Raw genomic sequence first — 42,093 nt, 5'->3', positions numbered from 1 at the left:
AATGGTTTGATCCTTTTGCAGAAATGTAAAGATGCCTTATGGGACAAGTTTGTCACGGAAGCGCCACGACCGCGCACGCCGTAAGAGCAGCAATACAGCGATCGCAAGCTTCGCTCGCGATGCTGTGCCGGGAGCTGGGGATCAACCCAAAGACAGTAGCGAAGTGGCGTAGACGGCAGACGGTTGATGATCTCAAGACGGGCCTAAAGACGCCACGTTCCACGGTCCTTCCGAAGGCTGAGTAGGCGGCTATCGTCGCGTTTCGACGCCACACGCTGCTGCCGCTTGACGACTGCCCCTATGCGCCTCAGCCGTCCATCCCGCCCCTGACACGCTCGGCGCCACCGCCCGCAAACAACGCTGCATGTGCAGCGAACGTCAGAAAGCTCCGCAACGCAGCCAATGCTTCTGAGAAATTTCCTATAATGCGGATGAGCGACAGGATCCACGGCTGCAATGCGGCATAAATGTTTGCTGCGCCGAAGCAAACATTTCGCTGCGTGCGCGTGCAACATAAAGGTGGCGCTTCTGCTACGGGCTCTATTCCGTCAAGCGGCGATGCAGGACAAGCCTTGATCTTGGTCCGCTCAGAATGTCGGCTTCCACCTTTGCTGGGCGATCGGCTTGTCGCCGCAGCGAAGGTCCGGAAGCCGCCCTCCCTGTTAGTGTCTGGCGCTAAATCGTTACTGCTTACCCTTAGGTCAAATGGGCTCTTGTTGAGAAAATGGGATGGGCTCAATTTTTCGCAAATTAATCAACGATATAAAAGAATTTTCGATAGATTTTCCTGTTGCAACATCCGCAAAATCCAGCCTACCAAACACTTATGATGTAGGCCGGATACTGAGGCAGTACCGGATAGTCACCCATTTTACAGAGGACGCATTTATGAAACTTGAAGACTTCGCAAGACAACTTCCCCAAAATTTCACCGAACAGGAATTCGTTGCCCTGATGAACCAGGTTATCGATCTCAAAAAAATTGTCGATCTGCCTGCCGCGGAACGAAGTGCCCTTTTCAATGGCGTCCAGTATCTCGTTGACCTTATTATGCTGGCACAAGAAGTGAACGGGGAGCTTCATACTCATCAGGGCCATCCTGTTGTGGATTATCGAGGCCCCTTCATCCCGCATGTGCTGGTGCGGCCGGAGGGCGTCGAGATGGATCGTTCGGCACTGGAGACCCTTGGCGTCGGTGAAGCCGAAAAGTATTTCGGGGATGAATAGACCTCTGGCGTAACGGGCCACGGTTCTGGTCCGCCCTCGCAGGCCATTACACAGGGCCCCTGCGCGGCCCGGATCATGTATGATGATCGCTGGGATGAAGGAAGCAGGGGCTCCGACTTGGAATAAAGGGATTGCCCTTCGGGTGATCAGAAAGGTTGCTGGTTGCCTTTGAAGTTTAGAAGCGCTGTCAGGCCCTTGGAGGCGCACCAACACATGTCGCGCCTCTGGCTCCATTGCCGAGCCACCCGCTTGCCGTTATCCTCATGCGCAAAGCGCGTATAATCGCGCGAATACCTTTTGGGGCCTTCCATTGAACCAGACTTCCCACAATAGCCTTGTTTCCTTTATCTGGCGCATCGCCGATGACTGCCTGCGTGATGTTTATGTCCGCGGCAAGTACCGCGATGTCATCCTGCCCATGGTCGTGCTGCGCCGCCTCGACACGCTGTTGGAACCGACCAAGGACACCGTTCTCGAAGAGGTCAGGTACCAGAAGGAGGACCTGGCCGCGACGGAGCTGGATGATGAGCCCCTGAAGGACGCCTCGGGCTACGTCTTCTTCAACACCAGCCAGTGGACGCTGAAGAAGCTGCACGGCTCCGCCACCAACAACCAGCAGATCCTTCTCGCCAACATCGAGGACTATCTCGACGGTTTCTCCGACAACGTCAAAGAAATCATCGGCCGCTTCAAGCTTTTCGAGCAGATGCGCCACATGGCCGAGAAGCAGGTCCTGCTCGACGTCATTGAGAAATTCGTCTCCCCGTGGATCAACCTGACCCCGCACGACATCGAGGATCCGGAAGGCAACACGCTGCCCGGCCTGTCGAACCTCGGCATGGGCTACGTCTTCGAAGAGCTGATCCGCAAGTTCAACGAAGAGAACAACGAGGAAGCCGGGGAACACTTCACCCCGCGCGAGGTGATCCACCTCATGACGCACCTCGTTTTTGACCCGATTAAGGACCGCCTGCCACCGGTCATGACGATCTACGACCCGGCTTGCGGGTCAGGCGGCATGCTGACCGAGGCCCAGAACTACATCAAGGAGCCCGACGGGCCGATCCAAGCGGGCGGCGACGTCTATCTCTACGGCAAGGAGATCAACGACGAGACCTACGCGATCTGCAAGTCGGACATGATGATCAAGGGCAACAACCCCGAGAACATCCGCGTCGGCTCCACCCTCTCGACCGACGAATTCTCGGCCAACCGCTTCGACTTCATGCTCTCCAACCCGCCCTACGGCAAAAGCTGGAACAGCGAGGTCAAGTACATCAAGGACGGCAAGGACGTCATCGACACCCGCTTCCAGGTCGATCTGGCCGACTACTGGGGCAAGGTCGAGACCATGGACGCCACGCCGCGCTCCTCGGACGGGCAGCTGCTCTTCCTCATGGAGATGGTCAGCAAGATGAAGCCCATGGGCACCAGCCCGCTCGGCTCGCGCATCGCGTCGGTCCACAACGGCTCCAGCCTCTTCACCGGCGATGCGGGCAGCGGGGAATCCAACATCCGCCGCTTCATCATCGAGAATGACATGCTGGACACCATCATCCAGCTGCCCAACAACCTGTTCTACAACACCGGCATCACCACCTACATCTGGCTCCTGTCCAACGCCAAACCCGAGGGACGGCGCGGGCGGGTCCAGCTGATCGACGCCAACCTGCTGTTCCGCAAGCTGCGCAAGAACCTCGGCGACAAGAACTGCGAGTTCTCGGACGCGCACATCCAGGCCATCACCGACGCCTGCCTCGCCTTCGCCCCCATCGAACGTCGGATGGACGCCAACAACGATCCTACCGGCATCGCCGTGCAGGTCTTCGACAACGCGGATTTCGGCTACCACAAGGTCACCATCGAACGCCCCGACCGCCGCCGCGCGGCCTTCAGCGCCGAACGCCTCGCGCCCCTCCGCTTTGACAAGTCCCTGCGCGAACCCATGGAATGGCTCTATGGCGAACACGGCGATCAGGTCTATCAGCCGGGCTTACTCAAGGAACAGACCAAGGCGATCACCGCGTGGTGCGAGGAAGCAGGCATCACCCTGAACGCCAAGGCAAAGACCAAGCTGCTCGACACCAAGTACTGGGTCAAGCTGCGTGACCTGCTGGCCACCGCGACCCAGATCATGGGCGATGTGGGCACGGAGGAGACCGACGATTTCAACGCCTTCCGCAAGGCGGTGAGTGCCGTGATCAAGGCGCGCAAGTTCAAGCTGGGCGTGACCGAGAAGAACGCCATCCTGAACGCCGTCAGCTGGTACGACGAGACCGCGCATAAGGTGATCGACAAGAAGCACAAGCTGACCGGCGCGGAGGTCGAGGAACTCACCACCCATCTGGGCTGTGCGGCGGGCGATCTGGCCGATTTCGGCTGGTACCGGCAGACGGACGGCAGCTATCTGACCTTTGATAGCACCTCTGACCTGCGTGATGCGGAAAGCGTGCCGCTGAAGGACGACATCCACCGCTACTTCCGCGCAGAAGTGAAGCCGCATGTGGAAGAAGCATGGATCAACCTCGACTCCGTGAAGATCGGCTACGAGATCAGCTTCAACAAGTACTTCTACCGCCACAAGCCGCTGCGCAGCCTCGAAGAGGTGACGCAGGACATCCTGGCCCTGGAAGAAAAGGCCGACGGTCTGATCGCCGACATCCTTGGTGTCGAGGTCGCGACCAAGCTGGAGCCGGCGGAATGAACATCGCGGCACAACCCACGTATGACGAACTCGCTGACAGCCAAGTGGATTGGCTGGGCGAAATCCCGACGACTTGGCAGACACGCAAGCTCAAGTATGTCGTAAAGATCATGAAGCGGATCGCCGGATGCGAAGGCCCAAGCGTACTTTCCATCACGCAACAAGGAATCAAGGTCAAAGACGTTGATAGCGGTGAAGGACAACTTGCACAGGACTACTCAGGCTATCAGATTGTGGATCGTGGCGACTTTGCCATGAACCACATGGACCTGTTAACAGGGTATGTCGACATCTCGAAATTCGACGGTGTCGTCAGCCCTGATTATCGAGTCTTCCGCAACTTCAGTTCTGATATCCTTGACGAATATCTGTTGTTGATCTTTCAGATCGGCTACTCTCAAAAGATCTTCTTTAGGTATGGGCAAGGCGTTTCCCTGCTGGGCCGCTGGAGACTACCTGCGGACAACTTCAATGAATTCTCGATACCGATCCCACCCCTGGATCAACAGAGGAAGATCGTCGACTTCTTGCGCGCAAAGGTAGCCACGATTGACGAGGCGGTGCGGATCAAGGAGGAGCAGATCAGGCTGCTGGCCGAGCGCAGGCAGATCCTGATCCAAGAGGCCGTCACCCGCGGCCTGAACCCCGACGCCCCCATGAAGGACAGCCGTATAGACTGGATCGGCCAGATCCCCGCGCATTGGGAGGTTCACCGGAGCAAGTTCTTGTTCACGCAAAGCAAGGAGCTTGCCCGGAAGGATGATATCCAGCTCTCCGCCACTCAATCCTATGGGGTCATCCCGCAGGAAAAATTCGAAGAGTTGGTTGGCCGTCGCGTGGTCAAGATCTCGACCAACTTGGACAAGCGGAAGCACGTCGAACTGAATGATTTCGTCATCAGCATGAGAAGTTTCCAAGGTGGACTTGAGAGAGCGTACAGCACAGGTTGCATCCGCTCGTCCTACGTCATCCTGCGCCCATCATCTCAGGTGAACCCAGATTTCTTCGGCTATCTCCTGAAAACGCTGCGTTACATTCATGCTTTGCAAATCACCGGCAACTTCATCCGTGACGGGCAGGACCTGACATTCGAGAACTTCGCAGGCGTGGACCTCTTTGTTCCACCCTACGAGGAGCAGGCCGAAATAGCTGTGCATATCAAGAGCGGATGCGATGCAATTGATCGGGCCATTTCTCTGAAGGAATCCCAGAGTTCCGCATTACGGGAATACAAGACGAGCTTGATCAACGCGGCGGTGACTGGAAAGATCAAGGTAGTGTAAGCGCCCGGCCCCTGATCGGGGCGGGGCGGAGACTCATTTGAAAGCAAAGCCATGAATGTCGCGGTCAGCAACACCAAGGAAATCGCCCTCGAACAGGCCATCGAACGACGGCTTTGCGGCGCGAGCTCCGAAGAGCTGGCCGCTGGGACTGTGGCCTCCGGCCCGTTCCGCATCGGGCGGCCTTCGGATTTCGACGCGCCCCTCGCGCTCGACCGCGCGAAGTTCTGGGAATTCCTCGAGACCACGCAGTCCAAGGACCTCGACAAGCTCAAGAGCCACAACCCCGCCGACTGGCAGGCCAAGATCACCGGCCAGCTCGACAAGCTGATCAAGTCCAAGGGCTTGCTGCATGTGTTGAAAAAGGGCCTGCCCGTCGACAATGCGCATTTCACCCTGATGTATCCCGCGCCCCTGGCAAGCTCGGCGCAAAAGGTCCACGACAATTTCGCCGCCAATATCTGGAGCGTGACCCGGCAGGTCCATCACAGCACCGCCAACCCGAATGAATCGGTGGATATGGTGCTGTTCCTCAACGGGCTGCCGCTGGTGACGCTGGAGCTGAAGAACGCCTGGACCCACCAGACCGCCCGCTATCACGGCCAGAAGCAGTATCGCGAGCGCGATACGAACCAGACCCTTATGCGCTTTGGCCGCGTGCTGGTCCACATGACCGCCGACACCGACGAGGTGTGGATGGCGACGAAGCTGGCGGGCGCCTCGACCTTCTTCCTGTCGTTCAACAAAGGCCACAACGAGGGCGCGGGCAATCCGCCCAATCCGAATGGCCACAAGACCGCCTATCTGTGGGAAGAGGTGCTGCAACCGGAGAGCCTTGCCGGGATCATCCAGCATTTCGTGTTGCTGGAGGGGAAGGCCACCGACCCGCTGGCAAAGAAGACGCTGATCTTCCCGCGCTATCACCAGTTGAACGTGGTCCGGAAGCTTTTGTCCCATGCGGCAGAGATTGGTGTGGGGCACAGCTACCTGATCCAACACTCCGCCGGTTCGGGCAAGTCCAACAGCATCACCTGGGCCGCCTACCAGCTGATCGAGACCTATCCGGCGAAGCTGGGCCTGCCGGGAGCGAAGGCGCTGGACGCCCCGCTTTTCGACAGCGTGATCGTCGTGACTGACCGCCGCCTGCTGGACAAGCAGCTGCGCGACAACATCAAGGACTTCTCCGAGGTCAAGAACATCGTGGCCCCGGCGCTGAAGTCCTCGGACCTGAAGGCCGCGTTGGAGAACGGCAAGAAGATCATCATCACGACGATCCAGAAGTTCCCCTTCATCATCGACGGCATCGCCGACCTGAGCGACAAACGGTTCGCGGTGATCATCGACGAGGCGCATAGCGGCCAGAGCGGCATCGCCAGCGACAAGATGAACCAGGCGATGGGTGCTGATCCGGACGAGGAGGATCCGCAGGACAAGATCCTCGCCGCCATGGAAGCGCGCAAGATGCGGGGCAACGCCTCCTACTTCGCCTTCACTGCGACGCCGAAGCCGATCACCCTGGAGAAGTTCGGCGAGAAGCAGCCTGACGGACGCTTCCGGCCCTTCCATTTGTACAGCATGAAGCAGGCGATCGAGGAGGGTTTCATCCTCGACGTGCTGGCGAATTACACGACCTACAAGGGCTATTACGAGATCCAGAAGTCCATCGAAGACAATCCCCTGTTCGACACTGCCAAGGCGCAGAAGAAGCTGCGCGCCTATGTCGAGCGGAGCCAGCAGACGATCAACACCAAGGCCGAGATCATGGTCGATGACTTCATCGACAACGTGGTCAACCCGAAGAAGCTGCGGGGCAAGGGCAAGGGTATGATCGTCACGCAGAACATCGAGATGGCGATCCGGTACTACAAGGCGGTCCAAGCGGAGCTTGCCAAGCGCGGCAACCCGTTCAAGGCGCTGATCGCCTTTTCTGGCGAGAAGGAGGTCGACGGGGTCAAGTTCACCGAGGCCGAGATGAACGGCGTCGCAGAGGACAAGACCCGCAGCGAGTTCGACAAGGACGAGTACCGGCTGTTGGTTGTCGCGAACAAGTACCTGACCGGCTTCGACCAGCCGAAGCTCTGCGCGATGTATGTCGATAAGAAGCTGCAGTCGGTGTTGGCGGTTCAGGCCCTGTCGCGGCTGAACCGGTCTTCGCCGAAGCTGGGCAAGCGGACCGAAGACCTATTCGTGCTCGATTTCTTCAACTCGACCGAGGACATCAAAGCTGCTTTTGATCCCTTCTTTACGGTGACGACCCTGTCGGAGGCGACGGATGTCAACGTGCTGCATGAGCTGAAGGCAACTCTGGACGATGTGGGTGTCTATGAATGGTCCGAGGTCGAGGAGTTCTGCAAGCGGTTCTTCGATGGCGAGGATGGCGCGAAGCTGAGCCCGCTGATTGATGTCGCCGCTGAGCGTTTCGACGCCGGCTTGGAGTTGGAAGACCCCGAGAAGATCGACTTCAAGATCAAGGCCAAGCAGTTCGTGAAGATCTATGGCCAGATGGCTGCGATTATGCCCTTCGAGGTTCTGGCATGGGAGAAGCTGTTCTGGTTCCTTAAGTTCCTGGTACCGAAGCTGAACATCCAGGACCCGAACCAAGATGCCTTGGATGATCTGCTAGAGGCCGTTGATCTTTCCTCATATGGGCTCGAGCGTACCAAGCTGAACCATGCCATCGGCCTTGATGCTTCGGAAGCAGAGCTGGACCCGCAGAACCCCAATCCTCGTGGCTACCGCGAAGGAGAGGTTCAGGAAGATCCGTTGGAGGAGATCATCCGCAGCTTCAATGAGCGTTGGTTTCAAGGCTGGGGCGCTACACCGGAAGAGCAGCGGATCAAGTTCCTGAACATCGTCGAAAGTGTGCAGGCCCATCCGGATTTCGAGGAAAAGTTCGATGGAAACACTGACCCCTACAGCCGCGATTTGGCATTTGAAAAAATCATGAAGGAAATCATGTTGAAGCGTCGGAAAGAGGAACTGGAGTTGTACAAACTTCATAGCCAAGACGAGGCGTTCAGATCTTCACTCTACCGAAGCGTCAAGGAAGCGCTCGCGAAGAGCGCCGGCTAGCTGGCGGTAACTTGTGCGCTCGGGGCACTTGTTCAGCACGAGTGTCGATGGGCTTGACCGGCCATTGATCTGGATGAAGCCTGTGAGAGCGTTCGACTGCCATCGAATGGCAAGGGCACCTGCAAGAAAGGGAAGCGTATGATCGGTCCGTTGATCTGCATAGCTGGTATAGTTATCAGCATCGCAGGGTCCGTCCATTTCAGGCTGATTTACCAAGAATCTGTGCAGCGAGCCCATGTCGATCCTGAAAGGTTCAAGCGCTTTGTAGAGAGCGCGCCGCTGCACCGGCTGTAGGAGCTGAAGGCGAAGCGACCGGTGTGTGAGTGCTGTGGTGCGCCGCTCCGGCTGTAAGGCGTAAAATTCTTGGCGGAATAGTTCATAGGCAAATTATTCGGAAAAACTTTTTCCAATAACTTGACGCATAATGCGTTGACTGGCATAACGCTCCCAACGACACTTCACGAGGACAGCTTTTATGGCGACGAAAGGGGAAATGGTGCGGGCGCTTGCCCAGCGGTTCGACCTGAACCCCAACAAGGTCGACGCGATGACGCGTGCCATGGCGCGGGCCGGACTGCGAACGCCTGGCGGCCGTGGCCGGGCGGCGGCGGACATGACGGGGGAGGATATCTTTCATCTCACCCTGGCCCTTGTCATGGGGCTGGAGACCAAGGATGCGCCTGAGGCCGTGCGGGAACTCTCGCAGCTTCGGCTTGTGCGCGGGAACCTGTTTCTTGACGGCCATATCCAATGGGAAGCCAACTGCGATGCGGGAGGGGAGAGCAAGTTGCTTGATGCCCTGAACCGGTTGCCTGTCGCTGGCCTGCAGCTGCATCGCACCTTTGGCGCATTCTGCGGCCACTGGCTCGAGGAGGGGTTCGAGGATGCCGACGAAGGGTTCAACTCTACCCCGGTCTCTGTTGAGGTCAGTTCAAACGGGCCGCATGCCGTGTTCTCGCACCGGTCCGACAAGGGCAGTCTGAAGCTCTGGTTTGGGGATGCTGCCAGGGAGCTGAGAACACCGGAGTGGGAGCGGCGGACGATCCTGTCTGACAAGCTCTTCCGGCGGCTGTCGCAGCTCGCCCGAAGCGGTGCGTCCTGACCGAATCCCGGCGCCTTCCTGGCCCGGAAAGCCGAATGATTTGCCGAATTCGATTCGCGAAATCGGAGTGATTTCATGATGTGCGCCGCCGAATTGGCGTGCGTTCTCAACTATCCACAGAGTTATCCCGATGAAAATGGCCATTCAAAAATTTTCTGAAGCTCACAGCGCCCGCGTTTCGGGCAGTGCTGAAGAACTTCCGGTCATCTTTTCGCAAAATCTGCTGGATGACCTGAAAATCGGAGGCGAGCGCCTTTCCGATCTTGAGGCCGGAATTTGCGAAAATTCGGCCGCCGAAACCCCGCTCTCCCGACGGGCTGGACAGGTGGGTCCTGTGTCTCTTATGGGCAATTCCCGAATATGCGGCTGATCTCCTGACCCGGTTCTGATCTTTCAGTTCCACTCAGGTTACAGGCGCTCATCGGAAGAAACTGTCCAAAGAGGCTCAAACACCCAAAACCAGATATAGGCGCTTGGCGCCCGAATGAACCGTGCGAAAGCCCGATCCCTGTGTTGCACCTGCCGATTAGCATGATGCTGTCGCCAGGACAAGGACGGCTCTCCGCGCATTTCCAAGATCGTCATAGCCCGAGACTGTCAATTTCTCGGGGCGGGAGAAATCATGTCTTATCCCTTTCTGCCGGGCGGCATTCGCTTGCCCGTGGTGAGCGCTGGTAACCGCAGCACTCAAGTCGCATCGAAGTCCCATTTCACGGGACATATCACTTTTGGCGAAGGCCACGGGCGCGGCGTCGGTCTGGAAAGCAACCTTGAGAAGAAGGTCGCGCTCATCCTCCGCTATGCGCCGACCACGGTCGATCTCGTCGAGCAGCAGGCCTTTGACTGGTATGACGCCGATGGCGAGTACTACACCCACTATGTCGACCTGGTCTGCCGGCTGCGGGACGGCCGTCGTATCGGCTACGCGGTGCGTCCGATCCATCGTGTCAGCGCCGTATATGAGGACGAGCTGGCCAGGATCAAGCACCAGTCGCTCTCTCAGGGTGTGTTCGATGACTTTCGCCTCTTCACCGAGCGTGATGTGTGCCCCGTCGCCCTTCACAACGCCACGCATCTTCACTCGGTACGCATCGCGGAGCCTGACGCAGATCAGGCAGCTGCCGAGGTGATCGATATGATGCGCGGCGTCGAGACGATCGGGGCCCTGCGCGACAGGATCGGGATGGAGGGAACCGGCTTGCGGGCCGTGGTTCGCCACATCGGATCGGGGCACCTCCAACTCCTGCGCCAGGAGAAGATCAGCGAAACCTCCCAGGTCATCAGGGTGATGGCGCTGCACTAACCGCAGCTCTGTCTCAGTCCCTCTACCAATCATCCCCCTTCAACCGCTGCGGCGGCCCGACTGCACATCGGCAGTGGGTTCTCTCCGCGCGCTCAAATTCCAGAACGACCGGACGACATCAAAGGAAAGAAAATGGAACTCAACTTCAATATCGACAACGTACGCTACGCCTTCGGGAAGCTCGACCGGGTGCATATCAGCGGGATGGCCTGCAGGGTCATTTACCACTCCGAGGAGGGGTACGTCTTCGGTGCCGATGACAGTGAGGCGCTCGCGCATAGCTATTCGCACGAGCAGCTGAGCCGTTTGGGTGCGCAAGGCCGCATCCGGGTCGAGCTGGGCTACTACGATCCCGCTTCGGCCCGTAAGCGCCTGGTCCAATCCGCTAGCTTCATCGACGACCTGCCGTTCAAGACCCGGGTGCGCCTTTCCAAGAAGGACGCTTACTGCGAGGCGATCCTCGAGCTGCGCCGCGATGGCCTTATCAAGATGACGGATGAGAGCCTCGACGCCAACATGGCGCTGATCAAGGGTAAGGCATTGGCATACGCGGGAAAGCATACCCGTGTTGGCGATAGAAAGCTCGATATTTCGGGCAATTTCGACGAAGCGCCCTCGCCTCGTACCTTGCGCCGTTGGCTGGAGGCAAAAGAAGAGCTGGGGCTGGTCGGGTTGGCCGATGCCATGCATCGTCGCGGCAATCGTACCCGGGTGATGGGCCCTGAAGAAATCCGCCTGCTCATGACCGAGGTGCGCAAGTATCTGTCGCCCGAGAAGCCGACGATCAAGATGATCCATGAGGGTGTTCAGCTGGCCTTTGCCAAGCGGAATGCCGAACGCACGAACAACTGTCAGGGCATTCTGACGACACCTAGCCGTGAGACGGTCCGCCGCGCCGTGCGCGAACTCGATCCCTTCCAAGTGACCTTGGCCCGGGAAGGCGAGGCCGCAGCGCGGAAGAAGTACCGCCCGGTGCTCAGCGGCCTGGATCTTACGCGCCCGCTTCAGCGGGTGGAAATCGACGAATGGCAAGTCGACCTGATCGCACTCATGAATGACTCCGGCATGTTCGGTCTCCTGACCGACGCTGAGAGGGCCGCCATGGGCCTCAACAAGGATAAGGCGCGCTGGTGGATCACCGCAGCGATCTGCTGCACCACGCGCTGCATTCTCTCGATGGTGCTGAGCCGGCAACCCGGGGGTGAGGCCGCGAACCAGGCGGTGCAGATGATCATGACGAACAAGGGCAAGTGGGCGGACGCCGTCGGCGCGCTCACCGCCTGGGACATGCATGGTCGGCCCGAATTGATCGTCACCGACGGTGGTCTCGCGTTCAAGTCCGAACGCTTTCGGTTCGCATGTGCTGATCTGGCGATCGCTACGGAAATCGCCATCAACGGCGTTCCGGAAGTGCGCGGGACCATCGAACGTGTGTTCAAGACCTTCGTCCTGGACCTGATGCCGCGCCTGTCTGGCCGTACCTTCTCCAACATTCTGGAAAAAGGCGACTCTGACCCCACCAAACGCGCGGCGCTGACCGTAGATGATCTGACCTTTGCGCTGGTTCGCTGGGTCGTCGACATCTACCACAACACGCCTCACCGTGGGCTGGACGGAGAGACGCCCATCGTCTGCTGGCGTCGTCTGAGCACGCAATGGGGTGTGATGCCGCCGCCGGACATGCACACTGCGCGCACCGTCTTCGGTCAGCACAAGACTGCTACGCTGGACAAGACCGGGATCACCATCCTCAAGGTCCGCTATCACTCCGAGAAACTGGCGACGTGGCTCCGTCGTGAGGACAGCTGCACCGTCAATGTCCGCTGGCATCCCAAGGATATCGGAGCCGTTTCGGTTCAGCTGGGAGATCGGTGGCATGAGGTGCCGTCTGTTGACGCCAGCCTCGAAGGGGTCTCCGCACAAACCTGGCTGACGGCAACCCGCACGGTTCGTGCCGGCAACCCGAAGTCGAACCGGCTGGATCTGCCGGCGGTCCGTCAGGCCATCAAGGCGATCGAAGAGCGCAACGAGGCAGCCATGGCTGCGGCGAGCCTGAACCTGGAGGACTGGTCTGGCGACGCCATCGAACGTGCGGAAAGGAAAGTGCTCGCGGGTGTGGAATTCCACGAGCGCGCCTCCAGCCCGCAGAACGACAACGAGCTGGGCCGTGCCATTCGCGATCACGTCGAACCCGCCGATGCCGCGCCTCCGGCGCAGCGCAACGCGGCGAAAGGTGCCGGCAGCGCGCCCAAGACCCAGACGACCCTGAACATCGAAGAGGACTGATCATGTCGCATCACGCTCAAACCGCACGTGCGCTCGAACATCTTCGGAGCCTCCACGTTGGCTCCGATATGGATACCGAGCTGACGGGCCAACTCGCGCGCCTCCTGAAGCGGGACGACGAGGGGGAACTCTCCCCCGAGCCGATCCGCTTCACCCGGACCAATGAAACGCGCGGTATCATGGTCGTGGGCGGCGCCGGCAGCGGCAAGTCCCACCTCGTTCATCGCGCCCTGATGAAGTTTCCTGTCCTGGCAGAGGGGGAGTACGGCCGCCCGAGGTTCCTGGAATGCTCCGTACCGAGCCCGGCAACCCTCAAGAGCATGGTGCTGGAGATGCTCGAGAAGAGTGGCTACGGAACTGTGTCGCCGACCCGGCAGGTCTGGTCGCTTGTCCAGATCCTTCGCGAGCGCATGCGCGTGACGGGTACTGTTGTCCTGTGGATCGACGAGGCCCACGACCTGTTTTGCGCGGACAGAAACCTCATTCTGCGCGCGTTGAAATCCCTGATGCAGGGGGATGATGCCGTGATCGTTGTCCTCTCCGGCACCGAGGAGCTTGCGCAGGTTATCCGGACGGACCCACAGGTTCAGCGGCGCTTCTCGACGGTCGCTTTTGCGGCGTTGGTTCCCGAATTGCACGGTGACCTGTTCCAGCAGATCGTGGGCGACTACTGCCAACGAGCAGGCCTCGGTGCGCCGGTCGAGGCCGACCTTGTCGGGCGGGTCTTCCATGGGGCGCGCTATCGGTTCGGCAGGGCGATCGAACTGATCGTGCGCGCGATCGAGGTGGCCCTCTACGCGGAGGCCAGCGATCTGACGATCGATCACTTCGCCCGTGCCTGGGCCATGCATGAAGGGTGTCCTGCCGATCAGAACGTGTTCTATGCCGAGCAGTATCGGCTTCTGCGCCTCGATCAGGCCTTCGAGGTGGCACCGCGTGTCTCGACGCGGCGGAGGGGCTGACTCATGGCGATGCTTTTCCCCCGCTTGCCGTTCCATCCGGATGAAACTCCGCTCTCCTGGGCCGCGCGTAGCGCGGCCTTTCACTCGGGTGGGCGCCTTGTGCCGTTTTTGAACGACCTTGGCATCGACCTCTGGTCCTTGAAGCGTGGCGAAGAGTGTGCGCTTGCGCGGCTGTGTTCGATCTCCGGGCAGGAGCGCGCACCAGTCGCGCATAACGCTGTGACAGCGCTCGGTGATCGGCAATATGCCCTCCGCGGTGAGTGCTTCGCTGCGGAGTTCCTGACTGGGCCCGTCACCCGCCTCTGCCCCTCCTGCCTGGCCGAGGATGCCGCGGATGCTGCGCGTCCCGCCACCAAGTGGCGGCACCGTTTGATCTGGTCACTGTCCGTGGTCAGGGTGTGTCCCGTGCATCAGATCCCGTTGCTCAGCCACCGCGGCGGGAAATGGGACGACGGTGCGCATGAACTTCAGGCGTTGCCTTGGGAGAAAGATGCGCTGGCGGTCGGACCTAACGCCTCGCTGCAGCCTTCGCCGCTGCAGGACTATGTCGTCGCGAGGCTGGCGGGCGCTTCCGGCCCCGCATGGCTTGATGGCCAGGGGATCGAGCAGGGCGTCCGTGCCACCGAAATGCTGGGCGCGGTCATCGCGTTCGGAGCTGGGCAGAAGGCCTCCAACATGACCGAGAGCATGTGGGATGAAGCCGGCCGCGCGGGGTGGCCGGTGATGAGCGAGGGGGAGGCGGCGATCCGTACCACCTTTATGGATCTGTTGAAGCGTTCCCAGACCAATCCCGGTTCCATGCATCCCAAGACAGCTTATGGCATGCTCTACGCTTGGATGTCCGCATCGCGGCTGACCAAGGATCCCGGGCCCATCCGCCCCCTTCTGCGCCAGCACATCCTCGACACGGTGCCCCTGACAAAAGGGCAGATCCTCTTGGGAAGCCCTGTTGAGGCCCCCCGTGTCAGCAGTGTGGCGAAGATCGCGGCCGCAGAACTCGTACATCCGATGACGCTCCGGAACCTCCTTGCCGACCAGGGGATCATTTCCGCCTCTGACCGAGAGGCCCCGTGCGGTCATATCTTTCTGCGCTACGACGAAGCGCGCGCGTCCATTCGAATAATGAAGCATGCTGTGCCAGTCAGTCGCCTGCCGGAGTTGCTGGGGGCGTCCCGGCCCATGGTCGCTGCCCTTCTTGAAATCGGTGCGCTGACGCGACTGACGGAGGTTGAAGCGGCTTCCAGTAAAGTGAGCAAGGCAGTCGATGGGCTGGAGATGGCGGCCTTCCTGGAGCAGATGCATGTGCGCCTTCCCGAAGTCGCGGAGAAGCCGACGACCATGGTGACGCTCGCCAAGGCTGCAGAGAAGGGGAGGGTGAAGATGTCCGTCATTCTATCGATGTTGCTGCAGGGGCGCTTGCTACGTGCATGCCGTTTGGCCGGTGCCGCTGGCCTGGCGGCCGTTCTCGTGGATCCTCAGGAGATCAAGTCGAAGCTTGCGCTTCCCCGTCCCGGGATGAGCGGGGAGTTGGCGCTCATCATTCTCGGGTTCGATCCCTCCCGAGGCCGTCGCGTGTTCTGCCATCCCGAAGCGGCACCGCTGATCGCATCCGAGCCTTACGGCGAGGACGTCTGGGTTTCGCCCGCGGCGCTTGAGAACTTCCGGCAGAAATACGTGACCAAGAAGAGGCTGCCTCTGGTCATGGGGGCGAGACCGCTCGCCATCGAGAAGTTGCTTCGTGAACGCGGGGTCAAGCCGATCTGGGACCCAAGGGAGTTCGGTGCTGCCATCTATGAGAAGGCAGACCTGCCCAAGGTTTGATCCTGACGCCGACGACTTTGAATTGGATGCCGCCGAAAGGCGGCATTTTTCTTGGAAAATCGATGGATATTAATCCTGTGCCAAAAGGACAAACTGGCCGCCGCCGGTGCGAAGGGGATTTCTTACAGTGATTTATTTCAATGACTTACGGGTATATAGAGTGACCCCAATGGCGTTTTTTAGGTGGGTCCCACAAGTTGTTGTTGTGGCGTGCCACGCTACATGACCTAAACGTCTCAAAAGGTCATTTCGGCTGAGACGATGGAGAAACGGCCTCGGGGATTACCCGAGGCCGTTTGCATGTTTGGCTGTGGCGATGTTTGGTGGAACAATTCAAAATCAGCGCGAATATTTGGTGAGCTGATCTTCGCCATGCACCTCGTGCTGGTCTGAACGATGGCAGGCGTAGCGTGTGGGAGTATCCGAAACTCTGTGTATGAGGCTTAGCCCATGCAGGTTTGCCGGATCATTTATTGAACCGTTCAGGGTATAGGATAGCGAACTGATTGCGGGCAGCAACCCAATATCTGACGGCTCTGCCTGTCTTCTCGAAGCTGCGGATCGCCAGATAGATCAGCTTGGTTGCGGCGTCATCGGTTGGGAAGCTGCCGCGCGTTTTGGTGGTTTTTCGGATAACGCGGTTCAGGCTTTCAATGGCGTTTGTCGTGTAGATAATTTTGCGCACCGATGGCGGAAAGGTTTGAAGGGCCGCATGTCTTCGCCTGCCGTAAAAGGGCCACGTCTGTTTAGCCCTAAATCGATAAACATCGAAAGCTGACGGCCCAAACCTGCCTTTCGTATGTCAGCCTGGCGCTGCATCGCAGCTTCGCCAAACCAGACGTTCGTTCATCGTCCAGCATGAGCGACAAAAGTTGGCGCAGCCCCAGCGTTCAACCTGAGCATAACAAGTTTGCTTGCTGAAACATGTTGCTCTAGGATGAAGCTCAACACCAAATCCGGCACCTGAAAATCGGTGTATTCCATTCAAGTTGACAAAATGACCACCTCAAAGCAGATCCTCGCGCTTTTGCGTAGCCACATAGACGATGACAACGAACAATTCTTGTCCGTTGCACTTCAGGTTGCCGCAAGCGAAGCGAGAAAGGGGCATAACAAGTTAGCGACGGAGCTTAGGGACGTTGTTGAAAAGGCGCGTACACAGAAGAATAAAAAGTTGGCGCGCCCGGTGCCTCTTGCCCAGCCACGAGGCGATCTCGGCGAACTAGTGTCAGTGAGCTATTCTGACACGAGGCTTTCCGCCATGGTCCTCACAGACACACTTGCGGAACGACTAAAACGGATAACCATCGAGCACCGTCAACGGCACCGTCTTGCTGAACATGGGCTCACACCACGCCGCAAAATTCTCTTGATCGGTCCTCCGGGAGCCGGAAAGACAATGACTGCTTCGGCACTTGCTGGGGAGCTGAAGCTACCGTTATTCACAGTGGTTTTTGAGAGCCTTATAACTCGCTTTATGGGTGAAACTGCGTCGAAGCTGCGACTTCTATTCGAAGCAATGCGGCAAACCGATGGTGTTTATTTTTTTGACGAATTTGACGCAATCGGATCGCGACGATCCGATACCAACGATGTGGGTGAAATTCGGCGTGTTCTAAATTCATTTTTGCAATTGCTGGAGAATGATGACAGCGATGGCCTAATTATTGCAGCAACAAATCACCCGGAACTCTTAGACCCTGCACTGTTCAGGCGATTTGATGACGTTATCGAATATGCTATGCCGACGCCCGACATTGCTAAGGGGATCCTAAAGCGCCGCCTTGCAACATTCGAAACGAAAGGTATCGACTGGGATAAGGCAGTCGAAGCTAGTGGAAGCCTCAGTCAGGCCGACCTCAGCCGGATCGCTGATGAAGCTGCAAAGCGCTCGGTTTTAGATGACCGATTTTCAATCACCTTGGCAGACATTCAAGCTGCAGTTTTAGATCGCCAGCATTCCCCGAGAACATAAAGGGCAGCATTAGTGGCCGACACCCGACCCGACCCAAAGGGACATTTTTATCTTCCAAATCAGGGCAATACCGAACGTTTCACGTCACCTAGCGCTGGCGGGGGCGGTGGTAAGACACCCGATCGCAACCGAGCAAATCACGCAATGGATTTGCAGGCATCATTTAATGCCGCGCTCGCGGCTGCCGAGATGCAACGGACAGCGCGTGAACCAGGCATTTCTGCAGGCACACCTGGGTTTTATCTTGAGATTGACGTGAACGCCTCTAATCCAGCCATCGTCGAAAAACTTGAAGCACGGCAAGGTAGATCGCAGATTGAACTCCTCACTGTGCGCCCTTCCGAGGCTGATCCGGCAAAGATCACAGCGACATTGTTTGTTCCGGACGCAAAGATCGATCACTATTCTAAACGGATTGATGATTTTTCCGATCCTGAAAAGGATAACTACACTTACGAAAAAGACGATCAGGGCGCATTCAAGCTTGATGCAAACGGCGACCGCATCCAGAAATCACGCCGCCCGAAAAACAATGCGCTTATTGCATCAGTTGAAGCTGCGCGGCTAGGACAAGTGCGGTCTATTTTTACAGACGCCCCCGCAACCTACCCAGATCCGGACACAGAAGTGTGGTGGGAAGTTTGGTTGCGCAATGAACGTCAGGCTGTGTTTACCCACGCTGCAGAAGCCGTCGGTATGACGTGCCGCGAAAGTTTCATCAGATTTGCTGAGCGTGATGTTTTGCTTGCACGAGGAACTGCGCGGCAACTAGCACGCATCTTAGTTAACACAGACGCCATTGCTGAATTGCGCCTTGCCAAAGACACACCCTCCCCGTTTGTGCTGATGGAAGGTTCTGAACAGCATGAATGGGCTGACGATTTTCTCGCGCGGATCACGCCTCCCGATGATGATGCGCCTGCCGTCTGTATCCTCGATAGTGGCACTACCCATCGCCATCCCTTGATCCGCCCCGCCCTGAACGCCGAGGACCAACAGCACTGGCAGTTTGACCCGTCTGTCGAAGATGTCAGTGCAAATGGATGGGGTGGACACGGAACTCAGATGAGTGGAATAGCGCTCTATGGTGATCTGACGGATCAGATATACGGCCAAGGCGAAGTCGAGCTGACCCATCGACTTGAATCAGTCAAAATCTTGCCCGACTTTGGTGTAAATGATCCTGAGCTATATGGTCACATCACGGCGTCAGCAGTCAGTTTACCTGAGATGCGAGCGCCGCTTCGAGATCGTGCGTTTTGTTTGGCAGTCACAAGCTCAGACACATATCTGACTGGGCGACCTTCGTCTTGGTCTGCGTGCTTGGATGAACTGGCCTACGGAGAAGGTGAAACCCAACGCTTCATTGCGGTGTCGGCGGGCAATATCCACAATGCCTACCCTGCCAATGAGTACATGGACCAAAATGATAGTGCGGCCATAGAAAACCCCGCTCAGGCTTGGAATGTCCTGACTGTTGGTGCGTCCACGGAAAAGCTCAACATCACCGAGCCAGCGCTTGCTGGTTGGCAAGCTGTTCCTGCCGCCGGGGATCTATCCCCGGCAAGTCGCACCTCCCTCACCTGGTCCCATGATTGGCCCCTAAAGCCAGACGTCGTTTTCGAGGGCGGCAATCACGCAGTTGAACCAGCAACTGGTCACACAATGAAGGTGGATGACCTCGGGCTTTTGACGACTTTCAGACGTCCGGAAGAAGCGGCATTCACAACATCATTCGACACAAGTGCTGCAACCGCCAATGCATCCCGTATGGCGGCCCAGATTATGGCAGCAAAACCTGGCCTTTGGCCTGAAACAGTTCGTGCATTAGTCGTGCAATCCGCCGATTGGACCCCGCGCATGCGTGGGCATGCTCCAGAGAAGCCGTCAAAGGCAGAAATGCGCATCCTCACACGGCGCTACGGCTTTGGGGTGCCTAGCTTGGCACGTGCTTTGTCCAGCGTGGACAACGACGTTTCCCTTGTGATCCAGCGTGAAATCACACCTTTCGTGAAAGAAGCTGGCGGCGTCAAAACCAACGAAATGGTTTTTCATCAGTTGCCTTGGCCAGTTGCGAAACTCACTGAACTGGAAAACACGCCCGTCGAATTGCGAGTGACACTGAGCTATTTCATCGAACCCAACCCAGGGGAGCGGGGTTGGAATAAGCGCCATAGCTATCCCGGCCACGGATTGAGATTTGCCTTTAAGCGACCCGAAGAAAGCAATGAACGGTTCAGAAAGCGGATCAATGCTGCGGCCCGTGAGGAAGATGATGCCATTGGTGGCGGAGGCGGTGATGGTTGGCTACTTGGCCAACGTCTACGCGACCGAGGTTCGCTGCACAGTGACATTTGGCAGGGGTATGCCTCTGACTTGGCCAGTCTTAACGGCTTAGCAATCCATCCGGTTGGTGGCTGGTGGCGAGAAAAGCCCGCTTTGTCTCGCTTTGAACGACGCGTCCGATATGCTTTGGTACTCACCTTGCGGACCGATGTTGAAACCGATCTATATACTGAGATTTCAAACCAGATCGCAGTTCCCGTTGAGATTCAAAGCTGAAGAATGTTGATAGAATTTTTCAAAGCACTTTCCTTTTTCCGGCCAATTTCCGAAGGCATTCTCAATGTCCGTTTCTTAGGATTCGTGATCATTTGCTGCACCCGCAGCGAATGACCACTCTCCGCCCTTCGCGCCAAAGCTTAGCGCGAGTATGCATCGGGCCCAAGCAGAAGATAGGACTGCGAGCGACGGGTGCTGCTTGCGGCGGGACCATTGTCTGGGCATCGCGTTTTCAGGTAACTTCGTTCCCGTGCTTCATATCGTGTCAGTGTTTGTTCACTGGCGATTTTGAAGTCTCGGGAGCCAAGCCACCGTTTACGCTCCCTGAGAAGTTGCAACCCGCCTCTGTGAGCACCGTTCTAGGTGATCATCGGGTAGTCGAAGGGCAAAGGCTTTGTTCGCCGTCCCGTAGTTCTGTCATGTCAACGATGTTAGCCCAAGGTTGCAGGACCAGCGCTTCATCATCGTGGTTGCCGATAATCAGGTGCTTGCGCCCAGGAAAGCTGTGAAATCAGTTCTTGAAATGGACCGTATCCTCGACGCGTCCAAATGCGAAATCTTCGAGAAGCAACAGATCGTCGTCACGTTGCACCCATGGCTGAATGTTTGCGATCAGAGCCGCTTTCGTTAGGACACGATTTAGACGTTGGCATGAGGCGGCGTAAATGGAGAACATCCCTTTGATCGCATCAAGGTGTCTTGAGGCCTTCGGAAACATTGGTTTCGAGCTCAATGACCACTGTAGAATCGCCATCTGACATTCGAAGGGAAAGGTATGTTAAGTGTCAGATCTATTTGTCAATTTCCTTCTAATTAGAGCCCTCCGGGTGGATTATTTTCTTGCATGGCGGTCTCGGGGATTCGTAGAATTAGCCTGCCGCGGGATCCATTCCCAATGCAATTCGAAACGTTCGTTCCCGTGAAAGGCCGTGAAATATGGATGCCGATAAAATGCGTCAGCAGATTGTGAAACTGCATCTCGGGATGTCCGGGACGACGATCACGGAGCTTGCTGAGAGTATCGGGTACAGCCGACCTGCGGTGTCGAACGTATTGGCCGGTAGGAAGAGATCGCCGAGGATCGAAGCGGCAATCGCCGAGCGCACTGGCTTTCGCCCAGATGATCTTTGGTCTGCCGCCGGTGTGAGAAAAAAGGAGGATCAGAAGTGATGATCTAGAAAAAAGAAAAGCCCCGAGAGCGGACTCTCAAGGGCCTTCACGTCGTTTGGTAGCCGACATCCTGAAGGTCTCTCGATTCCCCTCGAAAGTCAAGTCTGACGGCCGGGTCACCTGACCCGATCGGTCGCGCTCGGCCGTCTTCCATCAATCGACAAGAGGACCGTGAGCGGTTCACCGTGGTCAGCATGGCACACGGGTGATCTCGCACACCGTAAAAAAACATGAAAACAGATATCTTCGTGGCCCCTCGGGCCAGCCGTTCCACACGCAACCTTTCGGAGCGCTCTAGGGCGCGAACCTATGTAGAGACGGGCGCTTTCCGGCCATATGGCGGCGCAAGCCAGAAAGTGAAATTTGACAGCCTTGGTGAGTTCGACGCTTTCGTCACGACCTCTGCCATCTATTCCGTAGCCGACATGGTGGAGCAACCTTCATCCATCGAGTACGTCGATGCAGAAGGTCGCTCGCGGCATAAGGTGATCGACCAGGTTTACATCTTTGCTGATGGAACCAAGGTCGGCGCTGAGGTGAAGCCTGCGGCACGCGCCAAGGCCCAAAATCTTGAAGAGCAACTGAGCTTTGTAGCGGCGGCTATGCCGCCAGAGTTCGCCGAGACCTTGGTTCTGATCACCGAGGAGAATTACGACCAGTGGGAAGCCCTGAATGCGCGCCGCCTCTTGGCCTACAGGCGTGAAGACGATCCGGAAGCCGCGTCTATCATTGCAGGCTTGGCGGCCGAGCTTGAGCTGCCGGTTAAAATCCGCGATCTGATCGCGCGGGCTGCCATCGGGGGGAGGGCATGGCCTGAGGTCTTCAAGGCGATCTATGCTGGCGTACTGAGGCCGCTTGAGGACGGCATCATCGACCTCGAGATGCTGGTCGAAGGAGGCTCGAAATGAACGAGATCATTCGTCTGGAGCCATACTCGCAAATCCGCCATGGCGGCATAGCCAGCTTGGTCGTTGACCAAGGGCCTTTGGGGGTTACCGTCACGCGCGAAGTTGACGGAAATGTTGCTTTTGATGAGCTGACCTACGATGAGATCAACGATGGCCTGAGGACGGGTCATATCGTTGTACAGGACGGCTACCACAGCGAGGAGGCGGCGCGACAGCGAACCAAGTTCGGAGAGCAGGTCGTCTCCCAGTTGCCGCGCAAGCAACGCGGGAAGGTATTCTTCCGACAGACATGGTGCGATTTCTTTCTGGATGCCGAGGCGCGCGAAGAAATCGGACGGGATTGGAGGGACGTCGACGCTTGGATTCTCAAGGTCGCCCCGCAGATAGAGAAGCATATCCCTCAACCCGAAGGGCCTGCCCAGAAACGCAAGTACTGCGGCAAGAAACGCTCGCGAAACGAAATCGACCCGCCAAGCTCGTCGGCCCTATTGCGATGGGTGCGAAAGTACCAGGATGCAGGGCGTTCCGTTCTTGCGCTTATCGATAAGAGGCACTTGGCCGGTCGTACAAAGGTGAAATTCGGCCCAGAGAGTGCGGCACTGCTGCGGAAGTGCGCAGATCGTTATGCCAGCTTCAAACGCCCCTCCAAGAAAAGTGTCATTCGGCAGGCAAAGCGGGCGTTTCGGCTGGCCAATGCCTTTCGGGTAGACCGCGGCCTACCGGCTTTGGAAGTGCCGTCCGATAGTACCATCTACAGGGAGATCAACCGTCTCGAGCCCTATTACGTCATGTGCCAGCGCCAGGGGCTGGAGGCGGCCAACAGGCATTTTGCAATCATCGGAGAGGGCCTCAACGTCCTGCGTCCCGGAGAGCGGCTGGAGGTTGATGAGTGGAAGGTCGATCTGATCACCTTTTTCGCGGAAGCCGGCGTGTTCGGGCATCTGACCGAAGAACAGATCAAGGCGTTGCCGAAGGGGCGACGCTGGATCTACGTGGTGATCGATGTCCGAACGCGGCTGATCCTCTCGGTGAAGGTATGTGCTGCCCCCAACACTGAAGACGCGATTGCCGCGTTGGACCTTGCCACGCGCGACAAGTCTGAGTTGGCAAAGCTCTTCGGGTGCAAACTGCCCTTTTGGCCGGGGACTGGGTTCGAGACCGTTGCCTCTGACCAAGGCGTTGCCTTTGCGAACTTCGACTTCCGAGCTGCTGTGACTGACCTGCGTGGTACGGTCATGTTTCCTCCCGCGGGCGCGCCCAAGTTGCGTGGGCATGTCGAACGGTGTTTCCGGACCTTCGGTGTGGACCTGATGCAGTGCCTGAGTGCGCGCACATATTCGAACATCGTCGAAAAGGGCGACTTCAAACCTGAAGACTATGCGGCGCTTGCGGACGACGAGCTGACACGGATCTTGGTGCGCTTCGTTGTCGACGTGTACAACAACAAGCCACATGGAGGCCTTGGTGGACAGACGCCGCTGAATTGTTGGCGGGAGCTGTGCTCGACGGTCGGAAAACCTCGGCAACCGGGCCGGTTCGAGCGCCTGGGTGCGTTCGGCCGGAAGTATACCCGGACCATTTCCGGGCGCGGTGTTCGATTTGCAGGTATCTTCTATACCTGCCAGACGGTGGAGGACTACTTCCTCTCCAACCCTGATCTCGAAGTCGAAATTCGGGTAGATCATGAAGACCTGGGGCTGATTGAGGTGCACCTTGATGGTGTATGGGTCGTGGCGCGCACCCGCGCAAAGGGGTTCGACGGCCTGTCTCTGGATCTTTGGACAGAAGCCTGCACCAACCTGCGGCGGCGTTTCGAGGCAGAGGCGGAGCTGACACAAGATGTCATCGATCAGGCTCTGGCCGATTTTTCGGAAGAGGACCGCGCAGCCTCGCAACGGCTCGGTATTTCCGCTCTCGCGCCGACACGGGCCGACGTCGAGCGTAATCGGCAGCAGCTTTGGCTTGGTCTGGATGTCGTTGCCGGGCACTGTCCTGCGGTTTCTAGAAAGAAGCGTGGGCTGCTGTCCGGCGTGATCCCCAAGGCCGAGAACGCGCTTCCGGCCCCCCTGACCGTTCTTCCATCGGAAGAGGACGTGGTCAGCACGCCTTCCTCACAACGGCCGCGGTGGCGCATGGAGGAGGGTGAATGACCCGCATCTCGCGCGAGGAGGTCAGCCACATCGTGGCTGACCTTGAAAGCCGCTTCATCGCTCATGACGCCTATCGTGACCTCCAAGATCAGATTGATGACATCTTTTATCGCCGTAAGGCGCACATGGCCGCCGGGCGGATGCCCGCGGAACGCGGCATCGTTGTTATCGGAAACGCCGGGGCCGGCAAGACGGTCAGCACCAAGCATGCTTTGGAGCAGCATCCCCAAATTTCGTATGGGTCGCCCCTGCGAGAAGCACTGACCGTTCGGCTTGAGACCGGTGCAACGATCAAAGGGGTCGGCGTCGATACTCTCGATGCGTTTGGATACGAGAGTAAGAGCGAGCGAAACGCGCATTCCATCTGGCAGCAGGTGATGCGCCAAGCCCGGGCGCATAAGACCTTGTTCTTTCACTTCGATGAGGCCCAGCACATCCTGAGATCCAAGTCGAAGCATGATCTGGACCAGGTCATGCTCGTGTGGAAATCTTGTCTGGAATACGCCACCTGGCCTGTCAGCCTGATCTTGAGTGGGACCTGCGAGCTCCTGGACCTGATCAATCGGGATGATCAGCTAAAGCGACGGTTTGAGCCCGTGCATTTCGCCCCGATGACATACGCCGCGCATGGGCATGAGGTTGGCAGTGTGCTGGAAGCCTATCTCTCGACAGCGAAGCTAGGACGAGGGCAGTCTTTTCAGGCTGCGTCCTCTGTTCAGCGTTTGCTGCATGCTTCCCGGTACGAGTTCGGGCTGACGACGCGTCTGATCATCGAGGCCATCAAGATCGCGTTGCTTGAGGGGAGTGCTTCGGTGGAACAAGCGCACTTTGCGACCGCCTATCGTAAGCAGAAAGGCTGTGTGGACGCATTGAACCCCTTCATCGTGGAGAGCTTCCGCGCCATCAACACCGGGCAGCTGTTGGGCGGCGCGGACCTCGAGGCGCCGCCAGTCAAGGCGAGGGGCGCGGCATGATCCGTCGCTTGCCGATCCTGGTAGCGTTGGTGCCGGGGGAAACCCCGGCGTCTTTCGCATCACGGCTGGCCTGGGCCAACGGCCTTTCTTTCGCATCGGAGTTTTGTGCTGATCAGGGTTTTGCGCTGCAGGCTCTTGCTGATGGCGAGGAGCGCGCGCTGTCCATCCTTGCTCAGCTTGGTGGTGTCGTTCGCGCCGAGCTCTTGCGAGGGCTCGTGGCCAAGACCTCGGCCGGTCAGTACCTGGTCGCCGGGCAACTTGTTGAGAAGCGGTGGATCACACGTAGACGGCTGAGGTTTTGCCCGAAGTGCGTGGCCGAAGACATTACGACGTCATCGGTGGATGGTGCCGCTCAAAAGTGCGTTTGGCACATCCCTTCGATCCGGGCCTGCCCGCAGCATGGATGCAGGCTCCACGAGGACGAGAGCTATTCGCATAGCCGGGGCCCACACGACTTTGCGGGCCGCATTCGCGACCTGGGGCTTGAGCCTGAGGAACTGGAACAACTGGTCGTTCCTCAGGCGCCGACCGGTCTGGAAAGTTATCTGGCTCGCAGAATGTCAGGTGAACGCCAAGACCGCTGGCTAGATGATCTGGGCTTCGGTGCCGTAGCACTCGGTGCCGAGATCCTGGGCATCGTGGACCTCTTCGGGGTTGGGGCGAAGCCGAAGTTCTTGTCGGAAGGCGACAAGAGCCAGGCAGGTGCGCGGGGCTTTGAAATCTTGTCGCGGGGTGAGCGCGGGCTGCGAGATTTGCTTGAGGCCATCCATTGTGACGCTGGATCGCCGGTCTCCCTGTCCCGCAGGCACTATGGCTGTCTGTTCAACTGGCTGGAGCAGTCACACGCGGATCAATATGAACCCTTGAGAGCCATCGTGCGGGATTTCATGGCGGAGACGTACCCCATTGGTGCAGGGGACATGCTCTTCGGCAAGCCGTGTGCCGGTCGGCGCGTCTACAGTGTCGAAGCTCTGCGTCGTGATCTGGGACTGGGATATCGTCAAACGTTGGAGCTGTTGCAGGCCAACGGCTTCCTGACTTCTGGTGGCGATGTCGGCAAGGGCGCGCTTCTCGATGCGCGGGCGCTGAAGCCAATCGTCGAGCGCTTCTCCGGGGTCATTTGCCAAGTTGCTGCGCAAAGAAGGGTCAATGCTCCCAGGGCTCAGTTCGATGCACTCGTTGCGGGCGGTATCCTGTCACCGATTGCCGGATCGCCCGTTGGGCGTCCCTATTACGACGAAGGCCAGCTTGATGCATTCCTCGCCAGCATCAAACCTCGCGTCGAATTGGGCGAAGGTGATGGCGGTGCGGAGCGCCTGGTCGGGATTCAGACGACCTGCCGGAAAGCCGTCGCAGGCGCGGCTGACGTTGTTCGCTTGATCCAGAAGGGGGCGCTGAAAACTGTCGCCAAGTCATCTGAGGAAAGTGGCTACTTGTCTGTGCGGCTGGACCCACAAGAGGTTGCCGAGGCGTTGCGTCTGCTCAAGCCAGAAGGCTACCTTCGGTCCACGCTAGCACGTTATCTGGGGATCAATGAAGCTGCCGTCCGGTATTTGGTGGAGGCGGGCCACCTGACGCAAGTTCGGGCACGGCACCCGCACTCACGGAAGTCGATCAAGGTTGTGACCTACGAATCCGTCGATTGTTTCCTGGACCGATATGTCCCCTGCAAACATCTGGCCGAATTCGTAGGGGAAGGAACGCGGAGTATCGGAAACCAGCTCGAAGCAACCGGGTTGAAGCCCATTCCGTTGTCGCCAGCGAGTAGAGGGCGTATATTCCTGCGAGCTAACGTATCTTGCGGTCGACAGGAGCGAGACAAGCGCTTGCGATATTTGCACCACGACGAGATCGCTTGGCCTGACCTTTGATGCCAAGTTTGCTCAATTGAGCAACCAGTGTACAGCCCGTCTACGTCATCCGTGCAAGACGCTAGGCATCGACACGAAGGGCGAATTCTGTTGAAAAACTCTTGTTGATTTGAAGAGCTTTGACTGATTCAATTCCCCTATAAAAGCGGGGGATCTGACGATGATGGGACCAAAGCAGGAGGCACAGGCGGCGCTGTTTTATGAGTTCTCGTTGGAAGATCCTGTTCCACAAGAGCACCTTTTGCGTTCGATAGACCGGTTCGTCGATCTGAGCGACATCCGCCAGTACCTCTCTGAGTTTTACAGCCACACTGGTCGCCCATCGATTGATCCTGAGCTGCTGATCCGGATGCTTTTGGTGGGCTATTGCTTCGGTATCAGGTCAGAGCGCCGGTTGTGCGAAGAAGTACATTTGAACCTCGCCTATCGTTGGTTTTGTCGCCTTGACCTGTCTGATCCAATTCCCAACCATTCCACCTTCTTAAAGAACCGGCACGGGCGCTTCCGTGAGAGCGCTTTGCTGCGCCACTTGTTCGAAAAGACTGTCGCACGCTGCATCGCTGACGGTTTGGTGAGTGGGCAACGCCTTGCGGCAGATGCCAGTTTGATCGAGGCAGATGCGAATAAACAGAACTCCACACCAAAGAAAGATTGGGATCATAGCGCGATTGATCCAAACGATGCGCCGCGCGCTGTGAAGGAATATCTCGACGTCTTGGATGATGCGGCATTCGGCGCAGCATCAGAGGTAGAACCCAAGTTCACATCCCATTCTGATCCCGCTAGTCAGTGGACCGCAGCTCGGAAAGGCCCTGCATTCTTCAGTTATTCGACCAACTATCTGATCGACACCGACCACAGCGTGATCGTGGATGTCGAAGGCACCAGGTCAATCCGGCAGGCCGAAGTTGGTTCGGTCTGCAACATGTTGGATCGGATCAAGGATCTCCACGATCTTGATCCAGAACGCCTCATCGCAGACGCTGCATATGGGTCAGGCCCAATGCTGGGGTGGCTGGTGGGCCGCAACATCAAACCCCACATTCCCGTGCTGGACAAAGCTGGACGAACAGACGGCACATGGTCCCGCACTGACTTTGAATGGGACGCTGAGAACAACCAGTACATCTGCCCTGAGGGTGAACCTCTCAAGCAATTCCGTCGCAATTATTCTGATCCGAACCGCAAACCCACAGGCAAGGGCGTCGCCAAATATCAGGCTTTGAAACACACCTGTCAGGCTTGTCCATCCAAAATGAAATGCTGCCCCAAAGCAGATGCGCGCAAGATCACCGGTGAAGAACACGAAGATGCCCGCCAGGTTGCCCGTGATATTGCCAAGACCAAGCAATACGCCATCTCGATGCGGCTCCGGAAGAAAGTGGAAATGCTCTTCGCCCACCTCAAACGCATCCTCGGGCTGGGACGATTGCGATTACGCGGCCCATTCGGCGCAAATGACGAATTTTTACTCGCCGCAACAGCCCAAAACCTCCGCAAATTAGCCAAGATCTTTCCTGCACCGCAGCAAATGCGAACGGCCTGATAGGAAAGGTGCTTGCGCCTACTTTTGGACGCTACTTTCTGCGCCAGCAACACGTCGTTTTTCCACAGAATGGGCGGTGAGCCGACTTTCGCTGCGCGTGCCTTAGGCGAGCAGCGCGACATCAAAAGTCGACGTTGTTTTAACGAAATTTACTGTTGCGCGAGTGCAGGGCCAGCCGGCTCTGATGATGTGACCGCCATTCGGGGATGACAGTGAACCATTGATCGAGGAGGATTTTGCCGTGCTGATCTTCGTCGCTGTCGGTCTTGCGCCAAGAGACGAGGGCAAACACCTCGGCATAGAACTCCTCTCCGGCCACCCCCGGCGAGAAGCCTCTCTGCATTTTGCCGATGTGATGCAGCCCATTCTCGGTCGGCGCAAAGACATGCCAAGGGTTTCGATCCCGCTGGTTCTGGGCTTTCCTGATCAGAATGCGATCACCGGGCGTCAGCCGGGAGATAACGGCCTTGGTCTCTTGCCTCTCCCTCTCGTTGGAGTAGCACCCCGGCCCATCCCAGGCCGGGAAAGACAGAAAGACATCCCGGACAGAGCAGGGGATCAGTAGTGCCTTGGCTCGAGCTTCCAGTGAAGGTCGGTGCGGCTCAAGGTCGAGCGGCGAGAGATGCTCCGACCTCTCTCCCGAGATCAACCGCCTTGTCGGCGCCATGAAGCCCCCTGTTGTCAGGCTCAGGCTGTATCGGGCCCGGGTGGCGGCGACATAGAAAAGGCGTCGATCTGCGCCAGTGATCGACAGGCCGTGAAACCAGTCGCAATCGCAAACGACGACATTGTCGAACTCGAGGCCCTTGGAGCTGTGTGCGGTGAGCACCATCACGCCGTTCTGGTCGGGCCGCCAGCCATGCGCCCATTCTACGAACTCCTCGAGCGCCAGCCGCGGCGAGATCTCCACCACCTGTTCCTCGGTGGCTTCACTTCTCTCGGAGCTCCCCTCGGGGCCTTCTTCGGCCGCATCCATTTGGTCACGCAGGTAGTCCCTCAGCCATTGTGCCACGGCACGCGCCCAGAGGCTTCTGTAATGTTCTTCCAGCCACCCGGCGACCCGCTCGATGTTCTCCGGCAGCAGCACCCGGCCGACGCGCTCCTTCTTCTCCAGCCACTCCCTGACCCGGACAGCTTCCTTCACGCGCGCCATGGGTACGAGCCCCTGGAGATCGCGCGACACCTCGATTCCGGCACCCACGAGCGCGCGCTCGACCACTGGGATATGCGCGCGCCGGCGTACCAGCACGGCAGTGGATGCCCAGCGCCATTTCTCCTTGCCTACCGCTGCGCGCAGGCGGAGCAGCTCGGCCGTCGCGAGGGCCGCGTGGCTTTCAATGGTTCGATCGGCATTCTCAAGGATCGTTACCCGTCCAAGGTCGGGATCGCGCGGTCGGTGATAGCGGCCTTGCAGTGTATGATGGACCCGATCTGGATCGATTTCGATTTCCCGGGTCTTCAGGCGATCGGAGCAATGGGAGATGATCTCAGCGGCACAGCGCAAGATGGCTCCGCTCGAGCGGTAGTTCCATGTCAGCTCGGGCATCTTCTTGGGCGTGTTGAACAGCCGATCGAAGGCGCGGATATGCTGCCCGCTGGCGCCCCCGAAGTCATATATGTTCTGGTCATCGTCTCCAACTGCAATGAAGCGGACATCGACGAGATCGGCCGCACTGCGCGCTTCACTCGCGGCCTTCTTCTGGCTCTGCTGCGAGATCTCCTTGATCAACGCGAAGGACTCCTCTGTCACGTCCTGGAACTCATCGACGAAGACCCAGCGGAAGCGCCGCAGGATAAGGTCCGAGAGATTGCCGCCGTCATCGCGTTGCTGAGTCAGCCGTGCGCTGGCACGCGACAGGATGCGGTCGAAGGCGCTGGCCTTGCGACCGCTGTCGGCCTCAGTGTCGGTGAGCCCGACTTCCTCGCCCACCGCCTCATCCGAGAGCTCAGCGAAGGACTGGCCGAGCACCTGCAAGGCAAAGGAGTGATAGGTGTAGACCGAGACGACCGCGCCGCGTCGGCCAAGTGCAGACTTCGCACGCAGGCGTGAGCGGATTTCTTCCGCGGCACGCCGGTTGTAGCACAAAGCCAGGATCTGATCGGGCGGCACGCGCTCGACGCCGACGAGCCAGACAATGCGCTCCACCAGCACCCGTGTCTTGCCGGCGCCCGGGCCGGCCAGGACCAGCAGATCTTTCAGGCTTGTGTCGTCATGAACGATTTTAGATTGCTTTGCGTCGAGCCTGCTGCGCAGTTCGATCTGCCGCTGGACCGGGGCAGGGCGGTTTTCACGGACCACCTTCAGCTCTTCGCCCTCGAAGAAGGTCGCGAGGCTCTCCTTCGACGGTGTCGCGAAATAGGATTTTAGAAGCTCGGCCGCCTCATCCGGCGCGTCGAGCACCCGCCGGGCGTATCCGTCCATGAGGTGCAGCTGGCGGATTTCTTCCTCCTGAAAGGCCTCCACCCCGGTGCGGAACATCTCCTGAGTGTAGGAGCGGACGGTCAGATTGGTATCGCGCGGCGCGATCTCGACGCAGACGGCCTCACTCTTGCTGTAGAGCCCGGCCGAGATGTCGAGCGCCTTGATCCGTGTCAGAAGGCGCAGATGACGCCGCACGAGACGCTCTGCTGCACCCGCCGCGAGCCTGGAGCCGTCCGGAGCGCGCCAGGTCCCTTCGACATCCATGTCGAAACTTGCCACCTCTTCAGCGAGATGATCCGTTTCGATACGCAGGTGGCGCTCGTCGTCCGCGAGCTTTTCGAGCACATCGAACACGCGTGATGTCTGCGCACGGTGTTGTTCGAGCCGAGCCCGGAGGTAGTCCGGCTCGAGCTCGGGCGCGTAGATCGTGAGCTGTCTCGTCAGGTTGGCCGGCGCCACCTTGACGCTGATGAGTTTGAGTCGGCGTAGCTCCTCGAAGAGCTGAAGAGCCTCCTTGGCGGTGAGGCGCACGCCTTCTTCAAGCTCGCTCTGGACCTTCTGAAGAAACGCTGCGAGCGTGATTTGGAATGGCCGCGGCGCGGTCTTGTCGGGGTGCTCGCCTTCCTCGACCGCCTGGGTGTCGTCGAAGCTGTCCTCTTCCGCTGCAGCCCGGGCCTCGAACAGGGTAATGATGAGTTCGACCACTGCGTCGCTCTTCTCCGCCCAGGTCGAGATGAGGCGCGGCGCAATCCGCGCACCGCCGAGCTTGATGTCGACGGTCTTGTCGAAGTGCAAAAGATTACGCCGATCCCGGAGCGCGCCCACGGCTTTGCGCACGACCTTCAATCGCCCGGTTTTTCGCAGACCACAGATATCTGCGAGCTCCTCAAGGTCGTCGGGCAGCTGGGGTTCTTCCCCCCTGGCCGCTTGGGCGGAGAAATATTGGACGATTCGGGTCTGGATACGGGTGAGACCCTTGGGATCGCGTTGAAGCGCGTCCAGAACCTGCCTTTTGACACGGAGATGGGAAAATCCGGATTGCAGCCCCACCTTGCGAATGAGGCCATGGGCCTCGAGTTCATCGAAGATGCGGTCGACCCTTGATTTCTGGAGCTCCCCGGCGCGCTCGTAGGTCGAGTCCTTCAGAAACCCCAGCACATCTTCAGCGACCACTTGGTAGGGCAGTGAGATCGGAGGGAAGCGGTTGGTCTTGCGCTGCACGCGGCGCTGGATGTCGAGCACATAGGCCAGGACAGCATCGATGTCTTCCTTGTGGAGATGCCCTTGGGCGCAAAGTCCAAGGCGGCGGTCATGCTCATCCGGGTCGTGCAGGAGAATGCAGGTGGCCGGCTTTTTGTCGCGCCCGGCGCGCCCTGCTTCCTGGGCATAGGATTCGAGAGAGGCAGAGGGTCCGGTGTGGAGCACCAAGCGCACCCGCGGGCAGTCGACACCCATGCCAAAGGCGATGGTGGAGACAATGACTTGTAAGCGTCCCTCGGCGAAGTCGCGTTCGACTCGCGCCTTGTCCTCCCGGCTGCGGTCGGCGTGGTAGAAGTCCACGCTGTGGCCGAGGGCGTCAAGACTGGACGCGATTTGCTGAGTGTCCTTTCGGCTGTAGGCATAGATGATTGCTTGGCCACCTTCGGGCAACAACGCCGGATCGCGAAGCATGTCGCTTAGCTGCTCGTGCCTTTCGCCATCACGGGGCAGCACACTGTAGATGAGGCTGGGACGTTCGGCCCCACCGTCGATCACTGATAGTGATCGGCCCATGCCGGTCTTGAAGGCTTTCTGTATGTCTTTCTGAGTCTCGGGCCGGGCGGTGGCGGTCACGCACAGTATGGCGGCTTTGTCGCTGCCACGGGCGCCGCACTCGGCGATCCATTTTGGCGCGCGCCGATAGTCGCCGCGAAAGCCATTGCCCCAAGCTGGAATGCAGTGCGCCTCGTCGAAGACCCACATGCCGATCCGCCGGCTCTTGAGCACTGAGCGTGTCGATTTAGAGCCGAGGCTTTCCGGTGCGAGGTATAGGAGGGCGATTCGGCCCTCGCGGATGTCTGAGAGGATCTCATCGCGGGTTACGACATCGAGATCGCTGTGCAGCCGCGCAACGCCGGGCAAACCTTCCTCTTCTGCCTTGGCGGCCTGATCCTCCATCAGCGCCTTGAGAGGCGAGACCACCACGGTGAGATCGCCGGTGCGCTCGTGATGCTCGAGGGCGGGCACCTGGAAGCAGCGCGACTTACCGGTGCCGGTCGGGAGAATGCCCAGGGCGGAGCGCCGAGTCAGGGCTGCGTCCATCACGCGCTGCTGATAGGCAATACCCTTCCCGTCGAAGGGCGGCTGGAAGCGCGGGGTCTCGCCCTCGGCCGGCGGAAACCACCGGTTCATGCTATGGAGCGATGTATCATGGTCCCGGCAGCGGCGGCAGCCGGACTGGCTGCATCGCCGCTTGCCCAGCTCATCCAGGGCCTCCTGGAAGCCGAGCTCCCCCTTTAGGAGCCACTCGGCCGGTGCCAGCCGCTGGTCGCGATGCCGAACCCAGCTCAGGGCCCAAGCCAGCGGCCAGCCGTTCTTTGCTTCGAAAGCATGGAAAAGCTGGCCGTGCAGCCCGCGCATGCAGACCTGGCCCTGAAACAACCGGACGATCGTGTCGATGATCAGCTTGGCCCCCGTCAGATTATAACCTGAAGGATTAGAGGCTCGCCCCAAGACGGCATCGAAGAAGGTCGCGTAGCCATTGTGGCTTGCGCCGATCCCGCACAGCCACCGCAGGACCTTAATCCATTCGTGATCCATCGTTTCGAAAGCCAAAACCTCGGAGCGAAGGAGGGCGATGGTCTCCAAGGTGTCCTGAACGGGATCTGCCAAGCCTGTCTGGGCAAGGTAAGGCTTCTTCAGAGCATGGGACTTGATGGCGGGAAAGGCGAGAGGGCTGAGCCAGAGCGTATCGACGAGCTGAAGATCATCGAATGACCTCCCTGTTAGCGCTTCGAGCTCAGGGAGATCGTGGATCGCTGCATTATGGCCGATCGCGAAGCGATGATTACGCAGTTCGGCCTCGATTTTCGTGGCCGACATTCCGCACTTGTTAGCGGCCTCCTCCGGCTCAGTGTTGGCAGGAAATGCGGCGGCGTCACGAAGGCGCGCCAGCCCCTTGGCGTCATCGATGATTTCGAGATCGAAGCCAACTGAGGCTGAAAGTAGGTCATCTAAATTTGCAATTGGCGTCGCCGAAGCGGTGGCACCACTGTGCTCCCTAACTACTTGAAACCCGCCGGAGAAAAAACGCTTGAACAAATGATACCTCTGGGCGGGAGGAGATACAAACTTCAAGCCGAATTCAATCGAAAAAATTGGTTGCGACCAAGTATGGGTGAAGGGCCGGTATGGGGAAGCCGCGCTGCGGCAATGGTAATCTTGAGTAATGATTGCTATGTGCCGCTTGGCTCAAGCTAAGCTTGGCGAATAGATGACGAATACCCTTTGATCTGAAACTTTTTTCCCGCGGTTCAGAAGTGCGTTCAAGTAACGGCGGCGCTTGTGACCTTCGACCAAGAAGTACTCAGTTTTGATGTGGTGTCCGATGCAGTCTATGAAGCCTTCTGGGGTTTTCAACACTATTGGCGGATAGTCCCAATGACCTGAGTCCAGTGCTTGTGCAGTCATGAGCTTCTCGCCAGTTCGGTGGCCGCTGAACACCTTGAAATCATGTTTTGGGTTCAGCGGCTCGTTGCCTCTCACGGTCCCAACTTTTGTGATGAAGTGATCAGGAGGCCAAGTCTCTTCACGATATTCCAAGTCGTCTATTGGGATAAATGAAGCTACGGAATCACGCCAATGGCGATATATCCATTGCTCGGCGAGGGCTTCCGGCAATTGCTTCAGATTCTCACCATTTCGTTTCCACCAGCTTCTGAAGTCCTCAACAGAATGGTCGCCATATCCCCTTGGCTCCAAGCAATCCGGCCAGACGAGGTCTTCCCCAATTTTTCGTAGATCAATCATGATCTGCTCTCACTCCCCATTGCGTCCCGCGTCGAGTCATCGTGTATGGCGTGTCATAAATCAATGTCCGCTTTGTTGAAGCTGTGATGCCGCATGAACCGGCGTGTTGAATGACTGCTCAGGGCCGATCGTGTCGGTTGATGGCTGCCGCTGAATTGACGATGATCGAGCCTTGCGTGACACCACTTTAAGCGTGCACAAGTTAACTTAGGACACATAGGGGCGGCGCGGTTGGGGAAGAGCTAGGTCTGCCACAAAGGTCATTCTTTATGAAATTTTGTTTCAAACGGATGCGCCAATGGGAACGAGCCGCATTGAAAAGAAACGATTTTTGAGATGTTGATAGGTAATGTTAGATGGCGCGCCACAGTTGTTAGACATAGAAATAAATGACCTTTTCCACTGAAATTTGACCTTTCGACATGATAAGAATGGCCACCAGCAACCTAGGTTTCTGGTGGTCTTTATATTTTTCAATGACTTAGGGTGAAATTGACCAATGGGCCGCTTTGCCCCGCGTCGCAAGCTTTCGGTGCGACGCTGACAGGTCAATCATTGCTGCCATCGCAATCAATGACGACGTTGCTGTCGGTACGTTTTCTGGAGACGGAAGCCGCCAAGTTTCGTTGCTTCTCCACCTCGGGCTTCACGAAGGAACTGCGGGTGGCATCCATTTGCTGACCATGTGAAACGTGAACTGCGTGTGATCGGCTAATGGCTCGTACGAGTGCTGGCAGGTCGTCGCATAGCGGGTTTACCCCGTTGGCAGGGTAATTACCCTCGGTCGAGGTAAAGTGGGGTAAATCCGTTCTCTTGCCGATCTGTTGCCTCTCTCGGCAACCGGCCGTCGATTGCACGACGCGCTCATTGAGGTCATCCCCACGGCGCCGATCGTCTTCGCCGGAGATGCCCAAATTCAGATCGGCAGAGGCCGCAAAGGTCGCGTCATTCAGCCCCCTCGGGCGGCTCCGAGGTCCTTTTCGTACCCTTTTTGCACCCTTTTTCGAGAATTTTCGAATGCCCTTTCGAGTTCGCTTTCATGCCACCACGCAGACGGGTCGTTGACGAGCACTTTGCCGAAGAGCGGCCTCACCTCGTGGCACTTCCGGCCCGACCCTACGAGGCGGTCCTGATCGTGGAGCGCCGTATCAGCCAGGAGGGCATGGTCGCTGCTCGCGGCAACCAATACAGCGTTCCGGATACGACCCGGTGCCAGTTCGTCAAAGTCCAGAACCACGCGACCGAGGTGCGAATCTTCGAGGATGGGGCGCTGATCGCGTGCCATCCGGTTCTGGAGGACAGTAACCAGCAGCGTGTCGGTCCCAGCCATCGCAAGCCGGTGCCTGTCGCGCGCCAGGCCGTGGTCAAACAACCATCCCCTGCGGATACCGCGGTGCTGGGCCGGTCTCTGGCCTGTCTCACGAGGCTGTCGGTCAGCGCCTGGCCAGCCAGCCGGAGGGCCGTCCATGATCCCGGTCACGGAACGCATTCGCCAAAGCCTTGTCAGCCTGCACATGGCCCGCGCCCTCGAAACGCTGGACCAAGTCCTCAGCCAACTGGAAAATGGCTAGATGACCTCCATCGAGGCGATCGACGCCCTACACTGGCGGAAGAATTTACCCTGCGCGAAGGGCGCCGCGTCGGTGTCGAACTGCGCACGGCCCGGCTCACGCCGATCAAGACGCTCGAGAGCTTCGACTTCTCCTACCAGCCATCCCTGGACCGGCATCGCATCATGGCGCTCGCCCAGCTGGAGTTCATCAACCGCGCCTAGGTGCTGCTTTTCCTCGGCCCGCCGGGCACGGGCAGCAGTTGCAACCGGCTGATGCTGGTGCCTGTCCAAGCCCGAATTCGACGCTGAGGGTAGCCATCAATCGGAAATACACCCTAGGGGTGCCGCATCGGTCTTGCCCCCGATCATCTGAGGCTGCGCCGTCGGTTTCGTGCTGAGGCGTTTCGGGTTCATCCCCTCTGGCGGGCTTCAGACGATCCATCGGCGCGCTTTCAATGAATTGGCGCAGCCGCTCTGGATCTGGCTCCGCGCTTCTTACAGATCGCAGATAGGCCAAGACAGAAAAGCCGAGCGCACATACTGTAATCATGATCCCTATGACGAGAACACCCATGTTTTCTTCCATGTCGTCCATCCCGTTACGTTGATGAATTCAGCTCACATCCCGAGCGGCGGGTCACCGCTTGGGCGTGAGGACTTCGGGACCGCACGTTCAGTGCAGGCTTGGGAGTATCATGCGGCGGTATCCGGCGTTTGAGCCTGAGACAGCAGCTGTGAAAGGCGCTCCCCAGTCAGGACGCCCGTTTCCAGAACGGCGCGTGCCATCTCCGCCATCTTGAACAATTGTGGCTGCAAGCGGCACCGCGCTTCCTTATCTGCCGCCGCGATCAGCGCGGATACTTCCGGCAGGTTACCTTGGATGACTTCGCGAATAAGAACTTCCGAATTGCTCGGCCCCAGCCAAAGCGGACCATTCTGGCCCAGACCATAAGCGCCGATCTCATTCGCGGCGGACCTGAGCACCTTCGCCAGATCGGAATCGCTCGCACCTCCTGCACCGCTCGATGGTTCTCCCAATACGAGGATCTCAGCCATTCGCCCGGCCAGAAGAACGGTGCGATCGCGATGCAGCGTAGCAGAGGTGTGTACCATGCCTTGACCCGCGGTCCGGCATTCGCCGCCATCTTCAGACAGCCGCAGATACTCGACGGTCAGCTCCGGGTAGGAATGTCCAACAAGCGCGTCACCGCATTCGTGAATTGCCATGCGCAGCAGGACATCGGGCGGCATGTTGTGCAATCGCCCGGCGAGCGCCTCCAGAATGTCCGTGGTGATCAACTTGCGTCGATTGCGCCGTGCCGTCGCGCGTCCCTTCCGGATCGCCGCGGCGCAGTCAGCACCCGTCCGCCCCATGGCCTGCACGGCACAGGCTTCGACATCAATGTCGTCATCGACCGACCGCAGATGCTGCCCGACAATCACGGCAAGGTCCTTTTGACAGGGCAGCGGGATGGTCGCGATCGTGTCAAAACGCCCTGACCTGCGGAGCGCCGGGGGAATCTTGTCGAATTCGTTCGCGGCGCCGACGACAATGACGCCCTCCCGCCCGCGGATGCCGTCCAACTGCTCGAGCAGGCCCTTTGTGGCCTTCAAATCATAACTTGAGTGCCTGCCATCGGACTGATGAAACGCGTCCAGTTCGTCCAAAAACAGGACCGTGGGCCTTGCGCTCTTCGCCTCTTCGAACGTCCGCTTCATGGACTTCATGAAATCCCCGAGGTGCCCTCCGGCCTGCCACTCAGAATACGAACTCGCGACAAAAGAGACGCCGACAGTCCGGCTCATTGCCCGCCCGAGTTCCGTTTTGCCCGTACCCGGAGGCCCGATCAGAAGCAGGCCGCGGGGCACGTCAGACCACTCCAATTCCCCCGACTGATATGCCGAGAGGGCATCCAGCAAATCCTGTGCTGCGACCTTTGCCTCGCCGTAGCCAGCCAGGTCGTCCAGATCGGCAACAGACGGGGGGATATCGGGCAGCAGGTCTTCATCGTCTTCTTCGTCATCGTCCGGGTACCGGGTCTGCGGCAGGTCCATCAGGAACTGGATTGCGCTCTGCCGATCCTCTGCGCGGCAGGCGCAAACCAGATCGAATGGTCTCACATGAGTGAAGTCACACCCTGCCAGAACGGGATGCTCTGCCTCCGCTTCACCGCCGAATTCGAAACCGAGGGCCAAGCTGATAATCTCGTGGTCTACCGGACCGAGGGTAAGGGGCTTCCGCGGGCAAAGCGGTAGCTGGCTCTCGTGCTTCTGTGACATGTCGGTGAGGTAGACGATCGGCTCTCCGGTCGAGAGCATAAGCGAGAATTCGTAGATCATGAGGTCCTGCCTGCATTGGCCCTCCAGCATCCGAAGATGGACGCGTTTCTTGGGGCCACAGTCCTTCGGCAGGTCGCAATCAAGGTACCGGTCGGCCGGTGCGGCGATCCTGATCGCTTTGGTTAGATCACCCGACTGCAGATGAGACCGCACGACCGTGATCGCCTTGTGCCCGAAGATATCGAACTCGGCGTTCAGGGAGGCTCTCATGAACATCATCAGCGCGATGAACTGCCCGAGGTCGAAATCGGGGTCCTTGAACACCGCAAAATCGGAATGAAGAGACCCAGTACGGCCACTGGCGGCGGCCAGTTTCGTCTTCGGCTTCTCCGGCGCCACCTCGATGAGATGATAGAGAATCTTGGCAAAGACCGCGCTGGTCCAGCTCGGATGGTGCTGCGTGTCAGGCATGGTGATGTCCTCTGGGCAAAGGGCGACCGGTCACGGAAATCCGTGTTTCAGAATGTTCGCCCTGATGTTGGTTGGTGCAGCGCTTATCCATGACCGCCGCAGCAAGAACATAGCAAGAACATTGAATTCAGAGAAGCCCAATCTCAAAGGGATCTTCACTCAACCAATTGCTATCATTGAAAATTTTTAGCCTCAACTTACTCGCACGGTTCAAGAGCCTGATTTCAGGAGGCTCGGATCTGACAAACCCTACAACTTGCAAGTCGTTTCCGGGACGCAAGCGCGGACGCTCCTGTTTTTCGCAAGGGCCCGAACGTCATTTCCGGCACTTGCGAAAAACAGCAGTCATCTTCGGAAGAGCCCCCGCAACGGGCACACACCCGCGTGCGCCGTCTCCAGTCGGACGCAGACGACCACCAAATCCCGAATCATACTGCGCCGGAGATGGACTGATGTGACGTGATGCTCCTGTCTCACCAAGTTCGAACCGCATGCCCGCTGTCCCGGTGCTGAAACCGCTACTTGGGCGCAGGGAACTGCGAGCTCAGAAACCCACCGACTTCACTGAGGGGGACGTCGTGGATCACCTCGCCAATCCGGATCGATACGGTTTCCCGATCGACTTCCCGGGCACCGATCACCGCAATGACGGGGATCATCTGTTCGCGCACCCGCACGATCCTTCGTGACAGCGTTTCACGCTGTGCGAAAAGCAACGATCGGAGGCCGGAGGATTTCAGAGCCGCCGTGGCATGGGATGCAAAGTCCGCATGCAGAGCCGAAACAGGCAGGACAGCCACTTGCACCGGAGCCATCCAGTACGGCAGTCGACCTTGGTGTTGCTCCAACACCATGGCGATCACTTGGGCGATGGAATTGACAACGGTGAAATGAAGTATGGCCGGCGTGGAACGTCCACCATCCTTGGCCACATACCGTGTTCCGTTCAGGCTGGCAGTTATGACGTCCAACTGCAGCGTCCCAACGTCTTTCAGGCGACCTTTACGATCAGGGAGCAAGAACTGCAGGCCAGGTCCCGTCGGCAGCGTGCGATCCGATTGCCTGATGCCCTTCACCCCCGCGGCCATTGCAGCTCCGACGAACGCCGCCTCAGCCTCTTCCAACTCAATTCCGACGGTCACAACGTCGATAAAGCCTGGGCGCAGAACCAGCTCCAGGTCCGGCAACCCCATCCCCGCATAGGCATCACGCACCATGGCGATAATTGCCGTCGTTTCGTCCCTGATCTGCTCAGACAAACACAGGACATGGGCATCCAGCGCGACAGACGCGGCAAAGGGCGAATGGTCGCCCAAGGCGCCAGCATTCCCTCCATCGCACTCAACGAACTCGGAATACCGGACCGGCAGATCGCGCCAGGATTTCAGTCCTGCATCGAAAAGCCGAAGGTGACCGCCGCACGACCGGCGCTGACCGCTGCCATGACTCAGATCGGCCCTGAGCACTTCCGCCTCTGGCAAACCGTCACCATCGGTCCCGAAGACCACACCGATGATTTTGTCCACTCCAGCGACGGAGGTTCGAACCTCACTGAAGCCAGACGTTTGAAGCAGCCTGAGGAAGTGGCCCTCAAGAACGCGGTGCAGCGTCCAGCCGCGCGGTTGCCATATTACGGAACCAGAACCGCCTGCTTCGGAAATGTAGAGCCCGAGCTGGCGGGCGAGCCTCCAGTGGTTCAAACGCGACACCTTATTCGATCAACTTTGGCCCAGAATAAGAGGAACGGGCACCATCGCAATCCCTCAACCAAACCGGTGGTCATGCACGTGAGGGCGGATTCCGGACCTTCGCTGCGGCGACAAGCCGATCGCCCAACAAAGGTGGAAGCCGACATTCTGAGCGGAGCAAGATCAAGGCTTGTCCTGCATCGCCGCTTGACGGAATAGAGCCCGTAGCAGAAGCGCCACCTTTAGGTTGCACGCGCACGCAGCGAAATGTTTGCTTCGGCTCAGCAAACATTCATGCCGCATTGCAGCCGTGGATCCTGTCGCTCATCCGCATTACAGGAAATTTCTCAGAAGCATTGGCTGCGTTGCGGAGCTTTCTGACGTTCGCTGCACATGCAGCGTTGTTTGCGGGCGGTGGCGCCGAGCGTGTCAGGTGCGGGATGGACGGCTGAGGCGCATAGGGGCAGTCATCAAGCGGCAGCAGCGTGTGGCGTCGAAACGCGACAATAGCCGCCTACTCAGCCTTCGGGAGGACCGCAGAACGTGGCGTCTTTAGGCCCGTCTTGAGATCATCAACCGTCTGCCGTCTACGCCACTTCGCAACTGTCTTTGGGTTGATCCCCAGCTCCCGGCACAGCATCGCGAGCGAAGCTTGCGATCGCTGTATTGCTGCTCTTACGGCGTGCGCGGTCGTGGCGCTTCCGTGACAAACTTGTCCCATAAGGCATCTTTACATTTCTGCAAAAGGATCAAACCATT

General features: G+C 58.4%; 23 protein-coding genes and 3 pseudogenes. 20 read left to right on the top strand and 6 right to left on the bottom strand.

The genetic code is table 11. The features are described from left to right. Positions 1-38: 38 nt before the first annotated feature. The 11 genes and pseudogenes from BFP70_RS20395 to BFP70_RS13875 all read left to right on the top strand — a co-directional run. Positions 39-341, top strand: a pseudogene (locus tag BFP70_RS20395) (IS481 family transposase); the annotation flags it as partial. A gap of 547 nt (positions 342-888) precedes the next feature. Next, positions 889-1,227, top strand: coding sequence for a hypothetical protein (locus tag BFP70_RS20390; RefSeq protein WP_083217516.1), 339 nt, complete (start codon positions 889-891; stop codon positions 1,225-1,227). A 310-nt stretch (positions 1,228-1,537) separates the two neighbouring features. Then, entirely contained in the window at positions 1,538-3,931 is a 2,394-nt protein-coding gene (locus BFP70_RS13915; protein WP_066012265.1) for a class I SAM-dependent DNA methyltransferase, read from the top strand. Beyond that, positions 3,928-5,214, top strand: a complete 1,287-nt coding sequence (locus BFP70_RS13910) for a restriction endonuclease subunit S (protein ID WP_066012264.1) — start codon at positions 3,928-3,930, stop codon at positions 5,212-5,214. The genes BFP70_RS13915 and BFP70_RS13910 overlap by 4 nt, the downstream gene beginning before the upstream one ends. 51 nt (positions 5,215-5,265) lie before the next feature. After that, a complete protein-coding gene (locus BFP70_RS13905) occupies positions 5,266-8,283 on the top strand; it encodes a type I restriction endonuclease subunit R (RefSeq protein ID WP_066012263.1) in 3,018 nt (1,005 codons plus the stop codon). Positions 8,284-8,758: 475 nt separating this feature from the next. Continuing rightward, entirely contained in the window at positions 8,759-9,385 is a 627-nt protein-coding gene (locus tag BFP70_RS13900; RefSeq protein WP_066012262.1) for a hypothetical protein, read from the top strand. 130 nt (positions 9,386-9,515) lie between these two features. Beyond that, positions 9,516-9,755, top strand: coding sequence for a hypothetical protein (locus BFP70_RS13895; protein WP_066012261.1), 240 nt, complete (start codon positions 9,516-9,518; stop codon positions 9,753-9,755). A gap of 252 nt (positions 9,756-10,007) precedes the next feature. Then, on the top strand, positions 10,008-10,688 hold the full coding sequence (locus BFP70_RS13890; protein WP_066012260.1) for a hypothetical protein: 681 nt from the start codon (positions 10,008-10,010) through the stop codon (positions 10,686-10,688). A 132-nt stretch (positions 10,689-10,820) separates the two neighbouring features. Further along, positions 10,821-12,974 carry a Mu transposase C-terminal domain-containing protein gene (locus tag BFP70_RS13885; protein ID WP_066012259.1) on the top strand — a complete coding sequence of 718 codons (2,154 nt, stop codon included), beginning with the start codon at positions 10,821-10,823 and terminating at the stop codon, positions 12,972-12,974. Between the two features lie 68 nt (positions 12,975-13,042). Continuing rightward, entirely contained in the window at positions 13,043-13,936 is an 894-nt protein-coding gene (locus BFP70_RS13880) for a TniB family NTP-binding protein (protein ID WP_255356713.1), read from the top strand. Positions 13,937-13,939: 3 nt separating this feature from the next. Further along, positions 13,940-15,757 (top strand): TniQ family protein, encoded by a 1,818-nt coding sequence (locus BFP70_RS13875; RefSeq protein WP_066012257.1) that lies wholly within the window; start codon positions 13,940-13,942, stop codon positions 15,755-15,757. 466 nt (positions 15,758-16,223) lie between these two features. Here the strand turns inward: BFP70_RS13875 and BFP70_RS13870 are convergent. Beyond that, positions 16,224-16,457 (bottom strand): annotated as a pseudogene (locus tag BFP70_RS13870) (transposase); the annotation flags it as partial. 297 nt (positions 16,458-16,754) lie between these two features. On the opposite strand from BFP70_RS13870, the gene BFP70_RS13865 reads away from it, so the two are divergent. From BFP70_RS13865 to BFP70_RS13825, 8 genes are all read left to right on the top strand, one after another. Beyond that, a complete protein-coding gene (locus tag BFP70_RS13865; RefSeq protein ID WP_066012267.1) occupies positions 16,755-17,732 on the top strand; it encodes an AAA family ATPase in 978 nt (325 codons plus the stop codon). A gap of 12 nt (positions 17,733-17,744) precedes the next feature. Further along, a complete protein-coding gene (locus BFP70_RS13860) occupies positions 17,745-20,294 on the top strand; it encodes a S8 family peptidase (RefSeq protein WP_066012255.1) in 2,550 nt (849 codons plus the stop codon). A gap of 936 nt (positions 20,295-21,230) precedes the next feature. Further along, the gene (locus tag BFP70_RS13850; RefSeq protein WP_066012253.1) at positions 21,231-21,464 is read left to right on the top strand and encodes a helix-turn-helix domain-containing protein; all 234 of its coding nucleotides are present in this window, start codon (positions 21,231-21,233) and stop codon (positions 21,462-21,464) included. 230 nt (positions 21,465-21,694) lie between these two features. Beyond that, positions 21,695-22,372, top strand: coding sequence for a hypothetical protein (locus BFP70_RS13845; protein ID WP_066012252.1), 678 nt, complete (start codon positions 21,695-21,697; stop codon positions 22,370-22,372). After that, positions 22,369-24,522: a DDE-type integrase/transposase/recombinase gene (locus BFP70_RS13840; protein WP_066012251.1), complete on the top strand. Its 2,154-nt coding sequence runs from the start codon at positions 22,369-22,371 to the stop codon at positions 24,520-24,522. Before BFP70_RS13845 ends, BFP70_RS13840 begins: the two co-directional genes overlap by 4 nt. Beyond that, positions 24,519-25,496 (top strand): TniB family NTP-binding protein, encoded by a 978-nt coding sequence (locus tag BFP70_RS13835; RefSeq protein ID WP_066012250.1) that lies wholly within the window; start codon positions 24,519-24,521, stop codon positions 25,494-25,496. The genes BFP70_RS13840 and BFP70_RS13835 overlap by 4 nt, the downstream gene beginning before the upstream one ends. Beyond that, positions 25,493-27,367 (top strand): TniQ family protein, encoded by a 1,875-nt coding sequence (locus BFP70_RS13830; RefSeq protein WP_066012249.1) that lies wholly within the window; start codon positions 25,493-25,495, stop codon positions 27,365-27,367. The genes BFP70_RS13835 and BFP70_RS13830 overlap by 4 nt, the downstream gene beginning before the upstream one ends. 160 nt (positions 27,368-27,527) lie before the next feature. Continuing rightward, positions 27,528-28,913, top strand: coding sequence for an IS1182 family transposase (locus tag BFP70_RS13825; RefSeq protein ID WP_066012248.1), 1,386 nt, complete (start codon positions 27,528-27,530; stop codon positions 28,911-28,913). 139 nt (positions 28,914-29,052) lie between these two features. Here the strand turns inward: BFP70_RS13825 and BFP70_RS13820 are convergent, their stop codons facing one another. Together BFP70_RS13820 and BFP70_RS13815 are read right to left on the bottom strand one after the other, a co-directional pair. Then, entirely contained in the window at positions 29,053-34,635 is a 5,583-nt protein-coding gene (locus BFP70_RS13820; RefSeq protein ID WP_141693210.1) for a RecQ family ATP-dependent DNA helicase, read from the bottom strand. Positions 34,636-34,785: 150 nt separating this feature from the next. Next, positions 34,786-35,343 carry a hypothetical protein gene (locus BFP70_RS13815; RefSeq protein ID WP_066012246.1) on the bottom strand — a complete coding sequence of 186 codons (558 nt, stop codon included), beginning with the start codon at positions 35,341-35,343 and terminating at the stop codon, positions 34,786-34,788. Between the two features lie 1,039 nt (positions 35,344-36,382). Between BFP70_RS13815 and BFP70_RS21410 the strand changes: the two genes are divergently transcribed. Continuing rightward, entirely contained in the window at positions 36,383-37,117 is a 735-nt protein-coding gene (locus BFP70_RS21410; protein WP_255356712.1) for an ATP-binding protein, read from the top strand. Positions 37,118-37,588: 471 nt separating this feature from the next. Here BFP70_RS21410 and BFP70_RS13795 read toward each other — a convergent pair whose 3' ends face one another. From BFP70_RS13795 to BFP70_RS20380, 3 genes and pseudogenes are all read right to left on the bottom strand, one after another. After that, positions 37,589-39,646, bottom strand: a complete 2,058-nt coding sequence (locus tag BFP70_RS13795) for an AAA family ATPase (RefSeq protein WP_066012243.1) — start codon at positions 39,644-39,646, stop codon at positions 37,589-37,591. Positions 39,647-40,164: 518 nt separating this feature from the next. Then, positions 40,165-41,172 (bottom strand): His/Gly/Thr/Pro-type tRNA ligase C-terminal domain-containing protein, encoded by a 1,008-nt coding sequence (locus tag BFP70_RS13790; protein ID WP_176715575.1) that lies wholly within the window; start codon positions 41,170-41,172, stop codon positions 40,165-40,167. A gap of 580 nt (positions 41,173-41,752) precedes the next feature. Next, positions 41,753-42,055: pseudogene (locus BFP70_RS20380) on the bottom strand (IS481 family transposase); the annotation flags it as partial. Between the last annotated feature and the right edge of the window lie 38 nt (positions 42,056-42,093).

The sequence above is a fragment of the Thioclava sp. SK-1 genome (genome assembly GCF_001705665.1).
GTDB lineage: Bacteria > Pseudomonadota > Alphaproteobacteria > Rhodobacterales > Rhodobacteraceae > Thioclava.
This window is presented reverse-complemented; position numbering and strand designations above follow the sequence as displayed.

What these genes read in the sequence shown, in the direction of transcription:
- BFP70_RS13895 (WP_066012261.1), top strand. Translation starts at nt 9,516, where the DNA reads ATGAAAATGGCCATTCAAAAATTTTCTGAAGCTCACAGCGCCCGCGTT.
- BFP70_RS13795 (WP_066012243.1), bottom strand. Translation starts at nt 39,646, where the DNA reads ATGCCTGACACGCAGCACCATCCGAGCTGGACCAGCGCGGTCTTTGCC.
- BFP70_RS13830 (WP_066012249.1), top strand. Translation starts at nt 25,493, where the DNA reads ATGATCCGTCGCTTGCCGATCCTGGTAGCGTTGGTGCCGGGGGAAACC.
- BFP70_RS13900 (WP_066012262.1), top strand. Translation starts at nt 8,759, where the DNA reads ATGGCGACGAAAGGGGAAATGGTGCGGGCGCTTGCCCAGCGGTTCGAC.
- BFP70_RS13910 (WP_066012264.1), top strand. Translation starts at nt 3,928, where the DNA reads ATGAACATCGCGGCACAACCCACGTATGACGAACTCGCTGACAGCCAA.
- BFP70_RS13905 (WP_066012263.1), top strand. Translation starts at nt 5,266, where the DNA reads ATGAATGTCGCGGTCAGCAACACCAAGGAAATCGCCCTCGAACAGGCC.
- BFP70_RS21410 (WP_255356712.1), top strand. Translation starts at nt 36,383, where the DNA reads ATGCCACCACGCAGACGGGTCGTTGACGAGCACTTTGCCGAAGAGCGG.
- BFP70_RS13865 (WP_066012267.1), top strand. Translation starts at nt 16,755, where the DNA reads ATGACCACCTCAAAGCAGATCCTCGCGCTTTTGCGTAGCCACATAGAC.
- BFP70_RS13890 (WP_066012260.1), top strand. Translation starts at nt 10,008, where the DNA reads ATGTCTTATCCCTTTCTGCCGGGCGGCATTCGCTTGCCCGTGGTGAGC.
- BFP70_RS13835 (WP_066012250.1), top strand. Translation starts at nt 24,519, where the DNA reads ATGACCCGCATCTCGCGCGAGGAGGTCAGCCACATCGTGGCTGACCTT.
- BFP70_RS13885 (WP_066012259.1), top strand. Translation starts at nt 10,821, where the DNA reads ATGGAACTCAACTTCAATATCGACAACGTACGCTACGCCTTCGGGAAG.
- BFP70_RS13815 (WP_066012246.1), bottom strand. Translation starts at nt 35,343, where the DNA reads ATGATTGATCTACGAAAAATTGGGGAAGACCTCGTCTGGCCGGATTGC.
- BFP70_RS13875 (WP_066012257.1), top strand. Translation starts at nt 13,940, where the DNA reads ATGGCGATGCTTTTCCCCCGCTTGCCGTTCCATCCGGATGAAACTCCG.
- BFP70_RS13845 (WP_066012252.1), top strand. Translation starts at nt 21,695, where the DNA reads ATGAAAACAGATATCTTCGTGGCCCCTCGGGCCAGCCGTTCCACACGC.
- BFP70_RS13840 (WP_066012251.1), top strand. Translation starts at nt 22,369, where the DNA reads ATGAACGAGATCATTCGTCTGGAGCCATACTCGCAAATCCGCCATGGC.
- BFP70_RS13880 (WP_255356713.1), top strand. Translation starts at nt 13,043, where the DNA reads ATGGATACCGAGCTGACGGGCCAACTCGCGCGCCTCCTGAAGCGGGAC.
- BFP70_RS20390 (WP_083217516.1), top strand. Translation starts at nt 889, where the DNA reads ATGAAACTTGAAGACTTCGCAAGACAACTTCCCCAAAATTTCACCGAA.
- BFP70_RS13850 (WP_066012253.1), top strand. Translation starts at nt 21,231, where the DNA reads ATGGATGCCGATAAAATGCGTCAGCAGATTGTGAAACTGCATCTCGGG.
- BFP70_RS13825 (WP_066012248.1), top strand. Translation starts at nt 27,528, where the DNA reads ATGATGGGACCAAAGCAGGAGGCACAGGCGGCGCTGTTTTATGAGTTC.